Annotated in this window: 46 protein-coding genes (1 of these 46 running past the window's edge); 21 read left to right on the plus strand and 25 right to left on the minus strand. The window is 71.0% G+C overall.

Going from position 1 to position 57,671, the window contains the following annotated elements:
- Nucleotides 1–163 precede the first annotated feature (163 nt).
- The 8 genes from GGR66_RS17350 (at nt 164) to GGR66_RS17385 (ending at nt 8,232) form a co-directional block, all read left to right on the plus strand.
- Entirely contained in the window at nt 164–610 is a 447-nt protein-coding gene (locus tag GGR66_RS17350; RefSeq protein WP_221236498.1) for a GNAT family N-acetyltransferase, read from the plus strand.
- A gap of 109 nt (nt 611–719) precedes the next feature.
- A complete protein-coding gene (locus GGR66_RS17355) occupies nt 720–1,736 on the plus strand; it encodes a 3-oxoacyl-[acyl-carrier-protein] synthase III C-terminal domain-containing protein (protein ID WP_184449394.1) in 1,017 nt (338 codons plus the stop codon).
- Between the two features lies 1 nt (nt 1,737).
- Nucleotides 1,738–2,715, plus strand: a complete 978-nt coding sequence (locus tag GGR66_RS17360) for an NAD-dependent epimerase/dehydratase family protein (RefSeq protein ID WP_184449396.1) — start codon at nt 1,738–1,740, stop codon at nt 2,713–2,715.
- Nucleotides 2,712–3,560: an MBL fold metallo-hydrolase gene (locus tag GGR66_RS17365; protein WP_184449398.1), complete on the plus strand. Its 849-nt coding sequence runs from the start codon at nt 2,712–2,714 to the stop codon at nt 3,558–3,560. The genes GGR66_RS17360 and GGR66_RS17365 overlap by 4 nt, the downstream gene beginning before the upstream one ends.
- Complete coding sequence (locus GGR66_RS17370; RefSeq protein ID WP_184449400.1) at nt 3,553–4,734, plus strand: ATP-grasp domain-containing protein; 1,182 nt, start codon at nt 3,553–3,555, stop codon at nt 4,732–4,734. Before GGR66_RS17365 ends, GGR66_RS17370 begins: the two co-directional genes overlap by 8 nt.
- Nucleotides 4,731–5,846, plus strand: coding sequence for a hypothetical protein (locus GGR66_RS17375; protein WP_184449402.1), 1,116 nt, complete (start codon nt 4,731–4,733; stop codon nt 5,844–5,846). Before GGR66_RS17370 ends, GGR66_RS17375 begins: the two co-directional genes overlap by 4 nt.
- Before the next feature lie 141 nt (nt 5,847–5,987).
- The gene (locus GGR66_RS17380; protein WP_184449404.1) at nt 5,988–7,175 is read left to right on the plus strand and encodes a GGDEF domain-containing protein; all 1,188 of its coding nucleotides are present in this window, start codon (nt 5,988–5,990) and stop codon (nt 7,173–7,175) included.
- Nucleotides 7,176–7,218: 43 nt separating this feature from the next.
- Nucleotides 7,219–8,232 (plus strand): Rieske 2Fe-2S domain-containing protein, encoded by a 1,014-nt coding sequence (locus tag GGR66_RS17385; RefSeq protein WP_184449407.1) that lies wholly within the window; start codon nt 7,219–7,221, stop codon nt 8,230–8,232.
- Here the strand turns inward: GGR66_RS17385 and GGR66_RS17390 are convergent.
- Both GGR66_RS17390 and GGR66_RS17395 read right to left on the minus strand, forming a co-directional pair.
- Entirely contained in the window at nt 8,222–11,197 is a 2,976-nt protein-coding gene (locus tag GGR66_RS17390) for an EAL domain-containing protein (RefSeq protein WP_184449408.1), read from the minus strand. The two genes, GGR66_RS17385 and GGR66_RS17390, sit on opposite strands and share 11 nt — an antisense overlap.
- Nucleotides 11,198–11,299: 102 nt before the next feature.
- Nucleotides 11,300–12,226 (minus strand): oxygenase MpaB family protein, encoded by a 927-nt coding sequence (locus GGR66_RS17395; RefSeq protein WP_184449410.1) that lies wholly within the window; start codon nt 12,224–12,226, stop codon nt 11,300–11,302.
- A 174-nt stretch (nt 12,227–12,400) separates the two neighbouring features.
- Here GGR66_RS17395 and GGR66_RS17400 point away from each other — a divergent pair, with 174 nt between their 5' ends.
- Nucleotides 12,401–13,018, plus strand: a complete 618-nt coding sequence (locus tag GGR66_RS17400; protein WP_184449412.1) for a hypothetical protein — start codon at nt 12,401–12,403, stop codon at nt 13,016–13,018.
- A 346-nt stretch (nt 13,019–13,364) separates the two neighbouring features.
- The gene (locus GGR66_RS17405) at nt 13,365–15,482 is read left to right on the plus strand and encodes a TonB-dependent siderophore receptor (RefSeq protein ID WP_184449414.1); all 2,118 of its coding nucleotides are present in this window, start codon (nt 13,365–13,367) and stop codon (nt 15,480–15,482) included.
- 439 nt (nt 15,483–15,921) lie between these two features.
- Here GGR66_RS17405 and GGR66_RS17410 read toward each other — a convergent pair whose 3' ends face one another.
- From GGR66_RS17410 to GGR66_RS17420, 3 genes are read right to left on the minus strand one after another with little or no spacing between them, the layout of a single operon-like run.
- Complete coding sequence (locus GGR66_RS17410) at nt 15,922–16,317, minus strand: hypothetical protein (protein ID WP_160968190.1); 396 nt, start codon at nt 16,315–16,317, stop codon at nt 15,922–15,924.
- Between the two features lie 45 nt (nt 16,318–16,362).
- On the minus strand, nt 16,363–17,130 hold the full coding sequence (locus GGR66_RS17415) for a LytTR family DNA-binding domain-containing protein (RefSeq protein WP_160968192.1): 768 nt from the start codon (nt 17,128–17,130) through the stop codon (nt 16,363–16,365).
- Nucleotides 17,123–18,415 (minus strand): histidine kinase, encoded by a 1,293-nt coding sequence (locus GGR66_RS17420; RefSeq protein WP_160968194.1) that lies wholly within the window; start codon nt 18,413–18,415, stop codon nt 17,123–17,125. The genes GGR66_RS17415 and GGR66_RS17420 overlap by 8 nt, the downstream gene beginning before the upstream one ends.
- Nucleotides 18,416–18,910: 495 nt before the next feature.
- Here GGR66_RS17420 and GGR66_RS17425 point away from each other — a divergent pair, with 495 nt between their 5' ends.
- From GGR66_RS17425 to wecB, 4 genes are all read left to right on the plus strand, one after another.
- A complete protein-coding gene (locus GGR66_RS17425) occupies nt 18,911–20,053 on the plus strand; it encodes a glycosyltransferase family 1 protein (RefSeq protein WP_184449416.1) in 1,143 nt (380 codons plus the stop codon).
- Between the two features lie 19 nt (nt 20,054–20,072).
- Nucleotides 20,073–21,215 (plus strand): glycosyltransferase, encoded by a 1,143-nt coding sequence (locus tag GGR66_RS17430; RefSeq protein ID WP_184449418.1) that lies wholly within the window; start codon nt 20,073–20,075, stop codon nt 21,213–21,215.
- A gap of 64 nt (nt 21,216–21,279) precedes the next feature.
- A complete protein-coding gene (locus tag GGR66_RS17435; RefSeq protein WP_255421759.1) occupies nt 21,280–22,686 on the plus strand; it encodes an undecaprenyl-phosphate glucose phosphotransferase in 1,407 nt (468 codons plus the stop codon).
- A gap of 27 nt (nt 22,687–22,713) precedes the next feature.
- Entirely contained in the window at nt 22,714–23,844 is a 1,131-nt protein-coding gene (gene wecB / locus GGR66_RS17440) for a UDP-N-acetylglucosamine 2-epimerase (non-hydrolyzing) (RefSeq protein ID WP_160968198.1), read from the plus strand.
- On the opposite strand, the gene GGR66_RS17445 is transcribed toward wecB, so the two are convergent.
- The 17 genes from GGR66_RS17445 to GGR66_RS17525 all read right to left on the minus strand — a co-directional run bounded on the left by GGR66_RS17445 (nt 23,829) and on the right by GGR66_RS17525 (nt 41,968).
- Nucleotides 23,829–25,127, minus strand: a complete 1,299-nt coding sequence (locus GGR66_RS17445) for an O-antigen ligase family protein (RefSeq protein WP_184449420.1) — start codon at nt 25,125–25,127, stop codon at nt 23,829–23,831. The two genes, wecB and GGR66_RS17445, sit on opposite strands and share 16 nt — an antisense overlap.
- A complete protein-coding gene (locus GGR66_RS17450) occupies nt 25,124–25,906 on the minus strand; it encodes a WecB/TagA/CpsF family glycosyltransferase (RefSeq protein WP_255421760.1) in 783 nt (260 codons plus the stop codon). The genes GGR66_RS17445 and GGR66_RS17450 overlap by 4 nt, the downstream gene beginning before the upstream one ends.
- On the minus strand, nt 25,903–26,979 hold the full coding sequence (locus GGR66_RS17455) for a glycosyltransferase family 4 protein (RefSeq protein WP_184449422.1): 1,077 nt from the start codon (nt 26,977–26,979) through the stop codon (nt 25,903–25,905). The genes GGR66_RS17450 and GGR66_RS17455 overlap by 4 nt, the downstream gene beginning before the upstream one ends.
- A 3-nt stretch (nt 26,980–26,982) precedes the next feature.
- Nucleotides 26,983–28,308: a hypothetical protein gene (locus GGR66_RS17460; protein WP_326521057.1), complete on the minus strand. Its 1,326-nt coding sequence runs from the start codon at nt 28,306–28,308 to the stop codon at nt 26,983–26,985.
- The gene (locus GGR66_RS17465) at nt 28,305–29,570 is read right to left on the minus strand and encodes a hypothetical protein (RefSeq protein WP_184449424.1); all 1,266 of its coding nucleotides are present in this window, start codon (nt 29,568–29,570) and stop codon (nt 28,305–28,307) included. Before GGR66_RS17465 ends, GGR66_RS17460 begins: the two co-directional genes overlap by 4 nt.
- Nucleotides 29,557–30,546, minus strand: coding sequence for a class I SAM-dependent methyltransferase (locus GGR66_RS17470; protein WP_184449426.1), 990 nt, complete (start codon nt 30,544–30,546; stop codon nt 29,557–29,559). The genes GGR66_RS17465 and GGR66_RS17470 overlap by 14 nt, the downstream gene beginning before the upstream one ends.
- A 16-nt stretch (nt 30,547–30,562) precedes the next feature.
- Nucleotides 30,563–32,404, minus strand: a complete 1,842-nt coding sequence (asnB, locus tag GGR66_RS17475; RefSeq protein ID WP_184449428.1) for an asparagine synthase (glutamine-hydrolyzing) — start codon at nt 32,402–32,404, stop codon at nt 30,563–30,565.
- A gap of 58 nt (nt 32,405–32,462) precedes the next feature.
- Complete coding sequence (locus GGR66_RS17480) at nt 32,463–33,809, minus strand: hypothetical protein (RefSeq protein WP_184449430.1); 1,347 nt, start codon at nt 33,807–33,809, stop codon at nt 32,463–32,465.
- Nucleotides 33,806–34,549 carry a TylF/MycF/NovP-related O-methyltransferase gene (locus GGR66_RS17485; protein ID WP_184449432.1) on the minus strand — a complete coding sequence of 248 codons (744 nt, stop codon included), beginning with the start codon at nt 34,547–34,549 and terminating at the stop codon, nt 33,806–33,808. Before GGR66_RS17485 ends, GGR66_RS17480 begins: the two co-directional genes overlap by 4 nt.
- Nucleotides 34,550–34,784: 235 nt before the next feature.
- Entirely contained in the window at nt 34,785–35,741 is a 957-nt protein-coding gene (locus tag GGR66_RS17490; protein WP_184449434.1) for an NAD(P)-dependent oxidoreductase, read from the minus strand.
- A complete protein-coding gene (locus GGR66_RS17495) occupies nt 35,738–37,006 on the minus strand; it encodes a hypothetical protein (protein WP_184449436.1) in 1,269 nt (422 codons plus the stop codon). The genes GGR66_RS17490 and GGR66_RS17495 overlap by 4 nt, the downstream gene beginning before the upstream one ends.
- Before the next feature lie 147 nt (nt 37,007–37,153).
- Nucleotides 37,154–38,386: a polysaccharide biosynthesis C-terminal domain-containing protein gene (locus GGR66_RS17500; protein ID WP_184449438.1), complete on the minus strand. Its 1,233-nt coding sequence runs from the start codon at nt 38,384–38,386 to the stop codon at nt 37,154–37,156.
- A gap of 13 nt (nt 38,387–38,399) precedes the next feature.
- A complete protein-coding gene (locus GGR66_RS17505; RefSeq protein ID WP_184449440.1) occupies nt 38,400–40,151 on the minus strand; it encodes an ABC transporter ATP-binding protein in 1,752 nt (583 codons plus the stop codon).
- Nucleotides 40,148–40,615, minus strand: coding sequence for a lasso peptide biosynthesis B2 protein (locus GGR66_RS17510; RefSeq protein ID WP_184449441.1), 468 nt, complete (start codon nt 40,613–40,615; stop codon nt 40,148–40,150). Before GGR66_RS17510 ends, GGR66_RS17505 begins: the two co-directional genes overlap by 4 nt.
- Before the next feature lie 271 nt (nt 40,616–40,886).
- Nucleotides 40,887–41,105 carry a hypothetical protein gene (locus GGR66_RS17515; protein ID WP_184449443.1) on the minus strand — a complete coding sequence of 73 codons (219 nt, stop codon included), beginning with the start codon at nt 41,103–41,105 and terminating at the stop codon, nt 40,887–40,889.
- Nucleotides 41,086–41,535 (minus strand): type II 3-dehydroquinate dehydratase, encoded by a 450-nt coding sequence (locus tag GGR66_RS17520; RefSeq protein ID WP_160959607.1) that lies wholly within the window; start codon nt 41,533–41,535, stop codon nt 41,086–41,088. Before GGR66_RS17520 ends, GGR66_RS17515 begins: the two co-directional genes overlap by 20 nt.
- Nucleotides 41,536–41,545: 10 nt before the next feature.
- Nucleotides 41,546–41,968 carry a hypothetical protein gene (locus GGR66_RS17525; RefSeq protein ID WP_184449445.1) on the minus strand — a complete coding sequence of 141 codons (423 nt, stop codon included), beginning with the start codon at nt 41,966–41,968 and terminating at the stop codon, nt 41,546–41,548.
- Between the two features lie 269 nt (nt 41,969–42,237).
- On the opposite strand from GGR66_RS17525, the gene GGR66_RS17530 reads away from it, so the two are divergent.
- Nucleotides 42,238–43,830 (plus strand): APC family permease, encoded by a 1,593-nt coding sequence (locus tag GGR66_RS17530; RefSeq protein ID WP_184449447.1) that lies wholly within the window; start codon nt 42,238–42,240, stop codon nt 43,828–43,830.
- A gap of 12 nt (nt 43,831–43,842) precedes the next feature.
- Here the strand turns inward: GGR66_RS17530 and GGR66_RS17535 are convergent, their stop codons facing one another.
- On the minus strand, nt 43,843–44,385 hold the full coding sequence (locus tag GGR66_RS17535; protein ID WP_326520311.1) for a hypothetical protein: 543 nt from the start codon (nt 44,383–44,385) through the stop codon (nt 43,843–43,845).
- Nucleotides 44,382–46,055, minus strand: a complete 1,674-nt coding sequence (locus tag GGR66_RS17540) for a M28 family metallopeptidase (RefSeq protein ID WP_184449449.1) — start codon at nt 46,053–46,055, stop codon at nt 44,382–44,384. Before GGR66_RS17540 ends, GGR66_RS17535 begins: the two co-directional genes overlap by 4 nt.
- A gap of 305 nt (nt 46,056–46,360) precedes the next feature.
- On the opposite strand from GGR66_RS17540, the gene GGR66_RS17545 reads away from it, so the two are divergent.
- The 6 genes from GGR66_RS17545 (at nt 46,361) to treA (ending at nt 57,049) form a co-directional block, all read left to right on the plus strand.
- Nucleotides 46,361–47,818: a glycoside hydrolase family 5 protein gene (locus GGR66_RS17545; RefSeq protein ID WP_184449451.1), complete on the plus strand. Its 1,458-nt coding sequence runs from the start codon at nt 46,361–46,363 to the stop codon at nt 47,816–47,818.
- A 268-nt stretch (nt 47,819–48,086) separates the two neighbouring features.
- On the plus strand, nt 48,087–49,532 hold the full coding sequence (locus tag GGR66_RS17550) for a cellulase family glycosylhydrolase (protein ID WP_255421761.1): 1,446 nt from the start codon (nt 48,087–48,089) through the stop codon (nt 49,530–49,532).
- Nucleotides 49,533–49,693: 161 nt separating this feature from the next.
- A complete protein-coding gene (locus GGR66_RS17555; protein WP_184449455.1) occupies nt 49,694–52,591 on the plus strand; it encodes a pitrilysin family protein in 2,898 nt (965 codons plus the stop codon).
- Between the two features lie 440 nt (nt 52,592–53,031).
- Nucleotides 53,032–53,814, plus strand: a complete 783-nt coding sequence (locus GGR66_RS17560; protein WP_184449457.1) for a DUF72 domain-containing protein — start codon at nt 53,032–53,034, stop codon at nt 53,812–53,814.
- Nucleotides 53,815–54,127: 313 nt separating this feature from the next.
- Nucleotides 54,128–55,045, plus strand: coding sequence for a GAF domain-containing protein (locus GGR66_RS17565; RefSeq protein WP_184449458.1), 918 nt, complete (start codon nt 54,128–54,130; stop codon nt 55,043–55,045).
- Between the two features lie 309 nt (nt 55,046–55,354).
- Nucleotides 55,355–57,049: an alpha,alpha-trehalase TreA gene (gene treA / locus GGR66_RS17570; protein WP_184449460.1), complete on the plus strand. Its 1,695-nt coding sequence runs from the start codon at nt 55,355–55,357 to the stop codon at nt 57,047–57,049.
- 78 nt (nt 57,050–57,127) lie between these two features.
- Here the strand turns inward: treA and GGR66_RS17575 are convergent, their stop codons facing one another.
- Nucleotides 57,128–57,671: the 3' portion of a lytic transglycosylase domain-containing protein gene (locus GGR66_RS17575; protein ID WP_184449462.1), read on the minus strand. The gene runs 239 nt beyond the window's last position; the window shows 544 of its 783 coding nt (coding positions 240–783); its start codon lies beyond the right edge, outside the window — the gene reads right to left on this strand; the stop codon is at nt 57,128–57,130.

Here is a 57,671-nt window from a genome sequence, read left to right on the forward strand (position 1 = left end):
GGCCGGCGCCGCGCGGCTTGACCTGACGGCCAGTCAGGCGCTGCGCCACGCAACGCCGGCCGCGCGCCTGCCAGGCCCAACGCGGCATACTCGGGAATGGATGACACGCCCTGGGCGCGCCGTCCACTTCCCTACAGGCTCGGGCGCTTTCGACTATCTGCACATGGACGAGAACGGTACGCTGGAGATCAGGAACGCGGTGATGGCGGACCGGCACGCCATCGCGGCGTTGATGGCGGCGCTGGACTATCCGGGCACCGAGGCCTTCATCGAGACGCGCCTGGCGCAGCTGCTGGCGCATCCGGACGCCGCCTTGCTGGTGGCCGCCGCAGGAGACGACGTCGTGGGCGTGTTGTCGCTGCAGTTTCTGCCGCAGTTGGCGTTGGCCGGCGACATCGGCCGCATCAGCTACTTCTGCGTGGACGATCGCGCACGCGGCGCCGGCGTGGGGCAGCGCCTGCTGGCGCAGGGCGAGGCCTTGGCGCGGCAGCGCGGCTGCGACCGCCTGGAGGTGCACTGCCATCGCCGCCGCGAACGGGCGCACGCCTTCTATCGGCGGGAAGGCTTCGTCGAAGTGCCCAAATATTTCGCCAAGTCGTTGCGCGACTGAGGACTGCTTGCGATCGCCAGCGCCAGGCAACGGCGCGATCGTCCCGCGCGCAGTTGCCGGCGCCGATCCGCTGGCAGTACGCTGCGCGCCCCTTGTGCGAGCTTTACGGATGAGCGTCCACACCAGCAGGCCCATCGCGCTGCGTCTTCTCGGCACGGGCGCGTATCTGCCCGCGCAGCAAGTGCCGGCAGAGACCTTCGACCGGCGCTGGGGCAAGCCCGCCGGCTGGACCCTGCGGCATACCGGCGTGGCCACGCGGCACTATGCGGGCGCCGACGAGCCGGCCACGGCGATGGGCGAGCGCGCCGCGCGCGCGGCGTTGGAGGCCGCGCAGCTGCAGGCGCACGAGGTCGATTGCGTGATCAGCGCCTGCAGCCTGATGGAACAGGCGATTCCGTGCAGCGCGGCGCTGCTGCACGCGCGGCTGGGCCTGCAGGGCAGCGGCATCCCGGCCTTCGACATCAACGCCACCTGCCTGAGCTTCATCGCCGCACTCGACCTGGCCGCCTGCGCGATCGCCGCCGGCCGCTATCGCCGCGTACTGATCGTCTCCAGCGAGATCGCCAGCGTCGGCCTCAACCCGGACGATGCCGACACCGCGCCGCTGTTCGGCGACGGCGCCGCGGCGGTGGTGGTTGGCGCCGACACCGGCGACAGCGGCTCGCAGTTGCTGGCGGCGCGGCTGGAGACCTACTCCGAAGGCATCGACCACTGCCGCGTGCGCGCCGGCGGCACCCGCCTGCGTCTGGAGCACGGCGTCGAGGCGCTGCGCGCCGGCTCGCAGTTCGAAATGCACGGCCGCGCCACCTATCGCCTCGCCGCGGCGAAGCTGCCCGGCTTCCTGCAGCGGCTGCTGGCGCAGGCCGGAGTCGAGCTGGCGCAGTTGCAGCGGATCGTGCCGCACCAGGCCAGCGCCAAGGCGCTGCGCCACCTGCGCGTCGCGCTGGGGCTGGCGCCGGATGCGCTGATCGAGATCATCGGCGACCACGGCAACCAGATGGCCGCGTCCATTCCCAGCGCGCTGCACCAGGCGATCCACAGCGGCCGCATCGTCCGTGGCGACCTGATCGGCCTGGTCGGCTCCGGCGCCGGGCTGGCGTTCGGCGGCGCGGTGTTGCGCTACTGACATGGCACGCGTCCTGGTCACCGGCGCCTCCGGCTTCATCGGCGCCTACATCGTGCGCGCATTGGCCGCCGCTGGCATGCCCGTGCGCGCCAGCGGCCGCGACGCCGCCAAACTGGCGGCCTTCGCCGGCAATGCGCGCATCGAGGTGGTGCCCGCCGAGCTGTGCGGCGACGACCTGGTGCCGCTGCTGCACGGCTGCGATGCGGTGATCCACTGCGCCGCGTTGTCGGCACCATGGGCCAGCGCAGAAACCTTCCGCCTGGCCAACGTGGTCGCCACCGAACGCCTGCTCGCCGCCGCGCTGACCGCACGCGTGCGCCGCTTCGTGCACTTCAGTTCGCCGAGCATCTACTTTCGCTTCGCCGATCAATACCAGATCACCGAAGAGTTCACCCCGCCGGCGCGCTGGATCGGCGGCTACCCGCAGACCAAGTGGGAGGCCGAGGAAAAGGTGCGCGCCGCCGCGGCGTCAGGGCTGCCGGCGGTGGTGCTGCGCCCGCGCGCGGTGTTCGGCCATGGCGACAACGCGATCGTGCCGCGGCTGCTGGCGGTGGCGCAGCACGGCTGGTTCCCACTGATCGACGGCGGCCGCGCGATGATCGACGTGTGCTGTGTGGAGAACGCGGTGGCCGCGGCGTTGGCCGCGCTGCGTGCCGAGCACATCGGCGACGGCCGCGCCTACAACATCAGCAACGGCACACCGATCGCGGTCCGCGACCTGGTGACCGAGCTGTTCGCGGTGCTGCGCCTGCGCGTGCGGCTGCTGCCGGTGCCGCGCGGGCCGGCGCTGGCCCTGGCCACGCTCGGCGAGCAGATCGCGCTGCGTCGGCGCGGCCAACCAGAACCGCGGCTCAGCCGCTACGGCATCGGCGTGCTCGGCTATTCGCAGACGCTGGACATCGGCCGCGCGCGCCGCGAGCTCGGCTATGCGCCGGTGCTGTCGACCGAGGCCGGGCTGGCCGCGCTGGGGCAACGATGAGCGCGCCACGGCTGCGCTGGCGGCTGTACGAGGCCGGCCATTGCACGCATCCGGAACGCGCCACCCGCCGCGGCGCGCCGCTGGCACCATGCCCGTTCCCGGCGCTGGCGGCGCTGCTGCAGCATCCGCAGCACGGCGACCTGTTGTTCGACACCGGCTATTCGCCCCACTTCTTCGACGCCACCGCGCGCTTTCCCGAGCGCCTGTACCGCTGGCTGACCCCCGTGCAGCTGGCACCCGGGCAATCGCTGCGCGAACAGCTCGCACGCGACGGCGTGGATGCGGACCGCATCGGCTGGATCGTGCTGTCGCATTTCCATGGCGACCATGTCGGCGGCGTCGCCGATTTCCCGCAGGCGCGCCTGGCCTGCGCACAACAGGCCTGGGACGACCTGCAGCGCCGCGGCCGGCTGGCCGCGTTGCGCGAAGGTTTCCTGCCGGCGCTGCTGCACGGCGCGCGCCCACGCATGCACTGGATCGAGGCGCTGCCCGCAGCCGCGACACCTGCCGCACTGCGCGACTTCGGCATGCCGCGCGATCTGTTCGGCGACGGCAGCGTGCTGCTGGTGCCGCTGCCCGGGCATGCGCCCGGCCACTACGGCCTGTGGTTCGAGGACGCGCATGGCCCGGTGTTCCTGATCGCCGACGCGGCCTGGTCCAGCGCCGCGCTCGCCGACGGTACGCCGCCGCCGGCGCTGGTCACCCACCTGCTCGGCGAACATCGCGTGTATCGCGACACCCTGGCGCGGCTGCATGCGTTGCGCCAGGCCGAGCCGGAGTTGCGGCTGGTGCCCTCGCATTGCCGGCAATGGCGGCCGACGCCGGCAGGGCACACGCATGGCTGATGCACCCGGCGTGCTGATCACCGGCGCGCGCGCGCCGGTCGCCCTGGACCTGGCGCGCCGTTTCGCCGCGCAGGGCTGGCGGGTGCACCTGGCCGACAGCGTCGCCAGCCGCATCTCCGGTTGGTCGCGTGCGGTCGCCGCGCATCACCGCGTCGCGCCCGCGCGCGACGCACCGCGCGCCTGGCTGGCCGATCTCAATGGCGTGCTCGCACGCCAGCGCATCGACGTGCTGATGCCGACCTGCGAGGAAGTGTTCTACCTGGCCCGCTACCGCAGCGCGCTGCCGGCGCAGCTGCACCTGCCGCTGCACGACTTCGACACGCTGCGCACGCTGCACAGCAAGTACGCCTTCATGGAACTGGCGCGCAGCCTGGACAGCGACGTCGAGGTGCCGGACAGCGTGCGCGTGCGCAGCCTGGCGCAGGCACGCGAGTGGGCCGGTACCGCGCCGCTGGTGTTGAAGCCGGAGTTCTCGCGCTTCGGCGTGCATGTGCGCTTGTATCCGCACGGCGTGCCCGCCGACGCCACGCCGCTGCCCGACCAGGGCGACTGGGTCGCGCAGCGCTACTGTGAGGGCGAAGAGCGCTGCTCGTATGCACTGGCGCGCGACGGCGTGTTGCTGGCGCATGCGGTGTACCGCCCGCGCTATCGCCTGCGGCGCAGTTCCAGCTACTACTTCGACGCCGCGCCGGATCCGCAGATCGAGCGCTTCACCGCGCAGTTGGTAAAGGCGCTGCGCTTCAGCGGGCAGATCTCCTTCGACTGGATGGTCTCCGCGCAAGGGCGCTGCAGCGTGATCGAATGCAATCCGCGTGCGACCAGCGGCCTGCACCTGTTCGCCGCGACCGATCCGCTGGTGGCGTTGCTGAGCGGCGACGCGGGCACGGCGCAGGCGCCGCTGCGCCCGGCCGAGGACCGCGCGGCGATGCTGGCCATGCTGATGCTGGGCGTGGCCTTGCCCGCGGCGCTGGGCCAGGGCCGGCTGCGGCAGTGGCGCCACGACTACGCGCGCGCCGAGGACGTGCTGGCGCCGCGCGGCGACCGCTGGCCGCTGGCCGGCACGCTGTGCGACCTGGGCAGCCATGCACGGCTGGCGCTGACGCAGCGCTGCAGTGTGCGCGAGGCCGCCACCCGCGATACCGAATGGGACGGCGAGGCGTTGCCGCCGCCATGAACGCCGGCAGCGCCGACGCCGCGGCCGCCGATTACGCCGCGCAGCTGCAGCGCTTCGCCGCGCTGCATGCCGGTGGCGACGCGCAGCAGTTGGCCGACAACGCGCATGCGCGCATTGAGGTGCTGCAGGCCGGCGCACTGGCGCTGCCGGTGACGGTCGGCGAGCGCCACCCGGGCAACGCCTGGGTATGTTCGCCGCGCACCACCTATGCCGACTATGCCGCCGAGGAAGCCGCGCGGCTGTTGCCGGGTGCGCTGGCCGCACCGGTACGCGGCTTGTGCGGCGGCATCGGCGCGTGGCTGGACTGGGCACGGATCGACCGCGCGGTCACCCTCAACAACTGGCTGCTGTCCACCAACCTGTATCCGCCGCTGCCGCCGGGCGGCCTGCGCACGCTGCTGGACGCCGCACGCGCGCGCTGGCCCGACCACGCGCTGTGGTTCCGCTCGCTCAATGCGGTGGACACGCCGCAGTGGCTGCACGCGCTGCAGGCCGAAGGCTTCACCCTGATCGCCAGCCGCCAGGTGTACCTGTACGAGGACTGGCCGCAGCTGCTGCGCCATCGCGACCTGGCCCGCGACCTCAAGCTGGTGGACCGCCGCGATCTGCGGCGCTGCGGCAACGATGCCATCGGCGAGGCCGATTACCCGCGTATCGCCGCGCTGTACGCGCAGCTGTATCTGGAAAAATATTCGCACTGCAATCCGGCCTACCACGCCGGCTTCCTGCGCGCCTGGCACCGCGCCGGGCTGCTGCGCTTGGACGGCTTCCGCGACGATACCGGGCAGTTGGTCTGCATCACCGGCCTGTTCGGCATCGGCGGCACCGTCACCGCGCCCATCGTCGGCTACGACCTGCGCCTGCCGCAGCGGCTGGCGCTGTACCGCACCCTCACCGCCTGCGGCATCGACCATGCGCGTCGGTACGGCCAGCGCCTGAACCAGAGTGCCGGCGCAGCCAGCTTCAAACGCCAGCGCGGCGGCGTGCCGGTCATCGAATACAGCGCGGTCGATGCGCGCCACCTGCCGTTGCGGCGACGCCAGCCGATCGCCGCGCTCGGCACGCTGACCCGGCGCATCGGCGTCCCGCTGATGCGCCGCTACCGGCTATGAGCGACGCCGCGCCGCGCGTTTTGCATTCCGTAACCGTTTTCAGCGCAAAACGCGCGTGTTTCGCCGAATGCCGGGCACACCCGCTGCCTTATACTTTGCTGCACCTGCAACACCCCATCGCCGCTGCGGCCCGGGACATCTGTGGAATGGATTGCGCACCTGGCCCATGCCGGCACCTTGCTGATCGTCAACGCGTTGCTTGCGGCGGTGTCCTCGGCGATGTTCCTGGCGCTGTACGTCACCGGCCGCAAGGAACGGCATGCGCGCAGCCTGTTGCTGCTGGCGCTGAGCTACGGCGTCTTCGCCCTGGGCTTCGGCATCCTGCTGGCGCCGGCCTGGCATTTCACGGCCGTCTGGATCGCGCCGGCCGGCAACGTCACCCTGGACGTGGCGACCGTATTGACGCTGGTGGCGGTGAACGCCTACCTGCAACGCCCGCTGCTGCAGTGGACGCTGCTGCTGCCGGTCGCGATGCTCTGCGCGCTGGAACTCTACAGCCTGCATTACGCCGGCTACGATCACCGGATCATGGTGATCTTCGGCGGCCTGTTGCGCGGCATCCTGACCGTGGCCACGGCGGTGGCGTTGTGGCGCCATGCCCACAGCATGGTGCGCACCGCGGCGCGCTTCACCGCCGTCTTCCACTTCCTGTGGGCCGGGATGATCGGACTGCGGATCGCATGGTGGGCCGTCCATCCCGACGTCGGTCTCGGCCAAGACCCGACCACGAATTTCGGCTTGCTGGCGCGCATCGTGCTGACGGCCAGCATCACCCCCGGGTTCCTGTGGATGCTGACCCGCGAAATGAACGCGGAACTGGTCCGGCATGCCTCGCAGGATCCGCTCACCGGGGTGACCAACCGCCGGGTGATGTGGGAGCGCGGCGAAGCGGCGACCTGCGATGCGGCGCGCAAGCAGGGCGCGATCGCGGTGCTGATGATCGACGTGGACCACTTCAAGGCGATCAACGACCGCTTCGGCCATGCCGTCGGCGACCAGGTCCTGATCGCCATCGCGCAGACCCTGTCGCAGCACATCCGCGCGCCCGATCTGCTGGCGCGCATCGGCGGCGAAGAATTCATGGTGCTGGTCCCGCATGGCGACGAAGCCGCGGTACGCGATCTCGCCGAGCGCCTGCGTCGCCGGGTGGAACAGCAGCAGATCGGTCCGGCGCCGGATGCGCCACTGGCATGCACGGTGAGCATCGGCTATTGCCGGTCGGCAGGCGCGCAGGCGCCCTGGCAGACCCTGGTGCTGGCGGCCGACCAGGCGCTGTACGCCGCCAAGCGTGCCGGCCGCAACCGGATCGCCGGCACCACCGTCGCATGATCGCCAGCGGCGAACCACACACACTGCGGGCGCTGCGCGCGGCATGAGCGGCTGGCATCCGTCCCTGTACCGGCAATGGTTCGCCGTCGCGCCCGCCGCGGCGTTGCGACGGCGGCCGCTGGCCGTGTCGGTGATGGACCGGCACGCGGCGATCGCGCGCTGCGCCGACGGCAGCCTGCTGGCGCTGGAAGACCGTTGTCCGCACCGGCACGCGCCGCTGTCGGCCGGCTGCGCCACCGGCGATGGCCTGTCCTGCCCGTATCACGGCTGGCGCTTCGACCGCGCCGGCGCCCTGCGCGAGATCCCCGGGTTGCCGCCCGGGCAGGTGCCGCCGGCGGTGCGGGTGCGCGCCTTCGCCGCGCGCGAGCACGACGGGTTGATCTGGCTGCGCCCCGATCCCGAGGGCGCGGACGCGCCGTCGCAACTGGTGCAGGCGCTGCAGCCGTCGGCGCGGCGCTTCCTGTGGCGCACGCGCTGGGACGCGCACGTGGTCGATGCGCTGGAGAACTTCCTGGACCCGCTGCACACCCACCTGCTGCATCCGGGGCTGGTGCGACGCGGCGGCGCGCGCACCGCCATGCGCGCGGAACTGCGCCATACCGACGAAGGCTTCCACGTGGACTACCGCGGCGCCGCGGCGCAGAGCGGCTGGCTGTACCGGCTGTTCGAATCGCCGCGGATCCTGGAACGCGCGCATTTCGCCGCCCCCGGCAGCGCGCAGATCGAGTATCGCTACGCGCGCGGCGGCCGCGTGCGGATCAGCCTGCACTTCACCCCGCTCGGCGAACGCAGCACCGACGTCTTCGCCAGCCTGCACGTGGAAGGCCGCTGGGCGCCGGCGTGGGCGGTGCGCCTGCTGGTGTGGCCGCTGCTGCGCCGGGTCGGCGAACAGGACCGGCGCATGCTCGCGCTGCAGTCGCGCAACCTGCAGCGCTACCCGGGCGCGCGCGGCGCCTCCACCGCGCTGGACCTGGTGCGCGAACCGCTACGCCGTTACTGGCAAGGCGACGCTCTACCGACGCCGGGCAGCGGTCACGACGTGGAGATCATGCTGTGACCGCGCCGAGCCGCTGCAGCACGTCCGCCAGCGGGGCCGGACGCCCGAGCAGATAGCCCTGCACGCCGCCGCAGCCGTGCGCGCGCAGCCAGCGCAACTGCGCATCGGTTTCCACGCCCTCGGCGACCACGTCCAGCCCCAGGCAATGGCCCAGGGTCAGCAGCGCCTGGCAGATCGAGGCGTTGCGCGGGTCGCGGTCCACCTCGGCGACGAAGCTGCGGTCGATCTTCAGCGTGTCCAGCGGCAGGTCGCGCAGATGCGCCATGCTGGAGAAACCGGTGCCGACGTCGTCGAGCGCCACGCGCACGCCCAGCGCGCGCAGCTGCCGCAGCACGTCGCCGGCCTGCTGCGGCTGGCGCATCAGGCTACTCTCGGTCAGCTCCAGCTGCAGGCCGTTGGCGGCCAGCCCGGCCTCGGCACAGGCCTGCACCAGGTCGGCGACCAAATCGCCATCGAAGAACTGCAGCGCCGACACGTTCACCGCCACCGGCAGGTCCGGCCATCCGTGGTCGACCAGGTCGCGACGCGCGCGCGCCGCCGCGCGCATCACCCAGCGCCCCAACGGCAGGATCAACCCGGTGTCCTCGCACAACTGGATGAACGCATCCGGGGCGATGAAGCTGCCGTCGGCCTGCGGCCAGCGGACCAGGGCCTCGAGTTCGCGCGGCGCACTGCTGCCGGCGTGCATGATCGGCTGGAAATACAGCTCGAATTCCTGGCGCTCGATCGCCTGCTGGAGACGTCCGGCCAGGCGCAGGCGTTCGGCGGTCCGCGCCGCGATGGCCGGGTCGAAGCGCACCAGGCTGCGGCCCTCGGCCTGTGCCGCGTGCGCGGCCTGCGCGGCGCTGCCGATCGCCTCGTGAGCGTCGGCGGCATCGTCCGGACACAGCGCCACGCCGATGTGCGCCTGCAGCTGCTGGGCGAACTCACCGCCCTGCACCGGCGCGTACAGCGCCTCCTGCAGCGCCTGCAAGGCCTGTGGCAGCGCATATGGGTCCAGGATCGCCAGCACGAAGTCCTGCGCCGGCTGATGCGCGCTCAGGCCGAAGCGCTCGCCGAGCGCGCGGATGCGACCGGCCACCGTGCTGCGCACCGCATCGCCGGCGGCGCGGCCCAGGGTATCGCCGATCAGGGCCAGGCCGCGCACCTGCACGTAGGCGATGGCATAGCCGCCGCGTTGCGCACGCAGGGCATCGGCCAGGGCGTGCGGCTTGAGCAGGCCGGTGCTGAAGTCGTGGCGCGCCAGGTAGGCCAGCTCGCGTTCGTGGGCCACGCGCTCGGTGACGTCCTCGGCCAGGATCAAGCGCGCCGGCACGCCGCCGAACTCCAGGTCGGCACTGTGGACGCACACCGACAGCAGGCTGCCGTCCTTGCGCCGGTGGGTCCACACGCTCGGCGCGGCGAAGCCTTCGCGCGGTTTGCGCACGTCCTGCAGCAAGCGTTCGACGTCCTCGGCCGGACGCAGATCGCGCAGATCCATCGCCAGGAATTCGGCGCGGCTGTAGCCGTACTGGCGCACCGCGGCCTGGTTCACTTCCAGGAAGCGCAGGCTGTCCACGGCGAACACCCAGTACGGCAGCGGATTGCGGTCGAACACCAGCCGGAACTGGCGCTCGGCGTCGAGCAGGCGCGCCTGCGCCGCCACCCGGTCGCTGACGTCCTGTACCGCACCGGTCATGCACAGGCCCTTGCGGGTGCGCACCAGCGCGCCGCGCGCGGCCAGCCAGCGCAGGCGCCCATCGGGCAGATGCATGCGGTAGACGGTGTTGTAGTCCGCCCGTCCCTGCGCGGCGTCCTCGTAGAGCTGCGTCACTCGCGCGCGATCCTCGTCGTGGATCCGCTCCAGAAACGCCTCGATCGGCAGCTGCATGCGCTGCAGGCCGAACATCGCGCCGGTCGGCTCGGACAGGCGCAGCACGCGCTCGGCGATGTCGATGCGCCAGGTGCCGATGCCGCCCATGCCGTGGGCCAGGCGCAGGTCCTCGTCGCCGCGGCGCAGGCGCTGCAGCAGATGGCGCTGGCGACGCTCGGCGCGGCGCAGGCTGCCGAGCAGATAGGCCAGGCCAAGCAGGTACAGCACATACACCAGCGCCGCCACCGCGGCGAACCCCCACCAGCCGGACAGCGTCTCGCGCAGCCCCACGCCGGCCACCGCCAGCAACGGATACGCGCCGCCACCGCTCAGCGCCAGGACCCGTGGCGTGCCGTCGAAGACATCGCGGCGCACGCCCAGCGCGCCGCCGTGCGGCATCGGCTGCGCCAGCGCGATCGGCAGGCGGGACTGGCCGGCCGCGAGTGGGCGGCTGGCGCCCAGCAGCGCACCCTGCGCGTCGGTCAGGGCGACGATGCCGTCGCGCCCGCTGTCGGTGCCCTGCACGATGCGCTGCAGCGCGGCCACCCGCCATTGCGCCTCGACCCAGCCGTCCGTGCCCCAGGGCACAGCCACCCGCACCACCGCCTCGCCGTCGGCCAGCCGCAGCGGCGGACTCACGCAGACCCGGCCGCCACAGCGCGCACGCTGCATCCACGCACGCAGGTGCGCATCGCCGGCACCGCCGAAGCGGCGTCGCCCCTGCGCATCCAGCAAGGACACGTCGTGCAGTTCCGGGTGCCGCGTCAGCAGGCCCTGCAGCGAGGCGGCGATCAGTTCTGGCGCGCGTCGCGGCGTCTCCGCCAGCAGCGCCTGCGCACTCAGGCCTTCGCCGTGCAGGGCCTGGCCGAGATTGTCCAGTTGCAACTGCAGCAAGCGGTCGGCGCCGGTGGCCAGCGCCAGGCTCTGCCGCTGCGCCGCGGCCAGGCGATTGTGGCGGTCCTGCGCCAGGACCAGCACCAGGCCGGCCGCCAGCACCACCGCCAGCACCAGGCCCCAGGTCGCGATCGCCCGCGACGGCGCGCGCGTGACGCGCCGCAGGCGGTGCCGGAAGCGACGGTCGCGCTTCCTGTCGGCGAGCGGGTGCTGCGGCATCGAGAATTGCAACGGTGCGTAGGTGCTGGTTACAGCGGCCTGGCACCGGCGATCTTGACCGTACGTGATGCGATGCTGCGTTCAGCGACGCAGATAAACGGTTCAGTCCATCACAGGCCACTGCGCCAGTTGCTGCGTGGTCAAACCGACGCGCCGGCAGGCACGCGCGGCAATGCCGTCGTGCAGCGCGACCCGGAACAGCGGCGCCACCTGCTGCAGCAGCCAGGCCGGCACCGCAGGGCCGGTACGCTGCAGCCGCGCCTGCCGCAGCATGGCGCTGGCCCACGGCGGGAGCAGCGCCGCGCCGGCGCCCAGGAACAATTCGCGCGACAACCCCGGCGCCGGCACCGGCAGGCGCAGGCCGGCCAGCACCGCCAGCACCTCGCGCGAGCGCGCGTCCACCCGCAACTGCGGCCGCTGCCGTTCGAAATAGTCCAGCACCGCGGCCTCGCTGGCCGGCACGGCGCGCGCGCCCAGCGCCTCGGCGACGCGCCGTCCCTCGTCGTAGTAGCGGTCGGCGATCGCCGCCGGTACCGCGCGGCAGTAGCGGCGGTAGCCCTGCAGAAAGCCGTAGGCTTCGGTCACGTGCACCCAGGTCAGCAACGCCGGATCGTCGGCGGCATAGGCGTGCCCGTCGGGCGTGTGGCCGCGCACCCGCGTGTGGATCGCGCGAACCCGGGCGATCTGGCGCTGCGCCGCGTCTGTGGGCGCATAACTGGTGGCGGCGACGAATTGCGTGGTGCGACGCAGGCGCCCGACCAGGTCCTCGCGAAAGTTGGAATGGTCGTAGACCCCGGCCAACGCCAGCGGATGCAGGGTCTGCAGCAACAGCGCGCACAGCCCGCCGGCCAGCATGCCGGGAAATTCGGCATGGATGCGCCAGGTGACGCTGTCCGGACCGAACAGGCCGATGTCGCCGAGCGGCTGGTCGTAATCGATGGCATCGCGCTCGCGCGGGAACGCGCCCAACACCCAGCGGCGGATCTGGGTGGTGGCCGGGGCGGAGAGGGTGCGTAGCAACGAAGGCATACGCCGATGCTAGCGAAGGCGGCGCGAGCGCCGTGCGATGGCGTATGGCGCGCACCGGCCACGCCGCATGTGCGACCGCAGCATGCACTTTGCGGCCGCTGTGCTAGAAAGAAGCTGCCTCAAGATCGCCCGTCGACGTTCCGCATCCGTCACCGCATCTGCAAGGAGCCCGTCATGCTCGCTTTGTTCAAAGGCTTGGGATTGCTGCTCGAGGACAACGCGCTGCACCAGCGCTCGTTTCCCGAACAGGTCGCGCACTGGCAGCACAAGAGCGAATCGCAGATCCGCGAAGAGGTGGCCTTGCTGGCCAAGGCCAAGCAGCAGTGGCTGGTGGCCTCGATCATCGGCTGGCAGGCGATCTCGCTGATCCTGCTCGGGGTGATCACCGCGCAGTTGTGGCAGCACGACTACCACCTGACCTTCTCGCGCATCGTCATCGTGGTCACCTCCTGGGTGGCGATCCTGTTCGTGATCTGGTTCATCGCCAACATGTTCGACCGCACCGCCGGCTTCGAGCGCTGGCTCACCGCGTTCAACAGCCGCGAGCCGCTCTCCGCCGATGCCGACACCGTGGAATGCGTGGCCGACGCGCTGAACATGGCGCGCAAGTATCCGGAGATCCTCGCCTACAAGCGCGAGGTGGTGGCCAACCGCGAACTGCGCCACGAGGACATCCGGATCATGCGCGAGATGGGCCGCATCCGCCTGCATGCCGAACTGGTCGCCTCGCTGATCCAGTTCGAAGGCACGCCGCCCGGCGGCCAGCCCGGCGTGTTCCGCGTCGCCGGCTAAGGCTGCCACACGCAACCCACGCGCGCCGTCTGCACGACGGCGCGTCGTCGGCCTGGCGCCACACGCGACCGCAGCGCGGCCGCCATGCACGCATGATCGGTCGGCATTCACGCAAGCGCCTGCAGCGTGCTCGTCGAGTTCGGCGCTGCAGCGTGGACACGCTGGCAGCGCAACCATGATGCCTGGCCATTTGGCCGGATCCTGCCGGTCCAGCCGACCTCCCACCCGACTCCCCGCCGTGCACCCGTCACGGCCGCTGCAACGCACGCGCCGGCTGTGGGCATTCCCAACGCCCATTTCGCGAAATATAATCATTCTCGATTAGAACTCTCGTCCCACGGTCTCGATGCCACTGCCCCCCCTCTCCTGCGCCTGCCTGCTGGGCATGGCGCTGTCCCTGCCTGCGCACGCCGCCACCGCCGATACCGCCACGGCCGCCGACAGCAGCGCCGATGCCGCACAGGCGACCGCCCTGTCCACGGTGCAGGTGCGCGCCGACGCCCAGAGCGGCTTCCACGCCACCGGACCGGTGCAGGCCGACAAGTCCGACGCGCCACTGGCGCAGACGCCGTTCTCGATCACCGTGGTGCCGCGTGCGCTGCTGGACAGCCAGCAGGCGCTGAGCCTGTCCGATGCCCTGCACAACGTCTCCGGGGTGGTCGCCAACACCTACGGCCGGCGCGGCTGGGACGACCTGATCATCCGCGGCCAGACCGCCTCCGACGCGTTGTTCGTCGACGGCCTGCGCACCGCCGCCAACAACCGCGTGGCCGAGCAACTGTTCGGCGCGCAGCAGGTGGAGGTACTGAAGGGCCCGGCCTCGCTGCTGTACGGGCAGGTGCTGCCGGGCGGCCTGGTCAACCTGATCAGCAAGCGCCCCGGCGCCGACCCGATGCGGCGGGTCGACCTGAGCGTGGGCAGCGATGGCCTGCGCCAGGGCAGCGTCGATTTCAACCAGCCGCTGTCGGCCGACGGCAAGGCGGCCTTGCGCCTCAATGCGCTGGCGATGAACAGCGACGACCCGACCGACCACGTGTACTTCCGCAGCCGCTGGATCGCGCCGTCGTTGTCGCTGGACCTGGGCCCGCGCACCGACTTCGTGCTGCTGACCAGCTACCAGGAACGCGACTACATCCGCCAGCAGGGCCTGCCCTGGGAAGGCAGCGCCGAACCCAACCGCAATGGCAGGATCGACCGCGCGCTGTTCACCGGCGAACCCGGGCAGCGGCCGTACCACAGCCACCAGAGCCGGATCGGCTACGTGCTCGATCACCGCTTCGACAACGGCTGGACCCTGCACCACGCCGCACGCTGGCAGAGTTTCGGCCTGGACGGCTTCCTGATCGCCAACAACGGCCTGGCCGCCGACCTGCGTACCCTGCGTCGCACCGCCACCCAGCAACAGTTCGACGGGCGCACCTGGGTCCAGGACACCTACCTGCAGGGCGGCTTCGCCACCGGCATCTGGCAGCACACCGTCACCGCCGGCCTGGACGCGTTCAAGACCTGGGAATGGAACGTGCAGTCGACCTGCCGCGTCGGCACTCTCGACGTGTATGCGCCGGTCTACGGCAGCGCCGTGATCTGCCCGGCCCGGCCCAACCGCGACAATCTCAGCGTGGTCGCCTCCGGCGGCCTGTACCTGCGCGACCGCATCCAGTTCGCGCCCGACTGGCAGTTGCTGCTGGGCCTGCGCCACGACCGCAGCCGCAACCGCAGCGAGGACCACCTGGCCGGCAGCGACGTGCGCAACGACGCCAGCGCGACCACCGGCTCGGCAGCACTGATGTTCGACGCCGGCGGCGGCCTGCGCCCGTATGCCAGCGTCGCCACCTCGTTCTATCCCAACGTCGGTACCGACGCGCAGGGCGCGCAGTTCGACCCCGAGCGCGGCCGCCAGGTGGAACTGGGCGTCAAGATGGAGGTGGGCAGCGGCACCAGCCTGAGCATGGCGCTGTACGACCTGCGCCGGCGCAACGTGCTGCAGGCCGATCCGTTCAACGACGGCTACAGCATCGCCGTGGGAGAACAGCGCAGCCGCGGCCTGGAACTCAACGCCGCCGCCGACCTGGGCAACGGGCTGAGCCTGTTCGGCGGTTACGCCTACACCGATGCGGTGGTCACCGACGATGGCGGCCAACGCGTCAGCAGCGTGGGCGATCGTCTGAACAACGTGCCGCGGCACAGCGGTTCGCTGTGGCTGCAGTACAGCGCCCACGGCGCGGCCGACGGCTGGAGCGTCAGCGGCGGCGCGCGTGCCGAAGGCGAGAAGACCGCCTACGGCCACCGCATCCCCGGCTACCTGGTATTCGACGCCGGCCTGGGCTACCGCCAGGGCCATTGGCGTTACGCATTGAACCTGAAGAACGCCTTCGACCGCGACTACTACACCGGCGGCCTGCAGCGCGCCGTGGCCCTGGGCGACCCGCGCACGCTGCTGTTCTCGGTGGGCGTGGATTACTGAGCGGGCGGCGTCGCTTCCCCGCCGCGCATGCGTGGTCGCAAGCGCGACCTGCGGCGCATGACCGCGCCGTCGACGCATCATCCCCGCGCCGCCATGCCGTCCTGCCGAAAGGGACGGAGCAGCCTCCTGTGGGAGCGACTGCAGGGCACCTCCAATAACGCACTTTGTCGCGACTCAAGCGAACATGTCGTGTCACCTTCGTAGGAGCGGCTTTAGCCGCGACGGGCTTTCCCGGGAAAGCCCGTCGCGGCTAAAGCCGCTCCTACAGGAGGGCTCGCGTCGTTGTCAGAGGCGCCCTTCAGGCGCGACACATGACGTCATCCGGCAGCCGCTTTGCACACGCTGTCGGGACTGAAGCCCCTCCCACAACAGCCGCGATCATCCGGACATCGCCAGATGCCGCGGCAGATCATGTCGGCCAGCCACACGCCATCGCCCCTCAATCGCGCCCGCACGCAGATGCGGAGGCATCCGACACCACGCACTGCCGGAAATCGCGCTGCAGCCCGGCGATCTCGCGGCGCTGGCCGACCGTCAGATCGAAGGCCTGCAGCACGCGCGGACTGCAGGCAGCGCCGTCGCTACCATGCGCCGCCTGCGATGCCGTGCAGGCGGCGTAGACCTGGTAGTGGCAGCGTCCGCTGTGGCTGTCGATGCAGCGGAACGTGGCCAGGCCGCCGCGGTAGGTGGTCCGACTGAACAGCAGCGGCACGCCGCGTTCGCTGGCCTGCACCACCGTCTCGCGGCTGGCGCCGACGGACAGGTCGAGATCGGCATGTCCGTGGCAGCCGAACAGGCCGAGCAGGCACGACCACAGCAAGGAGAGCAGGCGCATGCGGAGATTCCTTGTTCCAGTGCGAAGCGGAAGGTGATGCCGCGGCTACATGCCGCGGAACAGGCTCATGTACGGCTGGCTGACGGTCAGGACCTCGTCGCGGTGACGCAGCTTCAGCCGGCCCTTGCCGGTGTCGTCGCGCACCACCGAGGCCACCGCCTTGAGGTTGACGATGGTGGAGCGGTGGATCTGTCGGAACGCGGCCGGATCGAGCACGTCCAGCAACTCGCGCAGGGAGGTGCGCAGCACCGCCTCGCCATCGCGGGTGAGCACCGTGGTGTACTTGCTGTCGGCCTGGAAATACAACACGTCGTCGAGCAGGATCAGCCGCGTTTCGCGGCCGCTGCTGGCGGTGACCCAGGCCAGCGGCGGCGGCGCCGATGGGGCGACTGGGCGCTGCTGCAGGCGCTGCAACAGCGCATCGAGCACCGCCGGATCCGGTCCCTGCGCCGCCCGCGCCTGCAGCCGCTGCACCGTGGCCTGCAGGCGTTCGCGCACGATCGGCTTGAGCAGGTAGTCCACCGCGCCGTGTTCGAACGCATCGATGGCGTACTGGTCGTAGGCGGTGACGAACACCACCTGCGTGTGTGGACTCAGTTCCCCCAGCGCGCGCGCCACCTCGATGCCGCTCAGCCCGGGCATGCGGATGTCCAGGAACGCCACCTGCGGGCGCAACTCCGCCAGCCGCTCCAGCGCGCTGGCGCCGTCCTCGCACTCGGCGACGATGCGCAGCTGCGGCCACACCTCGCCCAGCAGCGCGACCAGTGCGTCGCGCAGCAGGGTTTCGTCCTCGGCGACGATCGCGTCAGTCATGCTGCGCTCCCATGGCCATCGGCACCGGCAATGGCGGTGGCGGCGCCCCAACCGGCCACGGCAGGGTGATGGTGGCGGCCACGCCGCTGGGGAAGTTGGAGACGATGGCGAAGCTCGCCGTGCCGGCGTAGGTCAGGCGCAACCGCTCACGCAGATTCTTCAGGCCGATGCCGGTGCCGCTGGACTGGGTGTTGAAGCCCAGGCCGTCGTCGGCCACGGTCAGGGTGACGTGGTCGTCGACCACGCGCGCCATGATCCAGATGGTGCCGCCGCCGGGCTTGGGTTCCAGGCCATGCTTGATCGCGTTCTCCACCAGCGTCTGCAACATCATCGACGGCAGCGGCAGCGTCTTCATCGTCTCCGGCACCTGTACCTGCAGTTGCAGGCGTGCACCCATGCGGATGCGCAGGATCTCCAGATAGGCCTGGGTCCGCTCCAGCTCGTCGCCGAGCGAACTCATCGCGTCCTCGGCGCTGGGCAGCGAGCGTCGCAGATATTGGATGAGATAGCCCAGCATCAGGTCGGCGCGCGGCGGGTCGGTGCGCGCCAGCACCTGCGCACTGGCCAGGGTGTTGTAGAGGAAATGCGGCTCGACCTGCGCGTGCAGCAGATTCAGCCGCGCCACGGTCAGCTCCTGCGCGGTGGCGGCCTGCGCGGCGGCAGCTTGCTCGTCGCGGCGCAGCTCGGCCACGCGCCGCGTCAGCGCGCGGCCCAAGGCCTCGGCGTTCTCGTAGTTGCTGCCTTCGTCGACCGCGAACAGGTCGATCCAGGCGCTGGCATCGGGCTCCAGCAGCAAGGTCAGGCTGCTGGTGCCGGTGCCCGGGGTCACCGTCGCCAGCACCTGGTTGCGCTTGACCGCGAAACGCGCGACCAGGTTCCAGCGCGACGGCCGTCGGCCGTTGTACGGATCGATGCGGCGCACCTTGGCGCGCACCTGCAGGCTGTCCAGCGTGCTTTCGACCTCCTCCACCCGCGGCAGCTCGCGCACCGCCGCATCCAGCAGCGCGAACGCTTCGCGGGTGTCCAGCGGAATCTCGATCTGGCGTCGCTGGCGGCTGGCCAGGGTCTCCCAGTCCAGGCGCCCGGCGATCAGCCAGACCCGGCGCAGGTGGGTAATGCCGGCAATCAGCGCCGACAGCATCAGCAGCATCGCCAACAGGCCGAAGAACCAGCCCGGCGGTCTGGACATGGCGTAGAACAGTCCGCTCCAGACGAAGCCGGCGACGACCACCGCCACGGCCCAGGCGCACAACAGACGGACGATGAAGAACAGGCTGGCGAGCATGGCGGCCGGGGACCGGAAGAGGTGCCAGCGAGCATAGCCGCCGCAGCCGGCGGCGCCAGCGCGCTGCGACGAAACCGCACGAACGTGGAGCGGAGACAGGAATTCGGCGTGCCAACCGCTGCCCGCCCGGCGCTGCAGCCGCTGCCCGCGCACTGCCGGGATGGCGATCCGCGATGGACGGCGTCGGGACTCGAAGCGACCATCGCCCGCGCGACGCACAGGCCTCCTGAGCGGCAGCGGCTCGTATGGTCGGCCAGACCGGCGCGCGCCGCCTGCCAGGATCGCTCACCGCCTGGCGGCGCAGCTTCGTTCTAGACTCTATGTCCGACCAGGGGAAACCAGGATGCGCCAGCAGCACGTCCCACGCCGCGCCATGACGATGCTCGCCCAACGCGGAGCGCCGGCGGCAGTCGCGCCCGGCCCGGCCGCCGCGCGCACGCAGGATCGGCACTGCGGCGCCAGCCCCGCTGTGTGTGGCGCGCGATCGTGGTTCCGATGCACGTAATTCTGGCGACGGAATCGATCCGGTATCCGCTGACCGGCGTCGGCCGCTACACGCAGGAACTGGCCACGCAGTTGGCGGCCTTGCCGCAGATCGATTCGCTGCGCTTCCTGCACGGCCGGCGCCTGCGCAACGACCTGCCAGCGCCGGGCCCGGCACCGACGCTGGTGCCGTGGCTGCGCGACCGGCTGTCGGGCATCCAGCCGGCCGTCGACATCTACCGGCGGATAAACAACGCAGCCAAGGCGCGCGCGCTGCGCGGACAGGCGCCGGCCCTGTTCCATGGCTGCAACTACTACCTGCCGGCGTTCGACGGCCCCTGCGTCGCCACCTTCCACGACGTCTCGATCTATCGCTGGGCCGAGTGCCAGCGCGCCGACCGGGTGCGCTACATGCGCAAGGAACTCGCGCTGTCCCTGCGCCGCGCGCAACTGATCCTGACCGTCTCGGAATTCTCGCGGCGCGAGATCGCCGCGCAGTTCGACTGGCCGCTGGCGCGCATCCGCGCCATCCCGCTGGCCGGCAACGCGGCCTTCCGCCCGCATCGCACCGAGGAGTTGCAGGCGCCGCTGCAGGCGCGGGGCCTGCAGGCCGATGGCTATTCGCTGTTCCTGGGGACGATCGAGCCGCGCAAGAACCTGCAGACGCTGCTGCAGGCCTATGCCGCGCTGCCGGCGGCGCTGCGCACGCGCTGGCCGCTGGTGGTGGCCGGCCATCCGGGCTGGCACAGCGAGGCGCTGCACCAGCGCATGGCGCAGGCGCAACGCGACGGCTGGCTGCGCTACCTGGGTTACGTGGAGGAGGCCAGCCTGCCGGCGCTGGTCGCCGGTGCGCGGCTGTTCGTGTTCCCGTCGCTCTACGAGGGATTCGGCCTGCCGGTGCTGGAGGCGATGGGCAGCGGCACACCGGTGCTGTGTTCCAATGCGGCGGCGCTGCCCGAGGTCGCCGGCGACGCGGCCGCACTGTTCGATCCCGGCGATGCGGACGGTCTGGTCGGCTTGCTCGCGCGCGGCCTGGACGATGCGGCCTGGCGCGCGACGCTGAGCGCGGCCGGGCGCCGTCGTGCTGCCGAGTTCGACTGGCGTACGTGCGCCGAGCGCACTGTCGACGCCTACCGCGACGCGATGCGCGCATGAATCACGGAGCCCCGGGCTGATGCGCGTCCTGCATGTCTACAAGACCGCCCTGCCCGACTCCATCGGCGGGATCGAGCGGGTGGTGCATACGCTGGCGCAGCAGGCGCAGGCACGCGGGATCGACAGTGAGGTCCTGGCGCTTTGCGATGATGCCGCGCAGGCCGGCACCCGCCTCCATGCGGGCTACACGCTGCATCGGCTGCGCCGCATCGCCGAGTTCGCTTCGATGCCGGTCTCGCTCGGCCTGGTGCGGCGCTACGCGCAACTGGCGCGCCGCGCGGACCTGATCCATTACCACTTCCCGTGGCCGTTCATGGACGCGCTGCACTTCGCCGCCTCGGCAGGCACCCCCTCGGTGCTCACCTACCATTCGGACATCGTGCGGCAACGGCAGCTGTTGCGCCTGTACCGACCGCTGCAGCGGCGCTTTCTGCGCAGCGTCGACCGCATCGTCGCCACTTCGCCGAACTACCTGGCCAGCAGCGCGGTCCTGGCGGAACACCGCGCCAAGGTCAGCGTCATTCCCATCGGTCTGGATGCCGCGCCGCAACACGCAGCATCGACGCAGCGGATGCAGGCCTGGCGCACTCGCCTGGGTCCGCGCTTCCTGCTGTTCGTCGGGGTGCTGCGCTACTACAAAGGCGTGCGCTTTCTGCTGGAGGCCGCACACGGGCTGCAGATCCCGATCGCGATCGTCGGCGATGGCCCGGAAGCGTCCGCCTTGCGCGCGCAGGCGCAGGCGCTGGGCCTGCCCCACGTGCAGTTCCTCGGCACGGTGGACGAGGCCGACAAGCACGCCCTGCTCGCCGCCTGCGACGCGCTGGTGTTCCCGTCGCATCTGCGTTCCGAAGCCTTCGGCCTTTCCCTGCTGGAAGCGGCGATGCACGCCAAGCCGATGATTTCCTGCGAGATCGGCACCGGTACCAGCTTCGTCAACATCGATGGCGAAACCGGTCTGGTGGTGCCGCCGGCCGATCCGGTGGCCTTGCGCGACGCGATGCGCTATCTATGGGACCATCCACGCATCGCCGCGGCCTTCGGGGGGCACGCGGAAGCGCGATACCGGCGGTTGTTCACCGCCGACGGCATGACCGACGCCTATCTGGCACTTTACCGCAGTGTCTGCGGGGCGCGCGGGGCAGAAGACAGGGAATGGGGATGAGGAGCAGCTTGGGGACGCACGGAAACAAGGCAATGCAGTCGCGCAGCGCGCGGAGCGAACGCGCATGAGACTGCTGGGCAGGCCACTGCCGCGGACGGCGGCAGCGGGCATGGTCGGCGATGCGATGGCGCTGGCGGCGACGCTGCTGAAGGTGGCCGATGCGGCGGTGGTGATCGGTAGCGGCCTGCTGGCCTATGCCCTGCGCGTGGGCCAGGCGAACCTGCCCGAGGCGCCACGTTATCCGTATGCGCTGCTGGCTGGCGCCACGCTGACGCTGCTGGTGTTCTCGCAATTGGCGCTGTACCGCAGCTGGCGCCTGGCGCTGCCGACGATGATGCTGGGCCGGTTGCTGCTCGGCTGGGGCGTGGTGCTGGGCGTGCTCGCGTCGCTGAGTTTCCTGAGCAAGACCGGCCCCAGTTTCTCGCGCTTGTGGTTTCTGTACTGGGCGGTGATCGGCGCGTGCAGCCTGATCGGGGTGCGCCTGGCCGCGGATCGTCTGCTGCGCTGGCTGCACCGACATGGCATCGGCACACGTCGAATCGCGGTGCTGGGTCCGCCGGAGCGGGTCGAACAGGTCGGCGCGCGGATCAGCCAGGGGCCATGGTCCGGACTGCAATGGGTGCCTTCACCGGCGATGATCCGCAACGGCGACCTTGCGGCACTGCCGCAATGGCTGGATCTGCAGGGCATTGCCGAAGTGTGGCTGACCTGGCCCATGCGCGAGGAAGCGCTGATCCGCGAGAGCATGCGCCGCCTCGACGCCAGCAGCGTGGACGTGCGCTGGATCCCGGACATTTTCGCCTTCGGCATGATTCACCACGGCATCGCCGAGGTGGCGGGAATGCCGCTGCTGGAGCTGTCGGTGCGGCCGCTGTCGCGCACCGCGCAATGGCTCAAGGACGCCACCGACAAACTGCTGGCCGCGCTGATCCTGCTGCTGAGCAGCCCGCTGCTGCTGGCGCTGGCGCTGGGCGTCAAGTTGTCCGGGCCGGGGCCGGTGCTGTTCCGGCAGACGCGGCACGGCTGGGACGGTCAACCATTCGAATTGTGGAAGTTCCGCAGCATGCGTCTGCACGACGCCGACGCTGCCGCGCCGCAGACCCAGCGCGGCGATCCGCGGGTGACCCGGTTCGGCGCCTTCATGCGCCGCACCAGCCTGGACGAGCTGCCGCAGTTCTTCAATGTGCTGCAGGGGCGCATGTCCATCGTCGGACCGCGTCCGCATGCACTGGCGCACAACGCGCAGTACCAGGACCTGGTGCCGAACTACCTGCAACGCCACCGGGTCAAGCCCGGCATCACCGGCTGGGCGCAGGTGAACGGGCTGCGCGGCGAGACCGACACAGTGGAGAAGATGCGCAAGCGCATCGACTACGACCTGTACTACATCCAGCACTGGTCGCTGTGGCTGGACCTGAGCATCATCGCGCAGACCGGCGTGATCGTGCTGTTCGACCGCGACGCTTATTGACCGCAGGACCGGGGGAGTCCGAATCCGATGCATATCAGCTACGTTCTCGGCACCCGCCCGGAGATCATCAAGCTGGCCTCGCTGATCGCGGCCAGCGAGCGCGACGGCCTGCGCTTCTCGATCGTGCATACCAACCAGCACTACGCCGAAAAGATGGACCGCATCTTCTTCGACGAACTGGAACTGCCGCGCGCCCACTACAACCTCGGGATCGGCTCGGCGTCGCACGCCACCCAGATCGGCCGCATGCTGTGCGGCATCGAACCGGTACTGGAACGTATCCGCCCGGACGTGGTGGTGGTGCAGGGCGATACCAACAGCGCGCTGGCCGGCGCCATGGCCGCCAACAAGCTCGGCATCGCGGTGGCGCACGTGGAGGCGGGCCTGCGCAGCCGCGACCGCAGCATGCCGGAGGAAGTGAACCGGGTCCTGATCGACCATATGTCCGATCACCTGTTCTGCCCGACCCCGCTGCAGGCGCAGATCCTGCGCGAGGAAGGCCTGGCGCCGGCGAGCATCCGGGTCACCGGCAACACGGTGGCGGATGCGACGCTGGCGCACGCGCGCACCGCGCTACGGCGGTCGGACATCCTGCAGCGGTTGGGACTGCGTGAGGGCGCCTACCACCTGCTGACCTGCCACCGGCGCTCCAACACCGACGATCCGCAGCATTTCGCCGCGCTGATGCAGGCGGTGGCGGCGATCTCCGAGGACGCCGGCGTGCCGCTGGTGTTCCCGATGCATCCGCGCCTGTCGAGCATGGGCGATGCCGCCTCGGCGCGGCATCGCTGCCTGCGCGCGATCGGGCCGGTCGGCTATCTGGACATGCTGGCGCTGCAACAGGGCGCATCGCTGATCATGACCGACAGCGGCGGCATCCAGGAGGAGGCCTGCATCCTGCAGCGCAAGTGCCTGGTGCTGCGCACCAACACCGAACGGCCGGAAACCCTGCAGGTCGGCGGGGCGGAACTGCCGTTGAGCCTGGACGCGCCCGGTCTGCGCGTGGCCGCCGACGCGCTGCTGGCGCGCGAGGTGGCATGGCGCAACCCGTTCGGCGACGGCCATGCCTATCGCGACGTGCTCGACACCCTGTTGACCAGCACCCAGGCCGGGCAACGCTTCTCGGCACGCGCGCCGCTGCGTCAGGCCGCGCGCTGACGGCCCGATTCGGGCGATCGCGTGGAAGCGCACATGAGGGCGTACTGCGTCGCCACCGCCAGCGCCGCATGCAGCGAGAACGCATAGAACTGCAGGTAGAAGTCGAACACACCCAGGCCGAGCAGCAACACGCCCCACAGCAGCGCCCAGGCGCGCATTCGCATCTGCCGCAGCAACGGCGACCACAAGGCCACCAGCAAGCCCAGGCACGCCAGCAGCCCGCACAGCCCGGTTTCCGACAGCACCGCCAGCAGCAGGTTGTGCGCATGCAGTTCGCCGCGATCGAAGCGTCCACCGGTGTAGTCCGGCACCAGGAACTGGAAGACCCCGGCCCCCAGCCCGAACCACGGGTGGCTGCGCCAGGCCTCGAACGCGCCGGCCCACAGATAGGTCCGCCCCAGCGACACCGCGGTGAGCGTGCTTTCGTGCACCGCACTGGTCATGTCCGCATAGCGCTGCCACAGCACGAAGCCGGCCAGCCCCGACAACCCCAGCAGCGCCGCGACGGCCGCGTTGCGACGCACGCGCGACGCGCCGCGCCGCGGCCACGCCCACCACAGCAGCAGCGCACCGACCGGCAACAGCGGATTGCGCACCTGGGTCAGCGCCAGCGCCAGCACGGCACCCAGCAGCGCCATGACCAGCGCGACGCGTCCCAACGCGCCGCTACGCCACAACTGCAGGACCAGCGTGGCCACCACCACCGCGCTCGCCGCCAGCAGCGCCGGATGTTCGTACATGCCGGAGATCCGCGGCAGGTACTTGAAACTGTCCTCGGCGTGGAAGGCCAGGGACACGCGCAGCGCCGGCGGCCAGTGCAGGCGCACCGCCAGCCCCAGGGCCAGGTTCCACCACAGCGCAATCAATGCCGCCAGCGTCGCCGCACGCGGCCAGCGCGGGCAGGCGAGCGCGAGATTGAGCATGGCCCACAGCGCCAGCAAGGCGGTGGCGTAGCGCACGGCGAACTTGAACGCCAACTCCGGATATCCCGATGCCAGCACCGACGCAACCAGTGCCGCCAGGCATGCCAGGATCGCCAGCAACGGCGCGCGCAGGATCGCCGGCACGCCATGCCGCCACAGCGCCCAGACCGCCACGCTCAGCACGAAGGCGCGAATCGCCATCGAGCCCAGCGACAGCCCCACGCCGAAGTAACGTCCGGTCAGCACCACCTGCTGCAGGCAGAACAGCAGATACACGCCCAGGCATGCCGCGACCGCCAGCGGCTGCGGCGCGCGCGCGCGCGCGCCAATAGCGGACGCGCCCGTCGCCGATGCGCTCATGCCGGTTCGCGGATCGCCGCGCGTGCGCGATAACTCCGGCTCAGGCGCGCACGCAGCAGCAGGAGCAGATACAGGAAGTTGGTGCGGACGTAACGCCAGCCAAGGCGACGCGGCTCCAACGCCAGCCGGAACAGCCACTCCATGCCGAACCGCTGCATCAACAGCGGCGCGCGCGGCAGCATGCCGGACAGCACATCGAAGGATCCGCCCACGCCCATCGCCACCGCCACGCCCAGGTCGGACCAGTGACGCTGCAGGAACAGTTCCTTCTTCGGCGAGCTGATGCCGATGAACAGGTAGCGTGCGCCGGAGGCGCGAATTGCGGCGACCACCTGCGGCACCTCGGCCTCGCCGAAGTAGCCGTCGCGGGCGCCGACGATTTGCAGCCCTGCCGCGGCCGCACGCAGGCGCTCGGCCGCGGCCGCCACCACCGCCGGCCGCGCGCCGAGCAGATACACGCCGTCGCCGGCCTGCGCGGCCTGCGCGCACAGGTCCTGCATCAGATCGATACCGGCGCGGCGCGGCGGCGGCTCCACGCCCATCCAGCGCAGGCCGATGCTGATGCCGCTGCCGTCGATATGCACCAGTTCGGCCTCCTCCAGCGCCTCGCGCAACGGCGCCTGCGCGCGCGCATCGATCAGCTTGGCCACGTTCAGGCCCTCGATCCGCAGCGGCGCGCCGCCGGAGGCGGCGGTCTGTGCCCGTTGCAGCAGCTCGGCAGGCGCAAGCAGATCCAGCGGGCAATCGAAGAAACGCAGACGCGGCGGACTGGGGTTCAAGGGACAGACTCCTCGGGGATCAATGCATCGTACAGCGCCAGTACCTGCGGCCGAATGCCTTCCCAAGTGAAGCCGGCACGCACCGAGGCCACCACCTGCGGCGCAACGCGTTGCCGGCGCAGCGCCGCCACCCGCGACGCCAGCGCCGCAACATCGCCCAGCGGATACAGCGCATCCTGCAAACCCAGCGGCTGCAGGATCGCGCGATTGCCGGGGATGTCGCTGGCCAACACCCGACAACCGAGCAGCAGCATTTCGATCAACACCGTCGGCATGCCTTCCACCGCCGACGGCAGCACGAATGCATCGGCGCGCGCCGCCATCGCCGCGACCTCGGTGTCGGCGACGAACCCATGGAAGCGCACGCGTGCGGCCACGCCGTGTGCATGCGCGCAGGCCTCCAACCGGGCGCGATCGGGTCCACGCCCGACCAGATGCAGCACCGCCGCGTCCATCCCCTGCTGCGCCAGCAGCGCGATCGCATCGTGCAGGCGTTTCACCGCATCCAGGCGGCCGACCGAGAGCAAGGCCGGCGCGCCTGCCAGCGTGGCGGCCTCGAACGGAGCCGCTGGCAGTTCGGCGGCCAGGACCGCATTGGGCAGCAGCAGCGCGTGCGTGGCCGGCATCCGCCGTGCCTGCAGGTAGTCGCGCCAGTAGGCCGACAGCAGCACCACGCGATCGGCGCGGCGCAGCAGCGGACGTTCCACCAGCGCATCCCAGACGCGCTTGCGCAGGCGCTTGCCCAGGCTGGGCGCATCGTCGTAGTAGCAGTGCGGCGTGTACACCACGCGCTTGCCGCGGCAGCGCGCCAGCAGCGCCGCCAGCGCCGCGATCGGCGTGCGTGCGCCGTGCACGTGCACGACATCGGCCCAGCCGATCTGCGGCCACAACCCGGCCGCGGCGACGCGGACCGTGGCGTAGTCGGGCCGGCCGGAATCTTCCGCCGCAGGCGCCGCCACCCGCACCGCGTGTCCGGCCTGCGCCGCCAGCACCGCCAGGCCATGGATGTGCCGGGCCACGCCGCCGCCGCCGCGCAGCGGCGCAAAATCCTTGTACACGTGCAGGATGCGCACGACTCAGGCCTCCGCCGCAGCGCCCGACGGCGGCAGCGCGGGGGTGTGCGTCTGGACTGGACGTGCCCGCCTCCGGCACTGCCGCAACACGCCGCCGAGCAATAGCCAGAAGCCGCCCGCACCGGACACGGTCAAGGCGTTGTCCGAGGACACCAGCGTGGTCATCATGCCGCACAGCAGCCAGAAGCTGGCCAGGGCCAGGCGATCGTCGTCCTGGCGGTAGGTGCGCCACAGGGTCCGCAGGCACCAGCCGAGGAAGCCGAGGAACAGCAGTGCCGCCGGCACGCCCATCTGATAGGCGATGCTGAAGATCGCGCCTTCGCCGCCGCCGAGATCGGTCAGCCCCTGCCGCGCGGCGAGGGCGCCCTGGCGTCCGATTCCGCCGCCGAACAACGCGACCTGATGCAGGTCGGCCAGATTGCGCTGCAGCGCCCACCAGTGGCCGATGGTGGACCCGTCACGAAAGTTCACCGACATCACCACGATGCCGTAGGAGGCCACCACGATCGCCAACCCAACCGCGCCGGCCAGCACGATCCGCGCCGACGCCGAGCGCACCAGGCCGCGCCCGGTCAGCAGATAGCCGAGCACGGCGACGATGCCGGCCAGCATCGCGCCACGGGTGCCGGACATCCAGATCCCCGCGAACAGCCCGGCACAGGCCAGCAGTGCCCGCCACGGCCAGCGCCGCGGCCACAGCGCCAACGCCGCCAGCGCCGCGGTCACCAGGAACTGGCCCTGCGCCAACGGTGCGGCGAGCAGTCCCCCGGCGCGGCGCGCATAGTCTTCGCCGCCCACGAAATTCCACGGCAACCCGGTCTCCGGGTCGGTGTCCTGCGGCATCACGCCCTTGACCTGTTGCAGGTAGTCCGGCAAGCGCACCTGCCTCACCCAGAAGTCGGTATGGGTCAGATCCCACACGCCGAACAGCGCGCTGGCCAGGCCCAGCCAGGCCAGGGCGCGCGTGGCGGCGCGCAGATCGCGCGGCTGCGGCATGGCGCCGTAACCGGCCAACAGGAACAGGATCGGGACCATCACCACGCCGAACGATCCCACGACGATGCCGGCCGGCAGCCCATGCGCATAGCCGAGCGGCGCGTACGCGGCCGCCAACGCGCCGAACACCAGCACCGACAGCAGCATCGGCCGCGGCATGCGCGCGGTCAGCAGGCACAGCGCGGCCAGCCCCAGGACCGTGGCGTCGCGCAGTGGCCGCAGCCAGGTCGCCTGCGGCAACGCGCCGCCGGCGTACAGCCAGGCCACCAGCAGATCGCCGAGATGGATCCACAGGATCAGCAGCACCAGCCCCAGCCTCCTCAGCCGGCTCACGCCATCGCTCCCAGGCGCTGCGGCCAGTGCGGGTCGCTGGCGAAGGTCTGGCGCAGCCACTGCGCCTGCTGCGCGAGCAGGCGCCGGCGTGCCGACGGGTCCGCACACAGTTGGCCGATCAACGCGCACAGCGCGGAGGCATCAGCGACCTGCGTCGACGGGCGCCCGACCGCCAGCGCATCCAGCGACTGCGTCGCCGGCCAGGCCAGGCCGATCACGTAATGGCCACGGCAGGCGGCCTGCAGCAAGGCAGTGGAGCAGAAACCGATCACGATCGCCGGCGCCGCGGCAGCATCCAGCAACGCATGCGGTGGGCGCCGGCAACGGGTCGCCAGCGCGGCGGCGGCATATGGATGGCCGCCGCGCACCTCCTCCGGATGCAGCAGGATCTGCAACGCGGGGCCGTCGCACTGTGCCAGGGCCTGCGCCAGGGCCAGGAAGTCCGCCGCGAGCGGACGGCCATAGATCGGGGTGTGTGTCTGCGACACCAGGCACAGCGCCGCCGGCAACGGCGCGTCGTCGGCACGCTCGGCCGCTGCAGCGGTCGGCAACAACGCCGGGCCATAGCCGAGTGCCTGCGGCGCCACCCCATGCTGCGCGAACACCTGTGCGCTGCTCGGCCCCCACAGCAGGTGCCGCTGCGCGCGCACCGGGAAGAACTCGTCGGTGGGCAGGCCATGCTGCACGCACACGCTGCGCCAGCCGGTGCCTGCGGCCTGTTGCGCGGCGACCGCGTACAGGTCGAAGTCGTTGTGCAGCAGCAGCGTCGCTTCACCGCGCGCGGTCAGGGTGCGTGCCCAGGCGCCACGCCACAGGCGCTGCCGGAACACGCAGCAGCGCACCAGCCAGGGCGACAACGGTGGCGCGCCTGCGGCGGTCTGCCGCAATCGCCAGGCACCGGCGGCGTGGCGCCAGGCGGCCGCTGCCGGGCGAGCGGGCGGGTCGCCGGCGACGCGCCTGCGCAGGCGCGGATGGATCAGCACGCTGCAGGCGATGCCGCGCTGCGCCAGGTCGGCCACGCACGGCGCCAGCGCAGCCCAGCCGTTGGCGCCGGGCAGGGTGACCAGCGCCACCCAGGCGGCCAACGGTGCCGGCGCGCGTGGCAGGCGCCAGCACAGCCAGGCATCGCGCACCGTCGCCAGCAATGCCCGCACCACCGCGCCGCGCCCACGCCTGGCGAGAAAATAGAGTTCGTGGCGCGCCGCCGCGGCCTCCTCGCCATAGTGCGCATGCAGCGCCTGCTGGAAGTCAGCGAAGCGCATCGCGCGTCGCCTCCCGCACGTGCCGGCGTCCGCGCCAGCGTTGCACTTCGCCGGGCAGGCCGGGGCCGAACGCACGCACGATCACGCGCTTGAGCGCGCGTCGCAGACGATCGCGCAGGCCCCAGCCCACGCTGTCCAGCCGTGCGTCGAGCAGGCGCACTTCCTCGGCGCTGGCGCCCGCCAGTGGCGTGGCGCAGGGATGCGGCGGCCGCCGTAGTTGCACCCACAGATTGTCGGCCAGCACGCCGCCGGCCGGATGCGCCCCGCACTGCACCACCTCCAGCCCGGCGCTCAGCGCCAAGCGCTGCAGCACGGGGCCAGAGAAATAGCTCAGATGCGCCGGATGCACGTAATTGCGCGAGCGCCAATCGCCCATCACGTCCGGCACTTCGATCCAGGCATGTCCGCCTGGCGCCAGGATCCGCGTCAGCGTGTGCAGGAAACCGCGCGGATCGGGCAGATGCTCCAGCACGTGGAACGCCACCACTGCGTCGACGCTGGCGTCCGCCACCGCCTGCAGATCCGGCACGAACGCCACGCGCGCGTCGCCGAGCAGCCGTGCACGATGTTCCAGGTCGGGTTCGATCGCCCACAGCGCCAGGTCCGGACGCGCTGCCGCAGCGACGCCGAGGAAGGCACCGAAACCCGAGCCCATTTCCAGCAGCCGGGCACCGTTCGCAAGTTGCGGCGCGATCCACTGCAGCCGTCGCTGCGCGATCGGCCGATCGCCGCGCCAGGCGAAGAAGCGCGCTTCGCTGCGCCAGGGCGATTCGGCCGGGAACAGCCGCCGGTAGTCGTGCGCATAGAAACGCGCCAGGGTGTCCTCGGTGAAGTCCGGCGCCAGATAGGCCAGCGCGCAATGCCCGCACCGGCGCAATTCCTGGCCGGTGTCGGCATAGACCTCGGGCCACACCGCGCGTTGCAGCGTGGTGGCGCCGCAACAGCGGCACACGCCCGCGTCGGCCGCCAGTTCCATCGGCACACGCCCTGGCCTAGCCATAGATGCTCCGGTACCACAGCGCCACGGAGACGGCGAACCACAGCGTGCTGTGCGCCTCGCCACGCTGCCACTGGCTGCGCAACGCCGCCAGGTCGAGAAATTCGCCCAGCTCCGGCGGCAATGTCGCCAGGATCGGCTGCAGCGGCATGCGATCGACCAGGAACTGCTCGGCATGGCCGAAGCCGGTGCTCTTGCGCTGGCCGACCAGGCGCTGCGGCAAGATGCCGGCGAACGCCTGCCGCAGCAGCGCCTTGCCATGGTAGTCGCCCATCCGACGCTGCGCCGGCGTGGCCAGCGCGCGTTCCACCACCCGGTAATCCAGGAATGGCGCGCGCACCTCCACCCCGGAGTGCATGCTGTTGCGATCGGTCATGCGCAGGATCATCGGCAGGTTGGTCGTCAGCACGTCGGCGCGCAGGCGCGCCTGCACATCGCCGCGGCGATCGGCCTGCAACACGGCCAGACGTGACGCCTGGTCGTGCCACAGCGCCGCCGACATGCTGGCCACGCTCGGCCGCTGCCGCCGCAGCAATGCCCCGAGCGGACCGGCCGGCAGATCCCAGGCCAGGCGGTTGAGCAACAACCTCGGATCCACCGCGCCGCTGCCGAGCAGGCGCACCAGCGTCGGCAGGCGCAGCGCGTGCAGCGCGCTGCGCGCGCTCAACGCCAGGTACAGGCGGACGTAGCCGCCGAACAACTCGTCTGCGCCCTCGCCGTTGAGCACGACCGTGTAGCCGGCGTCGCGGACGGCCCGGTACATGCGGAAACTGGCCAGGATCGACGGCGTGCAGAACGGCTCTTCCTGCACGCGCACCAGCTCCAGCAACTCGTCTTCGGCCGGGATCGCATGCGCGCGGTGCACGCGGTGGCGCGCCGCCTCGCCCCATTCGGCCATCAACCCCGACGCGGCCGCGACCTCGTCGAAGCGCGCCTGCTCGGCGTCGCGGTAGCCGTAGGTGTAGGCGCCGGCGAAGCAGGTGCGCGGCGCATGCGTCGCGCTCAGGCTGAGCCGGGTCAGAATCGCGCTGTCCAGCCCACCCGACAGCAGCGTCACCGTCGGCACGTCCGAGCGCAGGCGCAGCCGCGTGGCGTCTTCCAGCAGCGCCCGCGTCGCCTCGTCGTCGAGCGGCGCCACCTCGCCCGGGAGCGGCCAGCGATGGTAGCGGTGGCGACGGCTGTGGCCGTCCGCCGAGACGCGGTAGACCCAGCCGGGTGGCACCGCACGGATGCCGGCATAGAACGTCTCGCCGCGATGGTCGGACAGGCCGGCGACGAGGAAATCGAAGATCGCACCGGGATTGGGCGGCGGATAGCCGCCCAGCGCCGCGGCGATGGCGCGGATCTCGCTGGCCAGCAGCAACTGCCGGCCGTCGTGATGCAGGTACAGCGGCTTCACCCCGAGCCGGTCGCGACAATAGATCAGATCGCCGCTGGCCTGCTCCAGCAGCACGATCGCCCACATGCCGTTGCAGCGCGCGAACAGGTCTTCGCCCCAGGCGCGCCAGCCATGCAGCAGGACCTCGGTGTCGCTGTCGGTACGGAAGCGATGGCCGAGCGCTTCCAGTTCGCGGCGCAGTTCCAGGAAGTTGTAGATCTCGCCGTTGAACACCACCGCGTTGCCGGTGTCGGCACAGCGCATCGGCTGCGTCGCCGCCTCGCTCAGGTCGAGGATGGCCAGGCGGCGGTGGCCCAGCGCGGTCGGCACGGGCTGCTGCTCACACAGTAGTCCCTGCGCATCCGGACCACGCCGGGCCAAGGCGGCCAACGCGCGTTCGGCCTGCGCCTGCAGCGCTGCGCCGTCGCCGAAATTGCGCAACGCGACTATGCCGCACATGCGCGCCTCCTTGCCCCTACGCTGCGGCGCGACACGACAGCGAACCTCGACGACCGCGTCACGCCGCGCGCTCCGGCGCGGGCGCGAACAGGCTGCGCTGGCGCCAGGCCGTCCACAGCGCCGGCAGCAGCAGCACCGCCGCCAGCGTCCAGCCGATCCGCCCGCCCCAGAGCGAGGCCGCCAGCAGCGCCGCGAGCAGGGCCGCGGCGCCGCCGCCGTTGAGGCGCAGGCCGCACAGCCGCAGACTCACCGCGGCAATCCCCAACAGGCACAGCAGCCGCCCCCACAGCAGCCACTGCGGCGCTGCCCATGCTGCAGCGGCCAGTTGCAGCCCCGCGCTGCACAGCAAGCCGATCAGCAGCAGGCGCAACAGCGCGCGTTCGCGATGGCGCCCGATCAGCAGCGCCGCCAGCACCCCGCTGAGCAGCACCGTCGCACCACCGGCCAACACCGGCGTCGTCCATGGCCACCAGGCCCGCTGTTCGGCACTGCCCCAGGCCGCCACCGCAAGCGGCAGCAGCAGCGCGGCCAGCGCCGCGCCGCCCAGCACCAGCGAGATCAGCCACTGCGCCCAGCGTTGGCCGGCCTCGCTGGCGGCCTCGGCCAGCAGCAGCCGGTTGAACTGGTTGAACACGCCGCTGGCGCCGTTGAGCAGATAGCCCAGGAACAGATACACCGGCAGAAAGCCCGGCGCCACCGCCGCCAGCAGCAGCGGCGTCAGGCGATCGTGCAGGATGCCGGCGATGCCCAGCAGCGACAGCTGCACGGCCGTTGCCAGCAGATGGCGGCCGTGGCCGCGCTGCGGCCACAGCAGGCGCAGCGGCGCGGCGAACACCGCCATGTTGACCAGCGCCTGCAGCAGATAGCCGATGCTCACGGCGATGCCGGCGCCGACCGCGCCGCCACACCCGGGCAACGGCCGCAGCAGCAACCAGGCCAGGATCGCCACCGGCATCGCCACCTGCTGCACGGCGAATCCCGACAACCGCCGTGCCTGCGCCAGCAACGGCGCCGAATAATTGACCAGGCCGAACAAGGTGGCCGGCAGTACCGCCAGCACGTAGCCGAAGCCCGCGCCCCGCCACTGCCATGACCATCCGGCCGCGACGACCCATCCGAGATCCAGCACCAGGGTGGCCAGCAGCCGATGGCGCAGCGCCTGCCGCCAGCGCATCTCCCATCCCGGCGCGGCCGGATCTTCGCGCAGGAACAGCGAGGCGTAGCCCAGGTCGGCCAGAAACAGCACCGTGGTCAGTCCTAGATGCGCCAGCCCCACCTCGCCATAGCCCTGCAGGCCGAACTGACGCAACAGCAGCCACTGGAACAGCAGCGCGCAGCCCTGCCCGAGCGCATACAGCAGCGCGCCGGACACGAATCCCGCGCGCAGGCGCCCGGCCGTGCTCATGGCCGGGCGAGAGATCCGGCCGCCGGCACATGGCACAGAAAGGCGCGCGAAGCCGCGCCGTAGGCGAACCACGGCTCGAATTCGATGCCGAACCGCTCGGCGCATTCCTGCAGGGCACGCCGCTCGCCGCGCTGGCGATCGGCCTGGAACAGATCGTAGTCGTCGCACAGCAGCACGCTGCCCTGGACCAGGCGCGGCGCGATCAGGGTCAGCGCATCGCATGCCGAGGCATACAGATCGCAATCCAGGTTCACGATCGCTGCCTGGGTGTGGCCGATGGCATGCGCATTGTCGGCGAACAGGCCGGGCACCAAGTGCAGTTCCGGCGCGCGCAGCCCCACCGCGGCGCAGCGCGCCTGCGCCTCGGATTGGGCGGCGAGGAAACTGCCGGTGGCCAGGCTGTCCTCGCCTTCGGCATTGCGCGGCATGCCGGCAAAGGTGTCGAAGCCGTAGAACCGCGGCCGCTGCGCCAGGAAGCCCAGCACCGTGCCCCGGTGCTGGAAGGGCAAACCGGCGCTGCGCTCGATGCGCCGCCGCTGGTGCCGATAGCACAGCCACGCATGGGCCAGGCTGTTGCCGCGGTACACGCCGAACTCGTAGTAATCGCCGGCAAGCTGGGAGGCATGCACGTAGGCCCAGGCGCGATACAGCGCGCCCAGCGCATCGTTGCGATGCAGGTTCGCGCCGACCCGGAGGCCGCGATAGGCGAGCTTGAGGCGTTCGATGAGCGTTATGGACACGTCGGACACCGTGCGTCGGGCCAGGGGCGGAAACGTCCGAGTATCCAGGCTCGATCCCGACCAGCGCAATGGCGCACGCGGGTGCGCGTGACCGTGGAGACGGCGGCGCACGCCTGGTCAGCGGCAGATGCGCGCGACGCACACGGCACGGTGTCGAGAACACCGTCCTCGACGACCTTCGCCACCGGCTGCACGCGCGGATCGGCCGTGCACTGAGCGATCCGGTCGAGTGCGCTCATCCGGGAACGCGTGTGTCCGCAGCCTGCTCCGGCGCGAGTGTGCGCCGCAACGCCTCGCGCAGGGTCCAGCGCGTGCGCCAGCCCAGCACCGCGGCGGCCTTGGCCGGGTTGCCGAGCTGATGCGCCCGATCATGCGCACGCTGCCGCTGCGGATCCACCTGCACCCGCGGTGCCAGGCCGAGCAAGGCACCGATTTCCTCCACCAGTTCGCCGACCGAGTGTTCCACGCCCGAGCACAGATTGAACACATCGTAGGCCGGCTCCGCCCGCGCATCGTCGAGCAGGGCCAGCAGCCCGGCGGCCGCATCGTCGGCATGCAGGTAATCGCGGCGCGGCTGCAGGTTGCCCAGCCGCACCAGCGGCGCCGGCGCCGGATCGGCCGCCAGTTGCGCCAGCACCTCGGGAATCAGATGCGCGTTCGGATCGTCGTGGGCGATGCTGTTGAACAGGCGCGCCACCCGGCCGCGGCGGCCGCCGCCGCGCGCGCACCACAGGCGCAACTGGCCTTCGTTGCAGAGCTTGGACAGCGCGTAGTTGTCGCGCGCCTCGGTGGGACTGCCGGCTTCGTCCAGCGCCTGCTCGCCCCAGGCGTACACCGCCCCGCTGGAGGCGATCAGCACCTGTCGCACGTCGGTGTCGTCGGCGGCCTGCAGCACGCTCTCGGTCCCGACCACGTTCACCTGCAGGCAATGCATGCGCTGCCGTTCGCAGGTCGGGATATGGTGGATCGCGGCCAGGTGCACCACCGCGTCGGCGCGGAACGTACGCAAACAGGCAGCCACCGCGGCCGTGTCGCGGATGTCGGCGACGGCCGCGACGTGCAGGCCCTCCGGCAGGGCCATGCCGCTGGACAGGTCGTCCAGGCCAGCGACCGCGTCGCCGCGCTGCAACAGCGCCATCACCAGCCGGCGTCCGATCATGCCGGCGGCGCCGGTCACCAGCACGCGTTTCACGATCGCCTCGGTACAGGCGGCGACGCGTCGTCGGGCAACAACCGGCGCCGCAGTCCGGCAGGCAGCCAGGCGAACAGTGGATCGCGCTGCGGCGACCACGCGGACGGATCGCGCAGACGCCGGGCCGCGACATAGAGGCCCAGCCCGAGCGACATCAGCAGCAGCGCCGCCACGAACACCGCGACTGCCACCAGCAGGGGTCGCCGCGCCGGCACCGGCGTCGCCGAGAGCGCCGGCAGCGCCCGGTAACGCACCTGCTGGGCGCGCCCGCGTTGCTGGGCCAGCGTCAGTTCGATCTCGCGTGCGATCTGCTCCCGCACCGAATCGGCCTGCGCACCGGCGGCAAAGACCGCCGCGTGGCACGCCTGCAGCCAGTCCTGCAGGGCCTTGCCCGAATGCAGTGTCGAGGCGCGCTTGTCGGCACAGGCGAGGAAACGCTGCTTCCAGTCGAGCTGTTCGAGTTCGCGCTGGCCCTGGCGCAGATTGGCCCGGGTCTCGGTGATGGTGGCCTGCAACGCCACGATCTGCGCCAGCGGCGACAGGTACTTGCCGCCGCCGTCGCCGACCGAGACCACCGTGTTGACCTCGCTGCGCCGCAGTTCCGGATAGCGCTCCAGCAACGCCTGCATGTCCGCCGCCTGCTGGGTGCTCTGCTGGATGGCGAATTGCTGCTGGATCTGCGCGATCTGCAGTTCCGGCCGCTTCTCCACGGTCTGCTGGCGCATGCCATCCAGCGCATCGCGCAGGCCGCCCCACAGCATCACCTGCCGCACGTGCTGGGCGATCGCCTGCAACTGCTGCGTGGCGGCCGCATCGTCGCGTGCGTTGATCGCCACCTCCAGGCCCAGCGCGCCGACCGTCTTCGGATCGATATTGACCTGCTGGCGGATGTCGTCGCGCTCGACCGCACTGCGGTACTGCACGCGCGTCTCCCAGTAGCGCGGCTGCTGGAACTGCCGCTGCACGCGTTCGCGCAGATCCGCCGGCAATGCGATGGCGGCCACCGAATCGGCCACCAGTTGCCGGTCCGACAGCATCGGCTGCAGTCGCCGCCACTGCTCCAGGGTCAGTTGCGGCACATCCAGCAGCGCGCTGACGCTGTAGACCGGGCGCAGCGCGACCAGCACGCCGGCGGCCAGCGCCAGCAGTGCGGCCACGGGAATCAGCAGGCGGCCGAACTGTCGATAGAAACGCAGCAACTCCAACAGCAGGTCGCCCAACGACGCATCGTCGCCACGGTCACGCACATCGTCTCTGCCAGGCATCGGATCCATCGCCGTGTTCGCGTCACAAGGAAGTCACCAGCCCGGCGCAGCGCCTTACGCGGCATCGCATGTCCCCTCATGTCGATCGGCGGCTGGAGGAGCGGGCACTGTGCCATACCGGTCGCGATGGCGGCAATGCGAAGCGGCTCACGCCACCGGTGCGGCGGCGCGGCGCAACCCCAGCCACAACGTCGCCGCCAGCACTGCCTCGGTGGCGATCGTCGCCAGCGCTGCGCCACGCGCGCCGTAGTGCGGCGTCAGCACCAGGTTGAGCGCCAGGTTGGTCGCGGCCGCCAGGCCGGCGCCAAGCATGTAGCAGCGCTGGCGCTCGAGCGCGATCGCCGTCTGCGTCAGCACGTAGTTCGGCAGCACGAACACGAAGGCGGCGAACAGCCAGCCCACCAGCGATCCCGCCGTGGATCGGTACGCCGGCCCGTACAGCAGCCCGACCACCCAACTGCCGAGCGCCGCGCCGGCGATCGCCAGCACGATACCGGCCAGCGCCGCCGCGGCCAGGGTACGGCGCTGCAGACGCTGCGCGGCACGGGGATCGACGCGGCTCAGGCGCAGGCGCCGGAAGAACAGCAGCGCCACCGGCGCCGCCAGCAACAGCACGCCATCGAACAGGCGATAGGCCGCGGCATACTGGCCAACCTCGGCCGGCGACACCGCGCGATGCAGGATGACGATGTCGCTGCGCCGGTACAGGCAGGTCGCCAGGTCGATCCACAGGAAGCCGGCCGCGGCGCGATACACCGCGGCCTGCGGCCGCCAGCGCGGCCGATCGTGCAGATCCCGACCCAGCAGCGCGTACGCCAGCAGCAGCCCCACGGCCCAGGCCGCGAACACCACTTCGGGACGGGCGCCCAGGAGCAGCACCGCGAGCACGATCGACAGTCCGCTCAGCGCACGCGCGCCGACCTGCCAACGCGCTTCGCGGCGCCAGTGCCCGGCGCCTTTCAGCTGCGCCGAGACCAGTTGCGACAGGGTCACCGCGGCGAAGCACAGCACCGCCCACCCCAGCGCCGGATCGCCGACACTGCGTGGCAGCAGCAGCGCCACGGCAACCAGCAACAGCGTCGCGAGCAGCAGATGCCCGCGTGCCAGGCCCGGCAACGCCGGCGCGTACTCGGCCAGCCCCGGGCTGGGCGCCACGCGCTCGCGCAGCACCAGCGTGCGCATCCCTGCATCCTGGGTCAGCGCCAGCAGCGTCGCCAGGTTGAGCAGGTAGGCGTAACAGCCGAATCCCTCCGGCTGCATGCTGCGCGCCAGCCACACCGACAACCCCAGCGAGACCGCCGCCACGCACAGGATCGCCCCCCATTGCGCGGACAAGGCACCGGCGCCGGCGCGCCAGGCAGACGTGCGTGGCGCGCTCATCCGCACAGGCCTGTCATGCCGCGCCGGTCCATGCCGCGGCCACCTCGTGCCAGCGTCCCTGCGCGCGCACCCGGCCCTCCTCCAGCACCACCACTTGGTCCGCGCGTTCCAGCATGGCCAGCCGATGGCCGATCACCACCACGGTCAGATCGCCGTGCAGGCGCTCGATCGCGGCGCGGATGCGCGCCTCGTTGTCGTGATCCAGCGCGCTGGTGGCTTCATCCAGGATCAGCAACGCCGGCCGCTGCAACAGCGCACGCGCCAGCGCCAGGCGTTGCCGCTCGCCCCCGGACAGGCGCATGCCGCGATCGCCGATCACGGTCTCCCAGCCCTGCGGCAGCGCATGCACGAACTGCGCCGAGGCCTGCTCCAGGGCCAACTGCAGCGTTGCCGCATCGGCGTGCGGTGCGGCCAGCAGCAGGTTGTTGCGGATGCTGTCGTTGAACAGGAAGGTATCCTGCGACACATACGCCACCGCGTGCCGCCAGCTGCGGCGCGCGTGCGCATCCAGGATCACACCGTCGATCTCCAGCGCGCCCCGGTCCGGGCCCAACAGACCGCACAGCACATCGGCCAGCGTGCTCTTGCCCGCGCCGGAGGCGCCGACGATGGCGGTGGTGGTGCGCGCCGGCAAGACCAGCGAGATCTCCTGCAGGGCCGACGCCTCGCGACCGGCATAACGCACCTGCACATCGCACAGGGCGATCTGCGTCTGGACCTGCCAGTCGATGGCACGCGGCGGCAGCGCCGGCTCGGACCACTCGCGCGCCTGCGCCAGTTGCCGCTCCACTTCCAGGAACGCGGGCACGGTATGCACCCAGTACTGGTGCTGCTGCTGCGCCATTGTGAGCAATGGCAGCAAGCGCGCGAACATCACCACCAGGATCAGCAGCTCGGCCAGCGGCAGGTGCCAGACCTGCAGACCCAGCAGCACATAAGCGGCCAGCAGGAGCGCTGCCGCGCTGTGCAGCAGCGCCTTGGACAGCGCCAGGCCCGACGCGAAGCGCGCCTGCAGGTCGCGCACGGCCGTCGCATCGCGGTTCACGACAGCACGATAGCGCGCCTCGGCCCCCAGGATCTTGGCCAGGCGCAACCCGGCCAGGCTGTCGTGCATGCCGGCATGCAGGCGCTGCCTGGTCTGGGTCAGCGCGCTGCCCAGCCACAGCACGCGACGGCGGCGGCCGAGCAGCAGCAACAGCAGCAGCGCACCCGCCACGACCGTGGCCAACGCCAGCGTCCCGGCAAGTGCAATGGCCGCGAACAGATAGATGATGGCGGTGGCCAGGGACGCGAGCATGAGCAATGCATGGCCGAGCCCGACCCCGACCCGCTCCACTTCGGTCAGCATCAGGCTGGCATGGTCGCTACTGCGCTGGGCCACCAACCATCGCCATTGCGCCTCCAGCAGTGCGGCGAAGCTGGCCTCGCGCAGGCGCTCGGCCACGTCCTGCTGCAAGCGCGCGGCAGCGTGCTCGCGTGCGTAATGGATGCCATTGCGCAACAGCACCAGCGCGCAGAACAGCGCCAGCAATGGCAGCGGGGCGTCGGACGGCAAGCCGAGCATGCCGACGATTTCGCCGACGGCATGCGCCATCGCACCGCCGCTGGTCGCGCCACCGCCTTGCAGTGCGCCGAGCAAGGGCACCAGCAGCAGCACGCCGATGCCCTCGCTGGCGCCGGCCAGCGACATCAGGACGAATACGCCAAGCAGGCGACCACGCGGCGCCCAGCCCAGCAACCGGCGCAAGGCGCGCCAAGCGCTCATTGCCGCGGTTCCGCTGGCACCACGAAACAACCGATCCGGGCGAAACGCTCCACGCCACCGCCGCCGGTGACCCGGACCGGCCCGGCGACCACCCAGGCGTGGGCCTGCAGCGCCGACGTCTCCGGCGCCCGCGCCGCGCCGAAGCACAGCATATGCGGCACCCGGAACAGGCCGAGCAGGCAGCGCGCGCTCAGCGCCTGGGCCAGACAGTTGGATTCCCAGGGCGTATGCCGCGCCGCCAGGCGCAAGGTGCGCCCGATCTGGATGGCGCGGCGCTGCGCCCGTGCATCCAGCACCGGCGCGGGCGGTGGCTCCGCCACCCCGCGTCCCAGCCATGGCGCAAGGCGACGGAAGCCCAGCGCCAGCACCGCGGCACGCGCCGTACCCAGCAGCACCCAGGCCGGCAACAGCAGGCAGCGTTCGAATCGAGGCAGGCGCAGGAAGCCTCTCAGGCCGCCGGGCATGAACGCTCCCGCCGCCGCAGAGGCGCAGTGCGCTGCACGCAGAGCGCCGTCGCACGGACGCCTCGTGCTGTCGGCAGGCGCGAACGCGGAAGCGGCGACACAAGGGACATGGGCGACACCTGCGCAGAGAGGACGACCGCGAAAGCCGGCGCACTCGACGCCGCGGCGGGTTGCCGAGCGGCCATGGCGCAAGCGCGGATGCGCCAGCCTAGCAAATGTGCCCCGTGCCGGGCACGCCGCGCGCCGCATCCGCGGTGCGCGAGGGCGTGCCCTACAGCCGGCTCACGCTGCGGATGCGGATCTCGCTGCTGTCCACGCCGTGGCGCTGCGCCGCCTGCGTGCGCAGGCGGTACAGCAGCCGCTCCGGGTCCAGCGGCGCCGGCTCGGCCCAGGTGTGCGCCAGGGTGCCCCAGGCCACGCGCTGGCCGAAGCTGTAGGCCTCGTAGTCGGCTAGGTAGTGGCGCGCGCGCTCAGGTGCCGACGTGGACATCGCCTTCGTAGCCGTTGCAGCCCAGATGTTCGAGCGCGATCGACAGCGCCAGCGCGTAGCCCTGCGCGCAGTAGCCGCCGACCTGGCCCAGGCGCTGCCCCGAGGCCGCGCACAGGCAGGCTTCGCGGCGATCGCTGGCATCGTCGTGCACTTCCACGTAGGGCCGACGCAGGTGCGCCACCGCATCGGCGGTGACGGCGCTGTCCGAGCACGCGCCCGGATCCAGCAACAGCATCTCCACGCCGGCCTGGTCGGCCTGGGCCAGTGCCTGCAGCAGTTCGCGCTCGCTGGCGCAGCCGCGCACGGCCAGGGTCTTGCCGGCGCGCCCGGCATTGGCCAGCAATTGCCGCATCACCGGCGGGGCGATGCGCGCCGGGCGGCCGCGATGGCCGGCCACGCAGTCCGGGCCACGGAGCAACAGGATCGACATGGCGGCGCCCTCAGTTGGCCAGCGCCGCGCGCGCGCCGAGCCGGCGCTGCGCCACGCCCAGGGCGATGGCGTAGCTGTCGGCGAGCGCACCATTGGCGATCACCGTCAGCAACGGCGCGTGCCGCGGGTGCAGCAGCGGTTCCAGCGCCTGCGCGCTGGCGTCGTGCATCTCGATGTACGGGTGGCCCAGCGCGTCCAATGCCGCGCACAGCTGCGCGCCGTGGTCGGCCAACTGCGACGCCGGCAACTCGCCGGAATCCAGCAGCACCAGTTCGGTGTCGTCGCACGCACCTTGCTGCAGCCGCGCCACGATCTGCGCGGCATCGGCGCAGGCCACCGGCACCACGTGCGCGGCATGGTAAGCGGCCAGACACTGCGCCGCGGCAATGGCCGACGCATCGCGATGCGGGCCCTGGATCAGCAGAATCGACATGGAACACATCCAACGGGAAGGACGGGGCGCAGTCTGCGCGCGCGCCGCGTAAGCGTTCCATGGCGTTGGGGCGCTGTGGGCGTAAAGCTTGCGTAAGGGCGGGGATTGGGGATTCGGGATTGGGGAGTCGCAAAAGCGGATGGCGGCACTGCGCTTCCACCAATCCCGAATCCCCAATCCCTGCTTCTAAGCCAATCCCCAATCCCCAATCCCGACTCCCGGCTTTCCATGCGATCATCCCCCGCTTCCCGCCGCCGCCCGGACTCGCCATGACCCACTCCGCTCTGCGCCGCGATGTCGGCCCATTCGCCCTGATGCTGACCGGCCTCGGCTCGATCATCGGCTCCGGTTGGCTGTTCGGCGCCTGGCGTGCCGCCGGGCTGGCCGGCCCCGGTGCGATCTGGGCCTGGGTGCTGGGCGCGGCGATCGTCACCACCATCGCCCTGGCCTATGCCGAGCTGGGCGCGATGTTCCCCGAGTCCGGCGGCATGGTCCGCTACAGCCACTACTCGCACGGCTCGCTGGTCGGCTTCATTGCCGGCTGGGCCAACTGGATCGCGATCGTGTCGGTGATCCCGGTGGAGGCCGAGGCCTCGGTGCAGTACATGGCGTCCTGGCCGTGGCAGTGGGCGCAGGACCTGTACGTGCAGCAGCCCGGCGGCGCCGGCGAGCTGTCGGTGCCCGGCCTGTGCATCGCCGCAGTGCTGGTGCTGGCGTACTTCCTGCTGAACTTCTGGAGCGTGAAGCTGTTCGCGCGCTCCAACAGCCTGATCACCGTGTTCAAGCTGGTGGTGCCGGCGCTGACCGGCATTGCGCTGATCGCCAGCGGCTTCCACAGCGAGAACTTCAGCGTCGGCCTGCACGGCGGCAGCCACACCATCGACTTCGCTGCGGTGCTGACCGCGGTGGCCACCGCCGGCATCGTATTCAGCTTCAACGGCTTCCAGAGCCCGGTGAACCTGGCCGGCGAGGCACGCAATCCCGGGCGCAGCATCCCGTTCGCGGTGCTCGGCTCGATCGCGCTGGCCACGGTGGTCTACGTGCTGCTGCAGGTCGCCTACCTGGGCGCGGTGCCGCCGGATCTGCTGGCCAAGGCCGGCTGGCACGGCATCGACTTCCGCTCGCCGTTCGCGCAGCTGGCGATCATCGTCAACCTGCACTGGCTGGCGATGCTGCTGTACGTGGACGCCTTCATCAGCCCCAGCGGTACCGGCATCACCTACACCGCCACCACTGCACGGATGATCTACGGCATGGAGCGCAACGGCACCATGCCCAAGGTGCTGGGCCGGATCCATCCGACCTGGGGCGTGCCGCGGCCGGCGATGTTCTTCAACCTGCTGGTGTCCTACCTGTTCCTGTTCTTCTTCCGCGGCTGGGGCACGCTGGCGGCGGTGATCTCGGTGGCCACCATCATTTCCTACCTCACCGGCCCGATCAGCGCCATGGCGCTGCGCAAGCACGCGCCGGAGATGCACCGCCCGCTGCGCATCGCCGGCCTGCCGGTGCTGGCCGCGGCGGCCTTCGTGCTGGCCACCGAACTGCTGTACTGGGCGCGCTGGCCGCTGACCGGCGAGATCATCCTGCTGATGCTGGTGGCCCTGCCGGTTTATGCCTACTACCAGCAGCGCGACGGCTGGAAGGATTTCCGCCGACACCTGCGCGGCGCCAGCTGGCTGATCGCCTACCTGCCGACCATCGCCCTGCTGTCGTGGGCCGGCAGCACCACCTTCGGCGGTCACGGCTATCTGTCCTACGGGCCGGACCTGGTGGTGGTCGGCGTGGTCGCGCTGGGCTTCTACTTCTGGGGCGTGCGCGCCGGCTGGCGCACCCCGTCGCTGCAGCAGGCCAGCGCCGGCTGAGCCGCGGCGGCGTCAGCCGCCGCGCAGGAATTGCAACGCGCGCGACAGCAGCACGGCGCCGACGAAACCGGCCAACGCGCACAGGCCCACCGCGACGAGGCCCTGGTGGGACGGGTCGTCGCGTCTGTCGAACAGGGCCAGCGCCGCGGCGACGCACACCGCCGAGGTGCCGGCCCCGATCAGGCCGATGCGCAGATGCGCGCGCCAGCCGCGCAGGCGTGGCCAGGCACGGGCGGCGAACAGCCCGGTCAGCAGCGCCGGCAAGGCGCCGAAGACATAGGAAAACATCGCCATCAGCAGAAGCAGCAGCAGCGGGGCGCTGACGCCGCTGCTCTCCCCCCAGGTCATCGCGATCGCCACCGGCAGCCCGACCACCACGGTCCCGAGCGGCGGGCCGACGAACAGGAAGGTCATGACGACGCCAACGCCGACCAGCCAGCGCGGCAGCGGGTCGTTGCCCGCGTCCATGTCGGCCTGATCGGCAACGTCCGCACGCACGCCCGGCAGCGGGTCCGGGGCCGCCTGCGGGGCAGGCGGCAACGGGTCATGGCTCACTTGGCGGGCGCGGCTTGGCGCTGCGCGGCGCTGGCGTCGCGCGTGGCGCGGAACTCGGAGTCGCGGCTCCAGTTCGGCCACTGCGTCGAGTTGGCCAGTTCCTCGCCCAGCGTGTACAGCACCTGCATGTCGCGCGCGGCGCCGGCGAAGGTCCAGTTCGGCTGCCATTCGTCGCCGGGCTGGTGGTAGCGCTTGGCGGTGTAGTCGTCCGCGGCGGCCTTGCCGGCCGCCACGCCGCCGTCCACCCAGTCCTGGCCGGCGGCGAAGGACAGCGCCGGCACGCCGCGCTTGGCGAAGGAGAAGTGGTCGGAGCGGAAGAAGTAGCCGGCTTCCGGCTTCGGGTCGGGCGTGTAGCGCAGATCCCAGCCCTTCGCCACGCGCTTGAGGTCGTCGAGCAGTTCCAGCTTGGCGGTGCCGTAGATGCCGAAATCGCGCGACGGCCCGAACGGGCTCATGCCGTCCATGTTGATCACCGCCACCGTGCGCGCCAGCGGATACAGCGGCTTGGAGGCGTAGTACTCCGAGCCGAGCAGGCCCTTCTCCTCGGCGGTGACCGCCATGAACACCACCGAGCGCTGCGGCGCCGGGCCCTTGGCGAAGGCGCGGGCCAGTTCCAGCAGCGCGGCGACGCCGCTGGCGTTGTCCAGCGCGCCGTTGAAGATGCGGTCGCCCTTGGCGTCGGGCGCGCCCACGCCCAGGTGATCCCAGTGCGCGGTGTAGATGAGGGTGTCGTCCGGCTGGGTCTTGCCGGGCAGCCGCGCGACCACGTTGCGCGAGGTGATCACCTCCGACTTCACCGCGTAGTCGGCGTACAGGCGCTCGCCCTTCAGTTCCACCGGCTTGAAGTCGCGCGATTGCGCCTGCTTCTTCAGCGCATCGAAATCCAGCCCGGCGCGCTTGAACAGGTCCACCGCCAGATCGCGCTGGATCCAGCCCTCCAACTCCGGATGCACCGTCTTGGGATCGTCGCGGACCACGTCGAACATGCTGTTGGTGTTGGAGTTGGCGACGGTGGCCCAGCCGTAGGAGGCCGGTGCGGTCTCGTGCACGATCAGCACGCCGGCCGCGCCCTGTCGCGCGCCTTCCTCGAACTTGTAGGTCCAGCGGCCGTAGTAGGTCATGCCCTTGCCGTCGAACGCGCCCTTGCCGGTCTCGAAGTCGGGGTCGTTGATCAGCACCACCGCGATCTTGCCCTTCAGGTCCACGCCCTTGAAGTCGTCCCAGCCGCGCTCGGGCGCCTTGACGCCGTAGCCGACGAACACCAGTGGCGCCCCGTCCAGGGTCACCTGGCTGCTGCCGTCGAGCGCGGCGCGCACGGCGATCTGCTGACCCTGGGTGAGGGCCTGGCGCTGGTCGCCGCTGGCGATCGCCAGGCGCGGGGTGCCGACGATGTCGGCGCGGCGCAGCGGCACCGCCTGGGTCCACAGACGCTTGCCGTCGCGCAGGTCGCCGCCGGGCTGCAAGCCGGCCGCCTGGAACTGCGCACTCAGATAGGCCACGGTCTTCTCCTCGCCCGCCGAGCCCGGGGCGCGGCCCTCGTAGGCGTCGGAGGCCAGGGTCTTGACGTCGGTGGACAGGCGCTTGGTGTCGAAGGTCGGTGCGGGCGGCGGTGCCGCCAGGCAGGCGCCGGACAGCGCCAGGGCCAGCAGGCTCAGGATCGGTCGTTTCACTTGGTTCCCCTCGGCAGACACAAAGAAGGGCGAGTGTAGCGGCGCCCCTACCGGGTCGTGGTGGGTCGAACGACCGCCATATGTGCGCTGTCGCAAAAATTTATTGTGATAAAACACTCAAATACGAAGCTGAACATGCTCTAATGCCGCGCTCGCGCACCGCGGGGTCCGCGCCGATCCGGTGGCCCATGCCGATCCGCGCGCCCGCCCTGGCTTCCACCCGAGCCCGGCGTGGAAACCGTCACTTCCCACCTCACCCGGGCCGCTCCGACTGCGGGCCGGCTCGCTTCCGGAGACCTGCAGAGATGTCGATGTCCCCCCTCACCCGCATCACCCGTTGCGTGCTGGCCGCCGCGCTGTTGGCTGCCAGCGGTTCGGCCTGGAGTTACGCGATCAGCAAAGGCACGGTGGTGGACGACCGCGGCAACGCGGTACAGCTGCGCGGTGTCAACTGGTTCGGCTTCGAAGGCAGCGCGCACACCGTGCACGGCCTGTGGGCGCGCAACTGGAAGGACATGATCACGCAGATGCAGGGCCTGGGCTTCAATGCCGTGCGCCTGCCGTTCTGCCCGCAGACCCTGCGCGGCGTGGCGCCGACCAGCATCGACTACGGCCGCAATCCGGACCTGCAGGGTCTGAACTCGCTGCAGGTGCTGGACAAGGTGATCAACGAACTCAGCAGCCGCGGCATGTACGTGCTGCTGGACCACCACTCGCCTGATTGCCAGGGTATCTCCGAACTCTGGTACACCGACTCCTACAGCGAGCAGCAGTGGCTCAGCGACCTGAGCTTCGTGGCCAAGCGCTACGCGTCGGTGCCGGGCGTGATCGGCATCGACCTGAAGAACGAGCCGAACGGCCGCAACACCTGGGGCACCGGCAACCTCAAGACCGACTGGAACAAGGCAGTCGAGCGCGCCTCGGCGGCGGTGCTGAAGGTGGCGCCAAAGTGGCTGATCGTGGTCGAGGGCATCACCGACAACCCGACCTGCTCCAGCAGCGACGGCTACTGGTGGGGCGGCAACCTGGAACCGCTGACCTGCACCAAGCTCAACGTGCCGGCCAACCGCCTGCTGTTGTCGCCGCACGTGTACGGCCCGGACGTGAACTGGCAGCCCTACTTCGGCGACGGCAGCTTCCCGGCGAACATGCCGGCGATCTGGGAGCGCCAGTTCGGCCAGCTGACCCAGCGCGGCTACGCCATGATGATCGGTGAATTCGGCGGCAACGAAGGCCGCAACCAGGCGCAGGATCCGATCCTGCAGAAGGCGCTGATCGACTACCTGATCAAGAAGAACATCCGCAGCGGCTTCTACTGGGCGTGGAACCCCAACAGCCGCGACACCGGCGGCGTGCTCGACGACGACTGGACCACCGTGCGCAGCGAGAAGATGGCCGGGCTGAAACGGCTGTGGGGCGATACCGGCGGCACCACGCCGACGCCCACGCCGACCCCGACGCCCACCCCGGAGCCGACCCCGACCCCCACGCCGACCCCGGCCCCGGGCAGCGCCAGCTTCAGCACCAAGGTCATCGTCGACAGCGACTGGAACGCCGGCTACTGCGAACGCGTGCAGGTGACCAACAGCGGCAGCGCCACTGGCAACTGGGCGGTCACCCTGTCCATCAGCGGCACCGTCAACAATCTGTGGAACGCCACCTGGACGCAGTCGGGCACCACGCTCAGCGCCAGCGGCGTGGACTGGAACAAGACCCTGGCCGCCGGCGCCACCGCCGAGTTCGGGTTCTGCGCCGCCCGCTGAAGGCGGCGCCATCGCCTCGCGCAGCGCGCGGGGCCCATGCCAACGGCAGCGTCCTACGACGCTGCCGTTGGCATTTGCGCCGGGCGAATGCGCGCCCGTGGACGCCACCACAGCGCCTGCGCGCAATCGGTGGACAAGCACCTCTTCTGCAACGGCAATCACGGCCGCCGCGGCGGGACACTGCCGATCATCGCCGCCAAGCATCCGCCCCCCTTTGGCCGGCGCGCTCCGCACCGGCCGCCATCGGAGCACCGCGATGAAACGGTCCATGCATTCCCGCCTCACCCGCTGCCTGCTGGCCGCGGCGCTCGTGGTCGCCAGCGGCTCGGCCTGGAGCTACGCCATCCAGCAAGGCAAGGTGGTGGACGACGCCGGCAACGCCGTGCAACTGCGCGGCGTCAACTGGTTCGGTTTCGAGACCTCGCAGCACACCGTGCACGGCCTGTGGGCGCGCAACTGGAAGGACATGATCACGCAGATGCAGGACCTGGGCTTCAACGCCGTGCGCCTGCCGTTCTGCCCGCAGACGCTTCAGGCGGTGTCGCCCGGCAGCATCGACTACAGCCGCAATCCGGACCTGCAGGGCCTGAACTCGCTGCAGATCCTGGACAAGGTGATCAACGAACTCAGCAGCCGCGGCATGTACGTGCTGCTCGACCACCACACGCCGGATTGCAACGCCATCTCCGAGCTCTGGTACACCGGCAGCTACAGCGAGCAGCAATGGCTGGACGACCTGAGCTTCGTCGCCAAGCGCTACGCGTCGGTGCCGGGGGTGATCGGCCTGGACCTGAAGAACGAGCCGCACGGCGCCGCCACCTGGGGCAGCGGCAATGCCGCCACCGACTGGAACAAGGCGGCCGAACGCGCGTCGGCGGCAGTGCTGAAAGCGGCGCCGAACTGGCTGATCGTGGTCGAAGGCATCGCCGACACGCCGACCTGTTCGAGCGGCACCGCGCACTTCTGGGGCGAGAACCTGGAGCCGCTGGCCTGCACCCCGCTGGCGATTCCGGCCAACCGCCTGCTGCTCGCCCCGCACGTGTACGGGCCGGACGTGTCCATGCAGTCCTACTTCAGCGCCTCCAACTTCCCGGCCAACATGCCGGCGATCTGGGAGCAGCACTTCGGCCGGTTCGTCCAGGCCGGCCACGCGCTGCTGCTGGGCGAGTTCGGCGGCAAGTACGGCCAGGGCAACCCGCTGGACGTGCAGTGGCAGAACGCGCTGGTCGACTACCTGATCGGCAAGGGCATCCACAGCGGCTTCTACTGGTCGTGGAACCCGAACAGCGGCGACACCGGCGGCATCCTCAACGACGACTGGAGCACGGTGCGCAGCGACAAGGTGACCCTGCTGAAGAAGCTGTGGGACGGCGCCGGCGCCGGCAGCGGCAGTCGTGGTGGTGAGGGCGGTAACGGCGGTGGCAATGGTGGCGGCGGAACGCACGCGCCGCCACCGTCCGGCAGCAGCTTCAGCACCACGGTGCTGGTCGACAGCGACTGGAACGCCGGCTACTGCAACCGCGTGCAGGTCAGCAACACCGGCGGCAGCAGTGGCGACTGGACCGCCACCCTGTCCATCAGCGGCACCGTCAGCAACCTGTGGAACGCCAGCTGGACCCAGTCCGGCACCACCCTCAGCGCCAGCGGCGTGGGCTGGAACAAGACCCTGGCCCCGGGCGCGACCGCCGAGTTCGGTTTCTGCGCCGCGCGCTGAGCGCTGCGCTGCGTTTCTGAGATCCCGCACGGCCACGCTCCCCGGGCGTGGCCGTGCGCGGAGCCGGTCGCCGCCCGCCCCCGCGCTGTGCCATCAGTCACGTTCCCGCGGCCGCCGCTGCGCCTCTATGCTGGCGCACTGTCCACACTCAGGCCCGGCCCATGCTCCGACCCTTGTCGCTGTTGATCTCCAGCATCCTCACCCTCGGCACCGGCGCCGCCCTGGTGGCCGCGCCGTCGGCCCTGGCCGCGGCCACGCCGGCCCAGGCGACCGCGCCGGAGATCGCCTACACCCGCTTCACCCTGCCCAACGGCCTGACCGTGGTGGTACACGAGGACCACAAGGCGCCGGTGGTGGCGGTGAGCATCTGGTACCACATCGGCTCGGGCGACGAGCCGGCGGGCAAGACCGGCTTCGCGCACCTGTTCGAGCACCTGATGTTCTCCGGCTCGGAGAACCACAAGGGCACCTACTTCCAGCCGTTCGAGAAAGTCGGTGCCACCGACATGAACGGCACCACCTGGTTCGACCGCACCAACTACTTCGAGACCGTGCCGACCACCGCGCTGGACACCGCGTTGTGGATGGAGTCGGACCGCATGGGCCACCTGCTCGGCGCGATCGGCCAGAAGGAACTGGACACCCAGCGCGGCGTGGTCCAGAACGAAAAGCGCCAGGGCCAGAACCGTCCCTACGGCCGCGTCGACGAGAACATCCTGGCCAACATCTTCCCGGCCAACCACCCCTACCAGCACGACACCATCGGCTCGATGGCCGACCTCGACGCGGCCTCGCTGGACGACGTCAAGCAGTGGTTCCACGACAACTACGGCGCCGCCAACACCACCCTGGTGCTGGCCGGCGACATCACCGTGGCGCAGGCCAAGGCCAAGGCCGAGCAGTACTTCGGCGACATCCCCGCCGGCCGCCCGGTGCCGCGCCAGCAGCCGTGGATCACGCCGCTGGCCAAGCAGACCCGCGGCGTGCAGCACGACCACGTCGCGCAGCCGCGCATCTACCGCACCTGGGTCGCGCCGCAGCTGGGCACCGACGACGCGGTGCTACTGGACCTGGCCACCACCGTGCTCGGCGGCGGCAAGACCAGCCGCCTGTACCAGCGCCTGGTCTACCGCGACAAGCTGGCCGACGACGTCTCCGCCGGCCTGCAGTCGTTCGCGCTGGCCAGCCAGCTGCAGATCACCGCCGACGTGAAGGAAGGCGTGGACCCGGCCAAGGTCGAGGCCGCCATCGCCGACGAACTGCAGAAGTTCCTGGCCGAAGGCCCCACCGCCGACGAACTGCAGCGCGCCCAGGTCGGCTACCGCGCCGGCTTCGTGCGCGGCCTGGAGAAGGTCGGCGGCTTCGGCGGCAAGGCCACGGTGCTGGCCGAGGGCCAGGTCTACCGCAACGATCCGGGCGCCTACAAGAAGGACCTGGAACGCGCGCAGGCGGCCACCGTCGCCAGCGTGCGCAAGGCCGCCGACACCTGGTTCGGCAAGGGTGACTACCTGCTGACCGTGCTGCCGGCGCCGGAAGGCTTCGATCCGGCCGCCGAGGACAAGGCGGTCAAGCCGCTGGCCGCGGCCCCGGGCAAGCCCGCGCCGAAGGTGCCGGCGAAGGGCAACTACAGCGTCGGCAAGTCGCAGGTGGACCGCGCCGCCGGCGTGCCGGAGACCAGCCAGTTCCCGAGCCTGAGCTTCCCGCAGCTGCAGCGCGGCAAGCTCAAGAACGGCATCGAGGTGGTGCTGGCCGAGCGTCACACCATCCCGGTCACGCAGATCCAGCTGCTGTTCGATGCCGGTTACGCGACCGACCGCGGCGGCAAGCTCGGCACCGCCAACTTCACCGCGGCGCTGATGAACGAGAGCACCCGCAACCTGGACTCGGTGGACGTGGCGCAGCGCCGCCAGCGCCTGGGCGCGATGACCAGCGTGTCCTGCGAACTGGACAGCTGCGACGCCTCGCTCAACGCACTCAACGACCAGCTGGCGCCGTCGCTGGACCTGTTCGCCGACATCGTGCGCAACCCGGCGTTCAAGGCCGACGACATCGAGCGCATCCGCGGCCAGTGGCTGGCCTCGATCGCGCAGGAGAAGACCCAGCCGCAGGGCCTGGCGCTGCGCACCCTGCCGCCGCTGCTGTACGGCCCCAGCCATCCGTACGGCGTGCCGCTCACCGGCACCGGCACCGAGGCGGCGATCAAGAGCCTCACCGCGGGCGACCTGAGCGCGTTCCAGAACAACTGGCTGCGTCCGGACAACGTGCGCATCCTGGTCGCCGGCGACACCACCCTGGCCAAGATCATCCCGCAGCTAGATGCCGCCTTCGGCGACTGGCAAGCCCCGTCCGGCAAGCGCCCGACCAAGAGCCTGCCGCAGGTGGCCGCGCAGCCCAAGCCGCGCGTGTTCCTGATCAACCGCGACGACGCCCCGCAGTCGCTGATCCTGGCCGGCCTGCTGGCGCCCTCGACCAAGGCGCCGAACAACCTGGCGATCGGCGTGGCCAACGGCGCCTTCGGCGGCACCTTCACTTCGCGGCTGAACATGAACCTGCGCGAGGACAAGCGCTGGGCCTACGGCGCCAACAGCTTCATGATCGACGCGATCGGCCAGCGCCCGTTCCTGTTCTTCGCCCCGGTGCAGACCGACAAGACCGCCGAATCGGCCGCCGAGATCCTCAAGGAAGCGAAGGCCGTGGTCGGCGACAAGCCGCTGACCGCCGCCGAGATCGCCAAGATCAAGGAACAGCGCGTGCGCGCCCTGCCGGGCAGCTTCGAGACCACCGGTGCGGTGCTCAGCGCGATGGAAGGCATCGTCCAGTACGGCCGCCCGGACGACTACGTGCAGACGCTGAAGACGCGCCTGGAAGCGGTCGACCAGCCGGCGGCGGAAGCGGCGATCAAGGAGATCGTGGCGCCGCAGGCGATGACCTGGGTCATCGTCGGCGACCTCAAGCAGATCGAAGCGCCGGTGCGCGCGCTGAAGCTGGGCGAGGTGCAGGTGCTCGACAGCGACGGCCAGCCGGTCAAGGCGAAGGCCACGGCCGCCGCCAAGCAGTAACGCCGCACACGCCTGGCGGGACGGTCCCGCCAGGCGCGACGCGCCGGTAACCGCATGGGCGACTGGCGCCATCGCAACGCATCGCCACCGCGCGATGCGACATGCGAACAGTCACGTTGCACGCTCCGCTCCGGCGCAACGCGCATGCACGCAAGCGCACAGTGCGCAGCCATCGCGGCGCGCTGCACGCATCGGTCGCACGGCATGCAAGCCCAGCACGCACGGCTGACCAAGGCGGCGCGCCGCGACTTGCGATGTCCGTAGAGCTGGTCGACCAGGCATCCTCCAAGACATAGACTCGCCTTCTGGACGCTGTTGCCGATCGGCGATCGCGATGCGCAAGCACCGCCCGAGGGCGGGTATGGAGCCGGCCATGTCCTTCACGGCCCTTGGCCGCAGCGCTTGCTATCCCCAAGGCCTGTTCTCGCCTGGCACCGCCGATGCCGACCACTTCTCCCCACCGCGGCGACGCCGCGCCCCGCATCCGCGTCGGCTGCGCCGGCTGGTCGATCGCCAGCACGCAGCGCGCGCTGGTCGGCGACGGCGCCAGCCAGTTGGCGCGCTATGCCACGCGCTTCGATGCGGTCGAGATCAATTCCTCGTTCTACCGCCCGCACCGCCCCGTCACTTACCAGCGCTGGGCCGACAGCGTGCCGGCGGATTTCCGTTTTTCGGCCAAGCTGCCGCGCACGATCACCCACGACGCGCGCCTGTACCGCGTCGCGCCGCTGCTGCAGACCTTCCTCGGCGAAGTCGGCCATCTCGGCGACAAGCTCGGCTGCCTGCTGGTGCAACTGCCACCGAGCCTGGCCTTCGATGCGCGCACCGCCGCCACCTTCTTCGCGATGCTGCGCCGCCGCTGGCATGGCGGCATCGCCTGCGAACCGCGCCACGCCAGCTGGTTCGGCGCGCGCGCCGAGGCGCTGTGGCAGCGCCACAGGATCGCGCGCGTGGCCGCCGACCCGGCACTGCACGCCACCGCCGCGCAGCCGGCAGGCACGGCGGCGCCGGCTTACTGGCGCTGGCACGGCGCGCCGCGCATCTACTACAGCGACTACGCCGACGACACACTGCGCAGACTGGCCAAACGCGTCGTCGCCGCCACGCCGCACTCGGACGACGCCTGGGTGATCTTCGACAACACCGCGCTCGGCCACGCCCTCGACAACGCCGCCACGCTGCAGGCGCAACTGCGCGCGCTTGGCGCCGGCGCAGCTGGTTGACCGCCACGCCCCGCCGAGTCTCGTTGCGGGGCACGCCCCGCTCCGACGACTGGGACCAGCCCCGCGTTCGCCGCCCCGCAGGAGCGGCTTCAGCCGCGACCTAAGCAGAGGGAAGCGCCGGTGCGCGCTGAAGCTGGGCCAGGCGCAGGTGCTGGACAGCGACGGCCAGTTGCTCGAGTGCCAAGCGGCACGGCGCGCGCGACAAGGGCCTTGGCGTGCGCCGCGTCACGCTTGCATGCTTTTCCACGCGGCATCCGCACGCCCTGCGGTATGGTGCTGCGCCTCGCGATCCGCGCCAGACCCCACGCCATCCATGACCGATGAAGCCCAGCGCCAGCGAGTCCTCGACAGCTACCGCATCGTCGGCAGCCTGCCCGAGGACGCCTACCAGGACATCGTGCAGATCGCCGCCGCGCTGTGCGATACGCCGATCGCGCTGCTGTCGCTGCTGGACCGCGACCGGCAATGGTTCAAGGCACGGATGGGCCTGGAGGTGCCGCAGACCGAGCGCAGCCAAGCGGTGTGCGATCACGCGATCCGTGAGCCCGAGCAGTTGCTGGAAGTGCCCGACCTCGCCGACGACCCGCGTTTCGCCGACATCGCGGTGGTTCGCGGCGACACCGGCGCGCGCTTCTACGCCGGCATGCCGCTGGTGACCGATGAGGGCATCGCCCTGGGCACAGTCTGCGTGCTCGACACCGCGCCACGCCAGCTCACCGACGCCCAGCGCGACGGCCTGCGTGCGCTGGCGCGCACCACCATGCGCCTGCTCGACGAACGCCGCCGTACCCTGCAACGCGAACGCGAGGCGCTCCTGCAACCGCATTCGGCCGATGCCCACGGCGCCGCCACCGATGGCCGCTACCGGGTGGTGATCCTGGAAGTGCAGGAACTGGCCGCGCTGGCCGAGCGGCAGAGCGAACGCCTGCTGGGCAGCAGCCTGCAGCAGCTCGACCGCACCCTGGCCAGCTACGTGCACGACGGCGGCGCCGACACGGTGGACCGCGCCACCGAGCACGCCGAGTTCATCGTCATGCTGCATGGCGCCGATGCCGAACAGAAGCTGCGCGGCCTGCGCGAGATCGCCGCGCGGCAGCAGGCGCTGGGGCTGACCGTCCTGGTCGGCGACGCCCAGGCCACGCGGGCGGACGAGCCGATCGGGCTGGTGTTCCTGCGCGCCGAAGCCGCGCTCAGCGCCGAGAAGGACCGCCTGCGGCCGCAGACGCCCTGACCTGCACGGCGGACGCCGACCCGCCGGCGTCGGCCCGCCCTGAACGACCTGCCCGCCCCACCGAGCGGGCACTGCGCCACCCTTTGGCCAGACAACACGCCCCCGGCTGTCCCGGCGACGAGCCACCTGACCGCAGCGGCGGCCCCGTTCTTGCATCTCCCCAGGCGTTGCGGTCCCTCACCGGTGCGAGCCGGACGGCGCGCGGCCGCCAAGGCACGATCGGCAGGCCGCGCATCGGATCCGGCCGCGGCCGCCCCGTCTCCGCCTCGGTCGTTTACCATGCCGCACGCATCCTGCTCTGGACCTGACATGAGCCATGCCGCTCCTCCTTGCTGCACCCCGCTGCTGAGCCTGTCGCTCGGCCTGTTGCTCGGTACCGCCGACACCGCCATGGCCGAGGCCGCGCCGGCGACGACGCTGACCGCGCCGGCACCGCCGCCGCAGACGCCCGACCTGGCCTACCCGGAACTGTTCCAGGCGGTGCAGCAGCAGGAGCTGTTCGACGACCAGAAGCACTTCGTCGATGCGCTGCCGTTGCGCGACCCGGCGCTGATCAACGCCGACTATCTGGCGCAGCGCCAGCAACCCGGCTTCGACCTGCGCCGCTTCGTCGCCGCCAACTTCGAGGAGTCCGGCCCGGTGCAGACCGAGGCGATCCGCCAGGACACCGGCCTGCGCGAACACATCGACGCGCTGTGGCCGCTGCTGGTGCGCCGCCAGGTCGAGGTGCCGGCCTACAGCAGTCTGCTGTCGCTGCCGCACCCCTACGTGGTGCCGGGCGGGCGCTTCCGCGAGGTCTACTACTGGGACTCCTACTTCACCATGCTCGGCCTGGTGGAGAGCGGCGAACACGAACGCAGCCGGCAGATGCTGGACAACTTCGCCTACCTGATCGACACCTACGGGCACATCCCCAACGGCAACCGCACCTACTACCTGAGCCGCTCGCAGCCGCCGTTCTTCTCGCACATGGTGCAGTTGCAGGCCAAGGTGGAAGGCGATGCGGCCTACGCGCGCTACCTGCCGCAGTTGCAGAAGGAATACGCGTACTGGATGGAGGGCGCGCAGACCCTGGCTCCGGGCCACGCGCATGCGCATGTGGTGCGGCTGGCCGACGGCAGCCTGCTCAACCGCTACTGGGACGCCCGCGACACGCCGCGCCCGGAAGCCTGGCTGCACGACGTGCGCACCGCCGCCGAGGCCAAGGACCGCCCTGCCGCCGAGGTCTACCGCGACCTGCGCGCCGGCGCCGAGAGCGGCTGGGACTACTCGAGCCGCTGGCTCGGCGACCGCAAGACCCTGGCCAGCATCCGCACCACCGCCATCGTCCCGGTCGACCTGAACAGCCTGCTCTACCACCTGGAGAGCACCCTGGCCCTGGCCTGCGCCAAGAACCCGGGCGCGGCCGGCTGCGACACCGACTACGCGGCCCTGGCCAGCGCGCGCAAGACCGCGATCGACAAGCACCTGTGGAGCGATGCCGGCTACTACGCCGACTACGACTGGCAGCAACGCCGGCTGCGCGAGCAGGTCACCGCCGCGGCGCTGTACCCGCTGTTCGTCGGGGTCGCCTCGCCGGCGCGGGCCAAGCGCAGCGCCGACACCGTGCAGGCGCAGTTGCTGCGCCCCGGCGGCCTGGCGACCACGCGCCTGCACACCGGCCAGCAGTGGGACGAACCCAACGGCTGGGCGCCGCTGCAGTGGATCGCCGTGGACGGCCTGCGCCGCTACGGCCAGGACGCCCTGGCGCAGCGAGTCGGCAGCCGCTTCCTGGCGCGGGTGCAGGCGCTGTTCGCGCAACAGCACAAGCTGGTGGAGAAGTACGCGGTGGACGCGCAGGCCAAGGGCGGCGGCGGCGGCGAGTACGCCCTGCAGGACGGCTTCGGCTGGACCAATGGCGTGACCCTGTTGCTGATGGATCTGTACGCGGCACCGGCCGCCGCGCCGACAGCGGCGCACGCCCAAGCGCAGGCCGACGCCGAGGCGGAAGCAGTCGCGCTCTGAAGCGCCACGGGCGGCAGCGCGGCCACGCCCGTCCGCCTACGCATGCGCATGCGTCATGGCCAGCGCTCGGCGCCGCAGCTACTGCGCCGGCGTCTCCACGGGGATGCCCATCGCGACGCGATAGCGCTGGTACAGCGCCATCACCTTATCGATGTACTCGCGGGTCTCCGCGTACGGCGGCACGCCGCCGTAGCGCGCCACCGTGCCGATGCCGGCGTTGTAGGCCGCGGCGGCGAGCACCCGGTCGCCGGCGTAGCGGCGCAGCAGCGCGCGCATGTAGCGCGCGCCGCCGGCGATCGACTGGTCGGCCGCGAACGGGTCGTGCACGCCGTATTCCTTGGCGACCTCCGGCAACAGCTGCATCACTCCCTGCGCCCCCTTGGACGAGACCGCGGCGGCGTCGAAGCCGCTCTCGGCATGCGCGATCGCGCGCAGCCACGGCTCGTCCACCCCGGTGGCGCGGGCCGCGGCGCGGAACTGCTTGGCATGCGGCTGTAACTGGGGCGCGCCGACCTTGCCGAGGCCGGGATGCGCGCTTTCGCCCGGCGGGGTCACCGCGGTGAAGCGCAGGTAGGGCCGCGAGCCCGGCAGGTTGCGCGTGGAGTAGACCAGCTGGCCGTCC

It is taken from the genome of Xanthomonas sp. 3498 (assembly GCF_014199795.1).
Taxonomy (GTDB): domain Bacteria; phylum Pseudomonadota; class Gammaproteobacteria; order Xanthomonadales; family Xanthomonadaceae; genus Xanthomonas_A; species Xanthomonas_A rydalmerensis.

Bases quoted from the DNA above. Each gene is read 5' to 3' on its own strand.
- GGR66_RS17550 (WP_255421761.1), top strand. From the start codon at position 48,087: ATGCATTCCCGCCTCACCCGCTGCCTGCTGGCCGCGGCGCTCGTGGTC.
- GGR66_RS17435 (WP_255421759.1), top strand. From the start codon at position 21,280: ATGAGACTGCTGGGCAGGCCACTGCCGCGGACGGCGGCAGCGGGCATG.
- GGR66_RS17400 (WP_184449412.1), top strand. From the start codon at position 12,401: ATGCTCGCTTTGTTCAAAGGCTTGGGATTGCTGCTCGAGGACAACGCG.
- GGR66_RS17510 (WP_184449441.1), bottom strand. From the start codon at position 40,615: ATGCCCGGCGGCCTGAGAGGCTTCCTGCGCCTGCCTCGATTCGAACGC.
- GGR66_RS17415 (WP_160968192.1), bottom strand. From the start codon at position 17,130: ATGACTGACGCGATCGTCGCCGAGGACGAAACCCTGCTGCGCGACGCA.
- GGR66_RS17505 (WP_184449440.1), bottom strand. From the start codon at position 40,151: ATGAGCGCTTGGCGCGCCTTGCGCCGGTTGCTGGGCTGGGCGCCGCGT.
- GGR66_RS17545 (WP_184449451.1), top strand. From the start codon at position 46,361: ATGTCGATGTCCCCCCTCACCCGCATCACCCGTTGCGTGCTGGCCGCC.
- GGR66_RS17555 (WP_184449455.1), top strand. From the start codon at position 49,694: ATGCTCCGACCCTTGTCGCTGTTGATCTCCAGCATCCTCACCCTCGGC.
- GGR66_RS17360 (WP_184449396.1), top strand. From the start codon at position 1,738: ATGGCACGCGTCCTGGTCACCGGCGCCTCCGGCTTCATCGGCGCCTAC.
- GGR66_RS17375 (WP_184449402.1), top strand. From the start codon at position 4,731: ATGAACGCCGGCAGCGCCGACGCCGCGGCCGCCGATTACGCCGCGCAG.
- GGR66_RS17370 (WP_184449400.1), top strand. From the start codon at position 3,553: ATGGCTGATGCACCCGGCGTGCTGATCACCGGCGCGCGCGCGCCGGTC.
- GGR66_RS17385 (WP_184449407.1), top strand. From the start codon at position 7,219: ATGAGCGGCTGGCATCCGTCCCTGTACCGGCAATGGTTCGCCGTCGCG.
- GGR66_RS17530 (WP_184449447.1), top strand. From the start codon at position 42,238: ATGACCCACTCCGCTCTGCGCCGCGATGTCGGCCCATTCGCCCTGATG.
- GGR66_RS17350 (WP_221236498.1), top strand. From the start codon at position 164: ATGGACGAGAACGGTACGCTGGAGATCAGGAACGCGGTGATGGCGGAC.
- GGR66_RS17390 (WP_184449408.1), bottom strand. From the start codon at position 11,197: ATGCCGCAGCACCCGCTCGCCGACAGGAAGCGCGACCGTCGCTTCCGG.
- GGR66_RS17465 (WP_184449424.1), bottom strand. From the start codon at position 29,570: ATGCGCTTCGCTGACTTCCAGCAGGCGCTGCATGCGCACTATGGCGAG.
- treA (WP_184449460.1), top strand. From the start codon at position 55,355: ATGAGCCATGCCGCTCCTCCTTGCTGCACCCCGCTGCTGAGCCTGTCG.
- GGR66_RS17405 (WP_184449414.1), top strand. From the start codon at position 13,365: ATGCCACTGCCCCCCCTCTCCTGCGCCTGCCTGCTGGGCATGGCGCTG.
- GGR66_RS17425 (WP_184449416.1), top strand. From the start codon at position 18,911: ATGCACGTAATTCTGGCGACGGAATCGATCCGGTATCCGCTGACCGGC.
- GGR66_RS17355 (WP_184449394.1), top strand. From the start codon at position 720: ATGAGCGTCCACACCAGCAGGCCCATCGCGCTGCGTCTTCTCGGCACG.
- GGR66_RS17525 (WP_184449445.1), bottom strand. From the start codon at position 41,968: ATGTCGATTCTGCTGATCCAGGGCCCGCATCGCGATGCGTCGGCCATT.
- GGR66_RS17410 (WP_160968190.1), bottom strand. From the start codon at position 16,317: ATGCGCCTGCTCTCCTTGCTGTGGTCGTGCCTGCTCGGCCTGTTCGGC.
- GGR66_RS17470 (WP_184449426.1), bottom strand. From the start codon at position 30,546: ATGGAACTGGCGGCCGACGCGGGCGTGTGCCGCTGTTGCGGCGCCACC.
- GGR66_RS17430 (WP_184449418.1), top strand. From the start codon at position 20,073: ATGCGCGTCCTGCATGTCTACAAGACCGCCCTGCCCGACTCCATCGGC.
- GGR66_RS17520 (WP_160959607.1), bottom strand. From the start codon at position 41,535: ATGTCGATCCTGTTGCTCCGTGGCCCGGACTGCGTGGCCGGCCATCGC.
- GGR66_RS17420 (WP_160968194.1), bottom strand. From the start codon at position 18,415: ATGCTCGCCAGCCTGTTCTTCATCGTCCGTCTGTTGTGCGCCTGGGCC.
- GGR66_RS17395 (WP_184449410.1), bottom strand. From the start codon at position 12,226: ATGCCTTCGTTGCTACGCACCCTCTCCGCCCCGGCCACCACCCAGATC.
- GGR66_RS17365 (WP_184449398.1), top strand. From the start codon at position 2,712: ATGAGCGCGCCACGGCTGCGCTGGCGGCTGTACGAGGCCGGCCATTGC.
- GGR66_RS17495 (WP_184449436.1), bottom strand. From the start codon at position 37,006: ATGCCTGGCAGAGACGATGTGCGTGACCGTGGCGACGATGCGTCGTTG.
- wecB (WP_160968198.1), top strand. From the start codon at position 22,714: ATGCATATCAGCTACGTTCTCGGCACCCGCCCGGAGATCATCAAGCTG.
- GGR66_RS17515 (WP_184449443.1), bottom strand. From the start codon at position 41,105: ATGTCCACGTCGGCACCTGAGCGCGCGCGCCACTACCTAGCCGACTAC.
- GGR66_RS17565 (WP_184449458.1), top strand. From the start codon at position 54,128: ATGACCGATGAAGCCCAGCGCCAGCGAGTCCTCGACAGCTACCGCATC.
- asnB (WP_184449428.1), bottom strand. From the start codon at position 32,404: ATGTGCGGCATAGTCGCGTTGCGCAATTTCGGCGACGGCGCAGCGCTG.
- GGR66_RS17445 (WP_184449420.1), bottom strand. From the start codon at position 25,127: ATGAGCGCATCGGCGACGGGCGCGTCCGCTATTGGCGCGCGCGCGCGC.
- GGR66_RS17480 (WP_184449430.1), bottom strand. From the start codon at position 33,809: ATGAGCACGGCCGGGCGCCTGCGCGCGGGATTCGTGTCCGGCGCGCTG.
- GGR66_RS17500 (WP_184449438.1), bottom strand. From the start codon at position 38,386: ATGAGCGCGCCACGCACGTCTGCCTGGCGCGCCGGCGCCGGTGCCTTG.
- GGR66_RS17560 (WP_184449457.1), top strand. From the start codon at position 53,032: ATGCCGACCACTTCTCCCCACCGCGGCGACGCCGCGCCCCGCATCCGC.